Here is a 57,671-nt window from a genome sequence, read left to right as displayed (position 1 = left end):
GACGAAATGGAATTTTAAGGTCTAAATCACTAAGAACTGAATTCAGAAGGGGATGATCTACAAAGTTGAATTGGTAATTGGTCAGAAACCCCTCATCATTCATGTTCCCTTTGCCCCATACAGAAAAGGCTCGGGTATTTCCTTTCCTAAGGAAAATACTGCATTCATAGAGCGTCAACCCTATTTTTTGTAATTCTTCAAATATGATCTTTATGATGTTTTGCAATTCATCGCTTTTTCTCAAGCCCATAGCATGTGCTCGAACTTTTTCCAATGAGGCTTCAATCTGAGCTTCTCTTGCTTGAGCTTCTGCTTTTTGAATGTCTCGGAATCGCTGATAAGCAAGGGAAAAAACCTGATGAAATCGCTTGAAAATAGTTAGGCTTTGTTCATCCAGTGATTTGTAAAGCGTCAATCCCAAACCTCCTTCACCTATAGAAAGAAAGCAGTATCCTAACTTATCCACCTCTTCCAAGAGTGGATCTTCTAGGTGATTCTCCTGTTTACGATGCTTAATAAAATCATGAAGTTCTTTTCCAGTCAATTCGCCCAGGAAATGGCTATTCTTAGACTCAAGCATTTGAGTGACCAATTGCTGCTCCACGGGATTTTTGGAGTACTCGGTTCGCTCTACGATTTCTTGATCGTACCTTGGAAAATATTGATAGCACAGGTAAATCTCTTCCTGAGATTCAATAATAGCAGTTTGTACATTCCGGATTTGATCCAATCCTATGACGCTTAGTTGCTGGGCAATTACGCGGCAAACATGTAGCATATCATTAGGAGCAGTCATTCCCATGGCTGCTGTTCTCACTTTTTCCAAGGATGTCTCAATCTCCAATGCCCTGTTTTTCACAAGAAGTTCGGAAGTTCGCTGATCGACAGCATCCTGAAGGCGCTTGTTTTCTGCTTTCAGAGCATCCGAGGCAAATGCTTCACCTTCGCTGGTCTTCATGTCTGGAAAAGAACCGTGCTGGTGCAAAGCGATCCACCCAGTAGCTGTTTTTGCCAAAAGTGAGGACATTCGAAATGGGCCATAATAAGTCCATTCTCCTTCAATTTTAACATAGAGATCTGTGAATTCATTGACCATAATGTAGTCACCATAGGGGAGTGCCTCGATCTCCCGATTCCGAACCTCCGCCTGACCGACCATCTGATCATGGATCGAGTAACTGTAATCTAAAATCTCCTGTTTGGTATGCCAGATCTCTTCTTTGGTCCCACCAATATTATAGTAATCCTCGGCGATAAAAGTGGACCAAACATCAAAGTCACCCTTCATGTAAGTAGTCCAATAGGTGTCGAGCCAGTTGGCTAACTCAGCTTTAAGCGCTTCGGTTATTTTCATACTAATTGTTCTTTGATCGGTAAAAAAATGATCATCTCGGTGCCTTCACCCTCAACACTTTTAACCCGTAAGTCGCCACCATGAGCCTTGATGATATCGTAACTCATAGACAAACCAAGTCCAGTTCCACTACCAGTAGGTTTGGTTGTAAAGAATGGCTGGAAGATTTTGTCCTTGATAGCTTTAGGAATTCCTTCTCCATTATCTTCCACAGAGATTTCCACTCCACTAGAAATCCCAGCCAAGTCAACTAATCTAGACCGTACAATTACTTTTGGTTGATAATCTCCCAGATCATCGCCCTTGCTTTTTAGGTCCTTGGACCTACTATCTACCGCATAGAAGGCGTTATTTATCAGGTTCAGAATTACTCTTCCGATATCCTGACTTACCACATCCACTTTAGGTAGGCTTGGGGCTAATTCCGTTGAGAAGTCAGCATTAAAATTTTTGTCTTTTGCCCTTAATCCGTGGTAGCTTAGGCGCAAAAACTCATCTGCAAGTGCATTGAGATTGGTAGGCTGCACATCTCGCACGTTGGTTCTGCTGTGCTCCAACATTCCCTTCACTATGGAGTCAGCTCGCTTCCCATGGTGGTTGATTTTACCCAGGTTTTCCTTCAGGTCGTTTGAAATCTCAATTGCGACCTCAGTGTTTCCCTGTGCTAATTCCTCTTGCATCTCATCGATCAATTCGACACTGACTTCGGAGAAGTTATTGACAAAATTGAGTGGATTCTGAATTTCATGGGCGATTCCTGCGGTAAGCTCACCGAGTGAAGCCATCTTTTCTGATTGGATCAGTTGCGATTGGGTAGCTTTCAACTTGGTGTATGCTTTCTCTATTTCTTTGGATTGGGCCACTTCCCGCTCTAGACTTTGCGCTCTTTCCTTCACTCTAATTCTTCTTTTCAACTCAGAGTAGGCTACGAAAATTACTAGCCCAAGTCCCACTAGGTAAAGCGTATATGCCCACCAGGTTTTCCACCAAGGAGGCAGAATAGTGACTAGAAGTGAGGTGCCCTCTTCGTTCCAAACTCCATAGGCATTTGAAGCAATCACTTTGAAGGTGTAGGTACCAGGTTCGAGATTGGTATAAGAAGCAAAGTTTCTGTTGTCATAAACCCAATCTTCATCCAGTCCTTCCATCATGTGAGCATACTGATTTTTGGAAGGATTTGCATAGTGCAGAGCTGCGAATTCAAAGCTCAAATCATTCTGATCGTACCTGAGTGTGATGGCTTTGGTGGAAAGTAAATCTTCGTCCAGCGGAGAGTCCGTAGTCATATCGTAGATTGACCGGTTGGAAATCGAAAGATTTGAGATGATCACAGATGGCGGGACTTTATTTGAGGCGATGGTAGAAAATGTAGTCAGGCCATGATCTCCTCCAAAATAAAAATCACCATTCGGGGTTTTTTCAGCAGCTAGCGATATGAATACATCTCCTCCGATTCCATCGTCTTCATTGTAATTGATAAAGGTTACTTTATTCAGTGATTCATTCCGGATCATTTGGATCAATCCATTACGTGATGAAAGCCACATTTCCCCATTTTCTCCAGGAAGAATAGTCTCTAAAAAGTTAGTCGGCAATCCATCTTCTTCGGTGTATCTAGAGATTTGTCCAGTGTTAGGGTCCAGGACATTGATGCCACCATATGTTGCCATCCAGATTAGTCCATTTTCATCTTCAAACACGTCATTCACTTGTATGCTGCTCAAGGTGGCAGGGTCAAGAGGATCACTAGTGTAGTATTTAACCGAATTTGTTTCAGGATCTATTTGCGTCAGTCCGGCATTCAGGCTCGCTATCCAAATATATTTCTTACCTATTTCAATGTCAGAAATATTTGGATCCTGAATTATTATTTCAGCATTTTGTTCATTGATATTCACCACTTTAGCTTGGCTTTCCGCTTGGTTTTCCTGTTTGAAAATAGCAATTCCATAGAGCGGAAGGAACTCGGGTTCAGGAGCATTCCAACTGTTGTAATGGTGGCTATCATCGGAAGAATATCGCAAAGAATACGTACCCGGGGAAAGTTCAAGTTGGGTAATTATCATTCGGTTTTTAGGTGCACCTCCAGCAAAATAGCTGTCTCCAAATGATTCCATTCCCGCAATAGTCTCGCCGGAGGGGTTTCTCAGCCATCCAAAATCTGCCATGCTCGCTAGATCTCCTTCACCTACCGTGGCTAAAAAATAGGTGGCTTTTTCTGTGATTTCGAATTCTTTGGTGAGCTCTTTATTTTCTGTAACATTATCGATGATGGCTATTGCTTCCTCCTTTTCAAGCCAACCTTTCACCTTAGTAATAATCTCCTCAGAATAGCTTTTGGCATATTGGCTTACCACCTCCTTATATGTTTCTGTTTTCGGGTCAAAAACCTCTAAACCCCCGTTGGTACCGATCCATAATTTACCAGTTCTGTCTTCTCGGATGACTCTGACTTGATTATTGATAAGGCTGTTTTTATCCTCTGGATCATTTTTATAGCGCTTGATTTCATTGTAATCTTTATCCATTTTAATCAAGCCATCACCCCAAGTTCCCACCCAAATCGTACCATCATTTTGCTCGTAGATGGATCGCGCAGACCCTCCGAACATATCTCTTTCTGAAGAAAAATTTACTTTTGTAATTGATTTATCAGAACTGTCAAAAACATTAATGCCATGGCCACGTGTCCCGATGAATACTTTTCCAGGGTTGATGGTGGAAGCATACAGTCCATAAATGCCCCCTGGACTTATTGAATTAGGATCTTCCGGTTGGTTGCTGTAATACTTGAAAGGTTTGTTAATAGGATCGTATTTGAAAAGTCCATTACTCAGAGAGCCAAACCAGATGATCCCACTGGAATCAATCAGCATGTGGGTAAAGCGATGAGTCCATCCCCCGGAATTGATTTTTCTATTGCCAGGAATAAGAACCTCCTGAAAAGAATCTGTATTCCCTTCAAACTTCAATACCCCTCTGAAATTATTTAAAACCCAAATATTACCATCCCGATCTTCTTTGATAGAATTCAGCGAGCTGTATATATCTTCGAGTGAATAGTCGTACTCAGCGAGCATTCTTAGCTCTTTGGTCTTTAGGTTATATTTATGAACCTCCAGTCTGCTGGTGATCCAGAGAATCCCGTCTTTATCAAAATAAAGTCCTGAAATACCATTTATAGTAGAATTAAAATCAACAAATTGGTCAAATTCTATAGGTTTAAACCCAGCTCCTCCTTTAGGAAAATGCAGTAAACCATAGCTTGAGGAACCAGCCCAGATCCCACCGTCTTTATCTTCAATTATGGGAAAAGAGATTCCAGATCGCTCTCCTTTTTTCCCATCCAAATGCTCATAAGGTGCTAAGACCCAAGTTTCACTCTCTGGCACAAAAAGAACAATTTCTTTAGCCGCGGTGGTTGCCCATATTCGGCCCTGGGAATCCGCTAGGATGTTGAAAGTTCTTCCGGACCCAAGTGCTAAATCAAATATTCCCTCAAAATCATAATTATAAAAGGTGTTGGTTGATCGGTCATACTTTGTGACGCCCTTATCGCTTGCGATCCATAAATCATGGTTTTGATCTTCCTCGATATCAAATGTCACATTGTTTTGAAGGGTGTTAGGGTTTCCGATGGTGTTACGAAACGTCTTCCAAGAGTAGCCATCGTAGCGCTGCACCCCATTTCCAGTGGCTAACCAAATTAACCCATAGCTGTCCTGCATCACATCCATGACCTGTGGTGACGCGAGACCATTTGAGATTGAGATGGTTTCCAGCTGGATTTCTTGGGCTTGTAAGTCAAAAGCCACTAGAACAAAAATGGAAAGTGTAAAAATTATACTCCTGCTTACGATTGATCTTTTTATTGAATACTTCATCTAATTAAAAATTTATAGGAGGGAAGACGACTTTATTTAATATTTAGGTACTCTCAAGTTGGGTGTTGAATGGAAATGAAAAACTGCTTGTGAAGTCTTAGATTGAAAGGCGAAGATTGAATCTCAACAGAAAAATAATGGGATGATGAATCTGCTAAAACTTGCATATCTACTAAAAATATTACAATTCGAGTTTATCACTTAATTATTTGAAAATAAGTGATTACGAAGAGAAATCAATCGAATTCGTTATAAAAAATTGGATTTTTTCAATCTTATCCCCATAAAAATGATGTTTATAACTAGCTGCACTGTGAGAGAAAATTAGATGCTATTTTTTATCCAAGGTTAATCAGGATTGGAGTTTAACTCATCCTTTACTTGCTGGATTAGAGATTGGATCTTGTCTCTTAATGGAAAATAATAGTTTTGGTTTAGATTTTCTGAGGCTGTTAAAAAAAGGAAAAGCTGACTTTCAAATTCTTGATTTTCCAGAAATTTGAAGTCATTATCAGGGAATCTACTGGGTGGCACTTTGATTAAACCTTCCTCTATCAAATCTAAATGCCTTCTGAAATTTCCATTTTTTAGAAAGAATTCGTGCGCTAAATCTCTTCTTTTCACAACATATTCTTCCTGATTTTTCACCAAATCTAAATCTGCTTTCCATGCCGAAATGGCTTTGCGAAGCGCTAGGTCAGAAAATATGGTGAGTCTTCCAGTGTTGATGATTTCTTCAATAGTTCCCTGGTTAGGGAAAAATCGCGGTTCACTTTTAAACACGCCCACCATCAGTTCCGAGAGATCTTTCTCACCAATTCCATCTGGTAGAGATGGACCTGTTAATTCGCCTAATTTCAGGCCTCTAGCGATATTGGAATCATTTAATGTAATAGCCTGATCGAGAATTTCCAGATTCGACTCAAACTCCTGTAAAAGCGCCTTCAATAAGACCTGTTCGGTATTCTGGTTTTTACGATTCTCATTCCAATTATTTACCTGAAGAGCAATCAGAATTCCTATCACAACTAAGATAATTTCTCCTAAAGCATAAATTAGGTAGCGAGTGACTTGATTTTGCTGAAGCAGTTTTTGGCGGATTTTACGGAATAATGAGATCATTTTGAAATAGGGAAAAATTCATAGGTTTTCAAAGTCATATCTATCACCAATCGGTATTCCCCGGCTACACTTTGTATATCTTGTCCGAACCATTCCAAATTACCTTTTGGAAAAGAGCTTCCTCCCCAATTAACTATCCAACTTTCATTTTCCCTGATTTTCAGCGGTCCGCCTTTTAAGGTTACAACTCCTTCCCAGATGGATTTATCTCTATCAACAAGTTTCAAAGGTGTATCATTGGACCAATCGCCAAAGCTGGTTCCTTCACCAATGATTCCAATGTTTTCATATAAAAGCCGGATGTCAGGATAGCTTTCTTTTATTTGTTTCATTCCGTTTTTTCCCAAGTCTAAAAGTTGGGACATTTCAGTTTTTTGGAATTCTTTTGCTTGAGCTATTTGTACAAGGGCAGTCCGCATTTCTTGAGTAGAAACTAAGTCTTTGGCTTTCAGGAACTCTTCCGGTTGAAAATTTCCTGTTAGATTGAATAGACCCATAAAAAGAGAATAACCAAAACTGGGCGATATAGAAGCAAAACCTTCTTTAGTCAAAATTGCGGAGATAGGTTTTTCGCTTTTTCGGAATACTAAGTCAGATCGACCTAAATAATTTGTTAATTTTCTAGCTAACAAGTTTTCATTATTGTCCTCTGGATTAACTATTAATCGTTGAAAATGGAAACCTATCGAGGAATGAAAATCTTTTGGGTCTGTCTCCAAATAGAAAAGAGTCCCTAATACTTCTTCCATCGAAATCGAATCAGGATTATTGAAAAGAATGGCGGCAAGGTCCTGTTGTTGAGTCAGGTTTTGAATGACATAATCAAGTTCTTGTGATTCCAATTCCAAGCCATTGTAAATCTGTTCTATTGTTGCTAAAAAATTGGAGTTTCTTTTTCTTTCCTCGTTCCAATTATTGACTTGCAGGGCTATTAAAATCCCAATAACCACTAAAAAGATTTCCCCCACGGCATAGACTAAATACCGAGTGACTCGATTTTCGGTGAGGAGTTTTTGACGGATTTTTCGGAACAAAGAGATCATTTCAAAAAATTGAAATTTGCTATAATCTTGAATAATCATGTTTGGTATTGTCAAAATACTGGAATGAACTTAGATAAAGTATATCTCCCTCAGATTTTTTATATTTCTTTTATTTCAAGCATCACTCCTTGATAGTTAGTATTGAGTTGAAGTTGAATATTATACCAAAGGCATTGAGATTTCTTTTAGATGAATTAGATTGAGTTCTTTCCCCTAAATCTAGAAGCTATGTCAAAATTCTTTCTTTCGCTTTTCCTCCTAATTATCTGCAACTTTTCCTTCGCTCAAACAGCTCGAGGCTATTTTATGCATCCAGATCTTAAAGGCGATCAACTCGTATTCGTCGCTGAAGGTGATATCTGGAGAGTGCCTGTAGCAGGAGGAGATGCCGTCCGATTGACCTCACATCAAGGAGATGAGTCTGACCCTAAGATTTCCCCAGATGGGAAATGGGTGGCTTATGCTGCCAGTTATGAAGGACCAACTGAAGTCTATGTCATGCCGATTGGCGGTGGACTCCCTAAGCGATTGACTTATGAACCATCTTCTTCAGTTCCTACGGCTTGGAAATCTGCGACTGAAATTGCTTACGTCACCAATCAATATTCAACCTTACCAAAACTCAACACGGTAACGGTCGATGTTTCCAACGGTGCAAAGCAACTTCTCCCGCTGGAAATGGCAGCAGAAGGAAGCTTTTCCGCGGATGGCTCGACTTACTTTTTTGTACGACCGACATTCCACAATAACGTCACAAAGCGGTACGAAGGGGGCACTGCCCGACAGCTTTGGAAGTACACTGAAGGAGCTGCCGAAGCAGTAAAATTGACCAAAGATTACAATGGCGAGGATCATCATCCATTGCCGCATCAAGGAAAAGTATATTTTCTCTCCTCCCGAGATGGAATAGTGAATGTGTGGAGCATGGATGAGAACGGGGGTTCACTTACCCAACTCACCAAAGAACCTACCTTCGATGTACGGGAGTTTTCGATTTCTGGGAATCAATTAGTTTATCGAGTTGGAGCAGATTTGAAATTGATGGATTTGAGTGCAGGAACAGCAAAAACCCTAGCCATTCAGCTTATCTCAGATTTCGATCAGCTTCGTGAAAAATGGGTAGATAATCCCATGTCCTATCTCAGTAACATGGCTGTGTCCAATGATGGCGAACGAGTAGTAATGACGACTCGTGGACGGGTATTCTCTATTCCTGTGAAAGATGGCAGAACTGTTCGACTCAGTCGAAAAGAAGGGGTGCGCTACCGGGATGCTATTTTCTCCCCTGACGGAAAATCGATTTTAAGCTTTTCAGACGAAACTTCAGAATTTGAAATTCACGAATACAATAGCATGGGAATGGATCAGGGAAAGCAAGTTTCCAAGAATGGAACTACCCTGAAATTTGATATGCTTCCTTCGCCAGACGGATCAATGATTGCCTTCCGGGATCTGAATAATACGATCTGGATAATGGATAGAGCCACTGGAGCTCAAACAAAAGTGACAGATTCGGATGAAGATATTACTTCGAGTATGTCTTGGTCTCCTGATGGCAAATGGCTCGCTTATGCTCAGGCAGCAAGCAATACTTTTTCCCAAATCCATGCATTCAATATAGATAGCAAGAAGCGAATCGCTATGACCTCTGACCGGGCAAATAGCCTTAGCCCACAGTGGAGCACAGATGGCAATTGGTTATATTTTCTCTCAGATCGTAATTTCCAATCTGCAATAGGAAGCCCATGGGGAACGCGTCAGCCGGAACCATTCTGGGAAAAGCAGATGAAAATCTATCAAATCGGTTTAAAGGATGGTCTTGTTTCACCATTCTTTTTCAACAATGAATTGCAAAAAGAGGCAGAAAAAGCAGCCGAAAAGGTGACCGTAACTATCGAAGAAAATGGAATTCAAACCAGGCTTCGTGAAGTGCCAGTTCCTGCAGGGAATTATACCAATCTAATTGTGACTGACAAAGCACTATATTTCCATGAAATAGGCCCTGGAATGGGAGTGTTTTATGGTGGAGGCGGAGGTAGTAATGAGAAAGCACCATTGATGATGGTACCAATTTCCAATAAGCCAGAGCCAAAAACCTTTATCGATAATGTCAGAAACTATACGGTTTCTCTCAATAGGAAATACATTCTAGTTCAGAATGGAAGCATGTTTTCGGTTGTTGAGGTGAGTACTTCTCCAGTTTCTGACCTATCCAAAACCAAAGTGGATATCAGCGGAGTAAAATATTCGATTGATCCAAAAGAAGATTGGAAGCAAATTTTTACCGATGCATGGAGAATGGAACGGGACTATTTTTATGATGCAGGCATGCATGGTGTCGATTGGGATGCGATGCATGAGAAATACCTGCCTTTGGTAGATCGGGTTACCACTCGTGCCGAGCTTTCTGATGTGATCGGGGAAATGGTGGGCGAACTTTCTGTACTTCACACATCTGTAAGAGGTGGAGATCTTCGAGATGGGGAGGACAATATCGGTTTTGGGATGCTTGGTGCAAAACTTAGTCGAAACGATAAGTTGAAGGGGTATTCTATTGATCATATCTATTTGTCAGACCCTGATTATCCTGATGAGATGTCGCCACTTTCTCATCCTGATCTGATGATAGCTGAAGGAGACATCATCACAACTATTGATGGAGTAGGAGTGATGGAAGTGCCAGATATCTATTATTTATTAAGGGACAAGGCTGGCAAGCAGGTTCGTGTTTCCTTGATTTCTGCAGATGGCAAAGCCAAACCGGATCAGATCCTGAAGCCTATGTCTTCACAGGCAGAATCTAATCTTCGATACAACGAATGGGAATATACCAGAAGATTAGAGACAGAGGCCAAGTCGGATGGAGCATTGGGCTATGTGCACCTTCGTGCCATGACGTCTGGAGATATTGGGCAGTGGTACAGGGATTTTTACCCTCAGTTCAAAAAAGATGGCTTGGTCATCGATATGCGTCACAATCGTGGAGGTAACATTGATTCCTTTATTTTGGAGAAATTGATGCGGGAGGTTTTCTTCTACTGGAAAAGCAGAAATGGAGAGCCCTATTGGAATATGCCTTATGCTTTCCGTGGTCATTTAGTCTTGTTGGTGGATGAGTTTACTGCTTCAGATGGTGAAGCTTTTGCAGAAGGCTTCCGAAGACTGGGTATGGGTAAAGCGATAGGGGCTAGGACTTGGGGAGGAGAAGTTTGGCTTTCCGGCTCAAATACTTTGACTGATAATGGAATTGCACGAGCTCCTATGAATGGGGTTTATGGCGAAGAGGGCGAATGGCTTATCGAAGGAGTAGGCTTTATCCCGGATATTGAAGTGATCAATTTACCTAAAGAGACTTTCGAAGGAAAAGATGCTCAATTGGAAGCTGCAATCGAGCACCTGAAGGCTTTGATCAAGGCTGATCCAAGACCTGTACCACAGGCTCCTGCTTATCCTGACAAGAGTTTTAAAAATGGAAATAATTTATAGCGTGTGGGAAAGACCCTCAAATTAAATGAGTTTTTATATCAGAGAAGTGCAATCTATTTGATTGCCTTCTTTGCGTTTGCTCTATTAGCTTTTTGGAGTAGCTACTTTTCTGTTTTGGGTAGGGAAATGTCCTTTTACATGCATTTCCATGGGATATTCATGACCTTATGGGTATTGCTTTTGATTGTGCAGGCCTTATTGATTAGGATAAAAAAGTATGTAATCCACAGGTTACTAGGGAAGGTTTCATATGTGACTTTCCCGATACTGATTTTGTCCACATTCCTTTTAATCCACGCTACAATCAGAAAAAGTGATGTAGTTGATCTGGGCACCTACTTTTCTACTGCGCTGATGATCAATGGTACTATCGTTTTGGTAATCATTTATAGTTTGGGGATTATCTACAGAAAGGATAGGTTGACGCATGCCAGGTATATGGTCTGTACTATTTTTCCTTTGTTCACTCCGATTACCGACCGGATAATATACAAGTACATTCCAAGCCTTATCGAGTATGCTCCTACCATGGAAGGAATGCCCGTTGTTCCTTTTTATGGCTATGCTATGGCAGATGTGCTAGTGATAGCACTGGCGATTTGGGACTGGAGAGTCCACAAGAGAAAGGGTGTTTTCCTGATCGTCTTAGTACTCTTGCTTTGTTACCATATTTCCTTGTTCACCTTCTATAAATTGGAGTTTTGGAAAGCGTTCTCTGCCTGGTTTTATGGACTTAGCCTAACCTGAAATGTAAATGCCCTTTTATGCCAGTAAAAGGATAAAAACAACAGTATAAGTAGTTATCGCTATTCAGGGAGATACAAAGCTTCATCGGTCGTCGATCTGCCAGCTTTTTAGCTACACGCAATCTTACTCACACGATTCTGATGTCTGCCACCTTCGAAGTCGGTAGTCAAGAATATCTCAGCAAGCTTTTCCGCCAATTCATAGGATATAAATCGAGCCGGAAGAGCCAATACATTTGCATTGTTATGCTGTCTGGACAAAGCAGCCAAATCCTCGTTCCAGCAAAGTGCTGCTCGGATTCCTTGATGTTTATTGGCTGTGATTGCTACACCATTTCCAGATCCACAGATCACAATGCCTAGCTCATATTCACCGGCTTCGATAGCTGAGCTCAAGGGATGTACATAATCTGGATAATCCACAGATGCATCGGTGAAGGGACCAAAATCCTTCACCTCATATCCTAGTGCTTCGAGTTTCGCGACCATTTTGGCTTTGTACTCTACTCCTGCGTGATCTCCTCCTATTGCTATTTTCTTTGCCATAACTCGTAAATTTAAAAAGGCTTCGACTCCGCTCAGCCTGACACAATAGTCATCCTGAGCGAAGGCGAAGGATATCTTGATTCTTGGTTCTTATCTCTTGATTCTAAAATCTTGCTACTTGATACTTACTACTATTGTCTAACCTTAAAGTGCATCGTCAATATCTTCCTTCGCTTTTTTTGCAGCTCTTTTTCTTTCCAGTCTTTTCGCAATCTGAATCCCAGCTTCATAAAGCACCAGAATCGGCATCGCAATCAGAATCTGGCTAATCACATCTGGAGGTGTGATGATAGCTGACAATACTAAGATCACCACGATCGCATGTCTTCTGTATGCTTTTAGCATTCCAGAAGTCACCAAACCTGACATCGCCAAGAAATAGACCACCACTGGGAGTTGGAACATAATCGCCGAAGCCAGAACCAACATCGTCAAGGTAGAGATATAGGAAGTGATATCAAATTCATTCAGAATCGATGGATCCAACTGGTAGTTGGAAAGGAAATTGATCGAAAGCGGAGAAAGGATAAAGTATCCGAACCCAGCTCCCATGAAGAATAGTAAACTCACAAAGAAGACTGCTCCTCTTGCGGCGTTCTTCTCCTGATCGTACAATCCCGGACTGATAAATCTCCAAACCTCCCAGAAAACAAATGGAAATGAAGCGATGAATCCCACCACAAAACTTGACGTCATGTGCATGGTAAACTGACCTGTCATCTGCCTACTTTGGATCGTAAATGGAAGTTCGTCTATACAGAGCGCAGGCAATCCTACGTAATCACTGAGTTCACATAGCCATCTGTAAGTGACAAAGTCAACTTTGGAGGGGCCTAGGATTACTACTCCGAAAACGAAGCTTTTGGCCAAAAAGGCCGCAACAGATAAAATTAGGATAGCAGCTACTGATCGAAGCAAATGCCAACGCAAAGCTTCTAAATGGTCCAAAAAGGACATTCCTCCTTCTTCTTCCTCTTCTTGATATTGATCTAACGCCACGGGTGGTCTATAATTCTAGTATAATGGAAACTGATTCATCCAAGCATTTACCTCGCTACGGATGTTTGCCAATTCGGCTTCATTCTCATGATTTACCAAAGCTCTGTCGATCAGGTTCACAATTTTCACCATATCGTCCTCTTTCAAGCCTCTGGTGGTGATCGCTGCCGTTCCTATTCTCATTCCTGAGGTAACAAACGGAGATTTGGTATCAAATGGAACCATGTTTTTATTGATGGTGATATCCACTTTGCCAAGCGTCTGCTCGGCGATTTTGCCAGTAAGGTCTTTATTTCTAAGGTCGATAAGCATCATGTGATTGTCTGTTCCGCCAGAGATAATTTGATATCCAAGACTTACGAACTGATCAGCCATTACGGATGCGTTCTTTTTCACCTGAAGTACATAATGCATGTATTCGTCGGAAAGGCATTCTTCGAAAGCAATTGCTTTTGCTGCGATGATATGCTCCAACGGTCCACCTTGAGTTCCTGGGAACACGCCCATATCCAGCAAAGAAGACATCTTTTTGATTTCTCCTTTTGGAGTAGTCAATCCCCAAGGATTGTCAAAATCCTCACGCATCATAATCATTCCACCTCTTGGACCTCTCAGAGTCTTATGAGTAGTGGTAGTCACGATATGACAATGATCCAACGGATCATTCAAAAGTCCTTTTGCAATCAATCCAGATGGATGGGAGATATCTGCCAAAAGAATAGCGCCAACTTCGTCAGCCGTTTCTCTCAATCGAGCATAATCCCAATCTCTAGAATAAGCTGAAGCACCACAAATAATCACTTTTGGAGAAACTTCCAATGCTTTCTCATGAAGCTTGTCGTAGTCTATTCTTCCAGTTGCTTCCTCCACTCCGTAGAAGTGTGGATCATATAATTTCCCTGAAAAGTTAACTGGAGAACCATGAGTCAGGTGACCGCCGTGCGATAGGTCAAAGCCTAAAATCGGATCACCAGCTTTCAAACATGCCAATAAAACAGCAGCATTAGCCTGAGCACCTGAGTGAGGCTGAACATTGACCCAAGTGGCTCCGAAAAGCTCCTTTGCACGGTCTATAGCCAATTGCTCGATTTTATCCACAACTTCGCAACCGCCATAGTAGCGCTTGCCCGGAAGACCTTCAGCGTATTTGTTTGTCAGCACACTTCCCGCAGCTTCCATCACTTGTTTGCTGGTGAAGTTTTCGGAAGCAATCAGTTCGATGCCTCTCTTTTGTCTGTCTTCTTCTTCGTTGATTAGGTCGAAAACAAGCGAATCTCTTTTCATAATCAGGGGTTTGAAAGCAAATTTTAATGGAAAGGTAGCCAGATGGCCTACCTGCAAATGTGCCCAAAAATAGTCCGAAAGTCCCGATTATCCAATCCAAAAATGGTATTGGGATTTCCAATTCTAAGGAATTGTTATTTTTGGCGGATGATTGATTTCAAATTCCAGCCTGAAAGCTACTTTACTGAAGAAACTACTTCTGTTTTGTTGGTTAAATTGAACTACCCTGAGAGCCAATGGGGAGAGCAAATTAGCATTTATGCACATTTTCTGGAGCTAAAGATCCAGTTTGAGGCGGTTGATTTCTATGGAAATGACTACATGCTATATCCATCATCTAGTTTTGAGCCTTTGTCTATGGAAGACATGGTCTATCTAGTCGAAGGAATGCAGGTGAATACGGATCAGATGGAAGGAAATATGGAATTGATCTTAGACGGAATTCCTGAAGTCGAAAGTGAATTCTACCCTGAGTTGAGTAGATATTTTGAGGAAAAGAGGAAAAATTATGGATTGGATTAAAAATCCAACAAGGCTTGCTTTTGCTCTGAAACTTGATGTGTGCGAAACCAATATTCGTAGGTTTCGAAATCGAGGCAGTCACTAAATTCACTTCCTTGAAACATGATTTTCTTCAAGCAGCTAACTGGGAGCCATGTTTTCAGCTTCAATGATTGCTCCTTTGAGAGCTGTGAAAGCTGAATCCATTTTCCTCCATTGATAAAAATGGGTATAAGTTTAGTCATAGATTCTGGGTTATTTAGACCAAAAGTATACTGATAATGAGCGAAGTACAATTTTGCCAGATTAATTTTATGTTAACAAAAAATACCCGCTACCCAAAATTAGCATGACAGGAGCCATCATTGCATTTTTATGTCTTCTGCTGGGGCTTTTTCTTCAGAAACAACCAAATCTTCCGCAAGAAAAAATCACGAAATGGGTCAATGCCTATCTTCTCAATATTGTTCTCCCTGCTCTTGCATTGTTATATATTCCTCAAATAAACCCCGGCTGGGATTTACTTATTCCCGTCTCCTCGGCATGGTTTACCTTCTTACTTTCTTGGCTGATTTTTGGAATGTTGGGCAAAGTCTTAAAATGGGATAATCAATTAACAGGTTGTCTGGTGATAGTAGCTGGTCTGGCAAATACTTCATTCTTGGGTTTTCCCGTCATTGAAGGGCTTTATGGCAAAGAAGGCTTACCAATAGCACTACTAATTGACCAAGGCGGATCCTTTCTTTTAGTTTCTTCTCTATCGATTTTGGTCGGCTCGATCTATTCCCACAAAGAAGGTAATCTGAGCGAAATCCCGCTGAAAATCATAAAATTCCCGCCATTCGGTTTTCTTCTGCTCACTATAGCGATGAGCATACTAGGCTGGAAGACTCCGGAGTTTCTTATTCCCATCGTTTCGCTCATAGGCAAAACAATGGCTCCAGTGGCGATTTTCGCAATCGGCCTCAAGTTCTCTTTGGATTTTGACTCCCTGAGTTCCAAATATTATTGGTACGGAATGGGCTACAGGCTTTTGCTGGCTCCTTTGATCGTTTGGCTTATTTACCAAAATATTCTCCCTGAAAACAGCCTTGAACTGAAAGTCACAGTTCTGGAAAGTGGTATGGCTCCAATGATTACAGGCTCTATTGTCGCCATCCAATACGATCTCAAACCAAAATTAGCCACACTTTTAGCAGGATTGGGAATACCAATCTCGCTGGTGACACTTATGGTTTGGTATTATTTCCTTAGCTGACTAGGCCCAAGCAGTTTTCAAGTTGGCTAAAATCTCCTCGTGGATTTTTTCATTCGTAGACAAAATCTCTCTGCCGAATACAAAATCTCTTCCTCCGGAGAAGTCAGTCACTTTTCCTCCCGCCTCTTCCACGATCAAAGTTCCCGCAGCTACATCATAGGAATTCAGGTTATACTCAAAAAACCCTTCGACGCGACCAGCAGCGACATAACAAAGATCTACCGCTGCACTACCAAATCTACGGGCACCATGGGAAGATTTCATGATTGATTTCAAAGCGGCTAGGTATTTATCAATCAAATCGAAATTATTGTATGGGAATCCCGTCGCTATCAGCGATTCAGAAAGCGTTTTTGCGACACTTACTCTGATCCGGGTATCGTTACAGAATGCTCCTCCACCCTTCATAGCATAGAAGCACTCGTGGAGATTCACTTCATAGACTACTCCTAAAATCACCTCGTCACGCTCCATCAAAGCAATACTTACAGAATAAATCGGTACGCCGTGAATAAAATTAGTGGTGCCGTCCAGCGGATCTATCACCCAGTTGAACTCTTCCGCCAGTGTAGTATTAGTACCCTCTTCGGTAATAAAACCGGCCTCAGGAAAGATTTGAGAAAGCTTATTCACAATGATCTTTTCTGCTTCCTTGTCCACATAGGAAACAAGGTCATTGACGCCTTTGTGCTCTACTCGTTCTGGGTTGAAGTGACGCCTTTCCCTGCGGATAAAAGCGCCGGCTTCTTTGGCTATTTCCTGAGTTTTCTCAAGAAGTAGCGTAAGTTTTTCTGTTGAGATCATAAAAGTTGATTTTCTAAATCAGGATTTGGGATTCTTACCTGCCACGGTAAGGACGATTTCGCCTTTTAGGGTGTTTGTTTCGTAATATTCAATTAACTCGGCTAAGGTGCCTCTCACGTTCTCCTCGTGGAGCTTAGTAAGTTCGCGGGATACGCAGGCTTGCCTTTCTGCTCCAAAAGCTTCAGCTAGCTGCCCCAGCGTTTTAAGGAGTCGATGTGGTGATTCATAAAAAATGATGGTTCTCACTTCTTCGATCAATCCATCAATTCTGGTCTTTCTACCTTTTTTGTGAGGCAAAAACCCTTCGAATACAAAACGGTCATTTGGCAAGCCACTATTGACCAAAGCAGGTACAAATGCTGTAGCTCCAGGAAGGCACTGCACATCCAAACCAGCGGCAAGAACTTCTCTGACTAAGAGAAATCCAGGATCCGAAATAGCAGGCGTACCAGCATCGCTGATTAAAGCGAATACTTCACCTCTATTCATCCGCTCGACTAGCTTCTCGACGGTCTTATGTTCGTTGAAAATATGGTAGCTCTGCAGCGGTCTGGAAATTTCTAGATGTTTCAGCAATTGGCCACTCGTGCGTGTATCCTCTGCTAGAATCACATCAGCCGTTTTCAGTACTTCAATTGCCCTGAGCGTGATATCTTTCAGGTTACCAATTGGGGTAGGTACCAAAAATAGGTTTGGGGAAGTTTCACTCATTAATTGATCTCATCAATGGCTTTCGCTAATTCACGATCTTTTTTTGTCACGGTATTTCCTGAGTCGTGTGTAGTCAGCTCGATTTCTACTGTATTGTAAACATTACTCCAGTTTGGATGATGCTGCATGCCCTCGGCCAGAAATGCCACTCGGGTCATGAAGCCAAAAGCCTCTTGAAAATCCTTGAACTTGAATGTTTTTTTAAGTTTGTTATCTTCTTCTTTCCACATAAATCATTGAGTTTAAAGTGATATTAATCCTTCTATTTCGGCTGCTTCCTCGTAGATCTTTATTATCTGATCGGGGTCTTTCATCATTGCCTGAATAGTGGCGCTCACGTACTTACCTCCAGAACTTTCCTTAGTTGTCACTTCATGTTTTGGAAATAAGGCTACTACCTCGTTTTCTTTTCCATTAGGAACTATAAATTTAAACATATAAAGCTGTGGGAATTCACCACTGGCTACTAATTTTTCCTTAAAGTTTTCTTTATCGAATTCCTTTTTGTCCATAGATAGGGAGCGATTGTCAAATTACGTTTCGAATATAAACAAAGAACCCATGCTGTGGGGCATGGGTTCCGATTCTAGTTTCTTTCTTTATTAAAAGAATTTATATCTATAGTCCTTGACGCCTGCCAAATCTTGCAGAGCCATCATTACAGAGTATGTCGTACGCTGGGAGGCATTCTGTGTCAATTGACCCTGGTACGCAGAATAGTCGCCTATCTCAGCCGCTGGAGTCAATGCATTCAGTTTACCTACGATCACGCCCACATCCTCACGAATTGGCTGGGTCATTTGACCTTGCTCAATTCCGAAGATTGCACCGATCGCACGTGGAGCAAAACCTACTCCTGGAATCACATTGGCGCTTAGTTTCAAATCAGGGATCTCGTTTAGAGAAGCAGCCTCAGGGAATACAGCTTTCATATCTTCCAAAGAGGTTTTACCAGCAAGCTTTTCTTTGATTACTTCAGCTTTTTTCTCATTTCTAACCTGAGCTTCTACTTGTTCTTTCACATCTGCTAGCTCCAAGTCGCCTTCGTCTCTCTTACTTACTAGAGTAGCAACGATGTAAGAATTGTCAAGCTCAAATACGTCAGAAACCTCACCTGTAGAAGTCCCATCAGCAAATGCCCAACGAATTACTTCTCTAGCGTTTTGAAGGTTGTTAATATTTCTAGCACTAGCGTCTACATTATTTGCCTGTAGAATTCTGTAATTATCAGTAGTAGCATTTTCAGTAAACTCATTTCTGTTTCCAGCATTCGCTGCGAAGGAATCTGCATTTCTGAAAGCTTCGTTTCTAGTGGCATCACTAGCTACCAATTCCAATTCTACAGTGGCTACTTTGGTATAAGTAGTTTTAGGCATTTCAGTCACCTTGATGATGTGGTAGCCATATTCTGTCTCTACCAGATTATCTAAGATACCTGGAGCTTTAGCAGCATATGCAGCGTCAGCGAATTCTGTAACGAAATCAGCTTTTGCAAACCAGCCTAAATCTCCACCTGTCTGAGCAGTACCGTCTTGTCCGTATTGTCTAGCAGCTACTTCGAAGTTGCCGTCAGCTTTCACCTGTGCAAGAACTGTTTCAGCTTGCGCCTCTACAGCTGCTTTTCCAGCATCATCCATTCCTTCTGTACTGAATAGAATATGAGAAGCTCTCAATCTTGGAGTTCCTTCGTACTGATCAGAGATCTTATAAGAAACATAAGTTGAGTTAGCAGTGATAAATGGGCCATAAGTCTCACCTGCTTGAATATCAGTAACGTTATTCGTCAAATTGATTGGAAGCTCGTCACCTGGTCTTACTGTCAAAAATGGCACTTGACCCTCAGAGTTTCTCAATGCAAAAAGCGAATCGTTCTCAGTAGTTTTCAACTCTTCAGTCAATTCTTGAATCTGAGAAATAACTTCTGCTGAATCTGCTCCACTTGGCTGAATGCTAAACGTTACGTACTCAAGGCTAGCAGAATTACCAGATTTGAATTTACTTTTGTTCTTAGTCAAATAGGCTTGCATTTCACTTTCAGAAACTGTCACATCTGCATCAGGTACAGCATAGAAAGGAACGAAAAGAATAGAAGCATCTGCGATGGTGTTCGCTGCTTTGTATTCTATTTTTGCTTCAGCTTGAGTCGCAAACTCAGAAGTAGCGAGCATGTTGTCATATTTGATTCTTAATCTTGAGTCAGCAAAAAGCTGCTCTTGTTGATTCCAATATGCCTGCTGCGCTGGATCTGCAGTTTCCAAAGATTGTAGGAAAGCTACCAACTGACTTTTGTCAAACTGACCTGTCTGTGGATTTACCAATTGCTGACGCAATTCCGGAACGATGTTTTTGCCCTGAACCATGTCAACTAATTCAGCATCAGAAATAGTCAAGCCTAATTTCTCATATTCTTCTTTGAACACGCGCTCCACAATCATTGACTGCCAAGCTTGCTCTCTGATAGAATACAATTCTACTTCGGAAGGAACTCTTCCAGTACGCTGCTGATTGGCAATTTTGAATTCTTCCACGCGGGCGATATACTCTTCGTAAGTGATATCTTCACCAGCAATCTCACCCACTATGTTCTGACTTGAGCCTAGAAGGGAGGAATTTGGGCTTAATAAATCTCCTCCTAGGAGGAATAAAATCAATCCGCCGGCAATTACGCCGATCATCAGACCAGTCCGTTGTCTAATTTGTTTAATTAACGCCATTATTATTACTACGCTTTTTTAGAGAGTCGCAAAATAAGAGCATTACTAACGAAATTCAAAATATATTCTGAATCAAACGCTTAACTAGAAAATTCCAGAGCTATTTATTTTCAAGCGAACTGTCTCTATTCTATGCTCTTGCTTGGTCACCACAGTGAAATTATACGCCTCAAAAGTAACTGATTCCCCCTTCTTTGGAAGGTTCTCAGTAAGTGAAAGAATCAGGCCAGATAGGGTCTCAAAGTCTCCTATGGGCAATTCCCATCCATATTTATCATTGAGGTAGTCAATTTCATGACGCGCGCTGAGCAAATATTCCTGGTCTGAAATTTTCTGCTCGATCAAATCATCTGAGTCATACTCATCCTCGATTTCCCCAAAAATCTCCTCAATAATATCTTCCATAGAAACTATTCCAGAGGTGCCTCCAAACTCATCAACTACCAAAGCCAGGCTTTTTCGCTCCTGAATAAATTGAATGAGCAACTCATTAGCCAAGGCAGATTCCGGAGCAATAATAATCGGGGTCAGGATTTCTTCGATGGTTTTTGGCTTTTTGAAAAGCTCTAATTGGTGGCAATAGCCAATCACATCATCGATAGATTCCCGATAGACAATGACCTTTGAGTGTCCACTTTCTTCAAATACCTGCTTCAATTCTTCGATAGCATCTTCCACCTCCACAGATACAATGTCGGTACGGGGCACCATGCATTCGCGAACACGAACGGTTTTAAATTCCACTGCATTATCAAAAATCTTCGTATCGATGTCCACATGACCTTCTTCCTTCCCTTTATGGATATGATTCTGAACGAAGCTATTCAGATCTGTAACCGTAAAAACAGGCTTATCCTCACTGTATTCCAACCGGAGAATTTTGGTTATAAAAAACCTGGAAAGGCCTACCACAGCCCAAACAACCGGATAGAACAAAATATAAATAACCCAAAATGGGAGAGAAAAGAAATTCAACATGCTGTTTGGGTTCAGCATGAAAAGACTTTTCGGCAAAAACTCAGCAGTTATCAGGACAACTATGGTGGAGATCACTGTCTGTAGCATAAGTACAATGGCATCGTTAGCGTAGCCATCTAACAAATTTTTCAGCGGATCTTCCATCAAGTAAGCCATGAAAATACCATAGAGCACCAACATGATGGTGTTGCCCATCAGGGTAGTTCCGATGAACTGCCCAGGGCGCTGTACAAATACACTCAAGATCTTTCCTGTGAGGTCGCCTTGCTTATTTTGAAGTTCTATCTGAAGCTTATTCGCTGAGATAAATGCGATTTCCATTCCCGAAAAAAAGGCAGACATCGCAAGGGTGATAATCACATAAATCAAATAATAACTTATTTCCATTCTTAACGCTTTTTGCGGGGTTTGGTCTTTTTCTTAGGTGTAGGAGGCTCTTCGGGTTTTTGCATTTTACGGTACTGAAACCAAAATAGTAAGGCTACCGCAAACATAAAAATTGCATACGATGCACCTACTCCTTGGGTAATAGTCTGGTGGATGCCAACAATCATCAGTGCCAGTGAAAGCGATAATATTAATGCGTCAAGTAATTTCATTCTGAATAGTAAATAGAAAAGGAAGCAGAGCGTTCTATTTCGTTAATAAGAAGAATTGTTTCCATTAGATTCATCTAAATCCCGTCTTCAGATAGAGGGATCTGGCTATCCCGGGGATTTTTTAAAGAATAATTTGTAAAAGTTTCATCGGCTTCCAATGCAGATCCAAAGAAAAATGTATTTCCCTCCTGTACTCTTACAAACTTCTCAGTATATATTTTTTTCTTATTTGGCTCCCAAAAAAGCTCTTCTGACTGTAGCTTTTGGTCTTTAATCTTGTTGTGAACTTGTACATCTCCCTCTCCTTTGAAGATATTTTCCTGCTTAAATAAATATCCTCGATCAGCCGTCAGCGTGGTACTCAATTGACCATCCTTTTCAAAAATCTGAATCTCTATTCCCTCAGGAAACTCCATATTTCCATTGGCGAATTCCAATTGCTTGGGTGCTTTGATTTCTGAACGGACTATGGCAGAATCACTCTGAATCAGGTGAAAATTAGTACTCATGTTTGTGGGACCTTCATACTCCTCTAGCAGAGATGCATCTATATCCTCCCTGCAGGAGCTCGTTATACTGAGTACACAAATAAGTGAGAAGAAAATTAGTCTGGTTTTCACGGCTCAAAGATACTTGAAAATTGCTTTAGTCTAGAAATGAAAAAAGGCAGCCCGAAGACTGCCTTTTCATATTAAATAAGATATTAATCTCTTGTAGCTAAGGTGACAGTCTCACCAATCCAACATCCTGTGTTGATGGTTTGACCAGCCTGCATACCTTCTGTAAACAACTCTTCTTTAGAAGGGAATCTAGATCTGGCATTAGCCATTCCAGAAGAATCACCTGCTCTTTGGTAAGCATTATAAGCTGCGATATAGATTGAATAATCTTTCACACGGCTATTTCCTGCTTTACAATCATTGAAGGAGTTCATGTACATTCCTGCAATCATGGAGTAGATATCTGAAGTTCTAGATGAATCTAGATTAGCAGCTTCTCTTGCTGCAGTTCTTGCAGCAGACTTTTTGCCTTGCTTCAGGTATATTTTTGCCAATTCAAATTGTGCCTCTGCTTTTTGAGTATCATTCTCAGCAAGAGTTAGTGCTTGACTCCACATTTCCTCTGCTTTTGCAGCATTATCTTCCTGCATATACCTCATCGCAATTACTTGGGATGTAGAGAATGAAGGCTCTTTCGCATGCTTGATTTCAAGTGCTTGTAAGAAAGCATTTGTATTGTAACATTTATATTGCACCGAATAATTAAAGATCTGATTTGCAAGAGTTTCGTTTGTAGGATCAGCTTTCAATTTTGGACCTAAAGTATTTTCAATGAAATCACAATCAATAAGTTCCATTGCCGCCAAAATTTGCTCAGTACTTCCTCTTAAGCTAGCTACCTCTGTTCCTTCTGCTTCTGCTTTATCAAATTCAGATTGTATGAAGTTATATATTTCTAAAACCTCTTCAGGAGTGTATGCACTGTGGTAAGCATAATTTCTATATACAGTATTAAAATAATAAGCATACAGTCCTGTAGTTCCTAAACTTCCATTGACTTCTATTGCTCTTTCAAAATCCGCAATTACGCTAGGAATTTTGTCTTTATCATCCTTGTAATATTGATAAGCGTAATACGCTTTGTTTTCAATCCACTTGGATTCATCATTATAAATTTCTCCTCTTTTAGTATACAATGCCATTACAGAATCTTGATAAACTCTCTTTTGAGCTTCGTCAGTGGTAATCTTTGAAGCTTCATCATATATTTTAGTACCATTTTGGTAAATAGAAGGATTCAGGTCAGGCACATTGACAAGCAGCCAATGCAGCGGATGCGTAGCTTCTATGTACTGATCAGAATTCATATAATCAGTATAGGCTGCATTTAATTCTCTTGCTTTAGCTTCTTGTGCAGGATCAGATGGAAAATTCCATCCTTCTTGAGCTTGGACCATTCCGGCCAGAAGCAGGGCAGTAAGCCCTAGGATTGTAGATTTAATTTTCATTTTCATAATGGTTTAATTCGGCACAATTTAATCTTCATGTCTAAATCCAGGGTTTGGGATTTAACCATTTTGATTGAATGGTTTGGTTAATTATTAGTCAAATACTCGTTTGAAGAACCAACTATTATCATTCAATGATAAACCTAAGGTTACGTTCACATAGTTCTCTCTGATCAGGCCATTATCAGTGGTTCCCCGCTGACCTACCTTCACTGCGAAATTCAATAATGAAAGTTGATTCACAGGAAGTGAAGCTCCAAAGTTAATGCCAAGGTCATTAATATTTGTCTCGTTCAAATAATATGGAGTCTGTTGGTATTCCAATCCTACTCTATAAGTTCCCCTCTTCAATGGACTATCTACACTAAGATAATCCGGTGAAAACTGGAATCCCAAGCCTACCTTAATTGCTTCCTGTAATCTTAGAGGATCGTCGAGCAAAGATCTAAACTTTTTAAAGTCCTGATATTGGCCTTCCAATCCGATTACAAATTTGTTGTTTTTCTCGTAAGAAACCCCGAATCCGTAGCGATTGGGGATATAAATGCTACCTGGCTCGTCGTTGGCAATCAAGTCTCCATCCGAATCCGGATCGCTAGCTTGGCCAAATGCTGCGAGCTTGGCAAAAGCTTTTCCATTAACATCTCCTAAATGCTGATAAATGGCACCCAAGTGTAACTTGCTCTTTGTGTTCAACGGAATGAAGTAATATGCACCCGCTTTGATACCCACATCACTAACTGTTAATCTTTCATAATATTCTGTGACATTCCCGACTGGAGCTCCTTCATCACTAAAAAGTGCCAACTGATCCGTGCGAATAGTTGACCCAAAAAGATATGATCCTTGTAGCCCTAGACTCAAATTCTTCGCAACTATCATCCCCAAACTTAAATAAGCTTCGGAAATACCACCATCACCTTCTATATCATTGAATGCCCTTACCTCTGCATTCTCCACGGTACTTTGTATTCTCAATCTATAGTTCACACTGGTGATTTGATTCAAACCAAAGCCTACTGTAAACTTATTTACTTTAACTGGAAGTGAAATTGCAATATATGACAATCCACCGCCATCTACATCGGAAGTTTCCGTACCGTTATTGGCAGCGATTTTTTTGTAATTCAGTGCCGCCTCAAAATTAAAAATTGTGTTTTTGGTAGAAAGGGCCGGATTAACTGTGTTCGGATTCCATGGAGTACCGTAACTTATGCCAAGTCCCCCCATTCCTTGATTACTGGTAAGGCCCGAATAATTAAATTCGCCGATACCTAAGGCACTATAAGTAGATGCGCTGGTCTGTGCCTGCGTTTCCGTAAATAAGAAAAGGGTGCATAGTACACCCAGCAATTGCAATTTGATTTTACTCAACATTGTGGTTTAGAATAGAATTCAATCCGTATAGGACCAAATTTGGGACTACAAATATGAGGTCTTTTGCCAATGAATCAAAAGATTGGGCGTCTCCACCGCTAACAAAGACCTCAATTTCTGGAAATTTTTTAGTGTATGCTTCTATTTGCCCTCGTATTTCGCATTCAACTCCGTACCAAATACCGATTTGCATACAGGTGATGGTATTGTTGCCGATTAATTCAGCAGGCTTATTTTTCAGATCAACCAAGGGCAATCTCGCTGTTTGATCTTTCATGGCTTTGGCACGCATCCCGAGACCAGGACTAATGGCTCCTCCCAAATACGAGTTTCTTTCATCGATAAGATCAAAAGTAATACAAGTTCCCATGTCTATCGCGAGAACAGGTCCCTTACCCCGCATCGCCCAAGCTCCTATTGCTCCAGCTATTCGGTCTAGGCCTAAAGTTGCCGGAGTTCCGTATGCATTAGTAATGGGCAATTTAGTGTCAGAACTTAGGTAGGCAAATTGAAAGGGGATTAATTCCTGCAATTCGTCTTGACTCCACTTTACAGAACTGATTAAACACTGATCAAAAGAAACTGATTTCCAATGCGTTAATGCATTATCTAGCGTGTCAAAGACATCTTCCTCGATCAACTTTTCCCCTTCAAAGCGAGCTGATTTGATTCTAGTATTACCAATATCTATAATGAGATTAGTCATGCAGGTTAATTAATAGTCCGCAAAATAGCCATTCAAAAAAAGTAGTGCCTTTTCTACATGTTAAATTATCTTTGAGCTAGTTGGCACTTAACAAACTTTAACCCATGAGTCCTACCCAATACACCATGATCGGATTGATGTCTGGTACTTCCGGAGATGGATTAGACATAGCTTATTGCAGCTACGAACTTCAAGATCAGTGGTCTTATGAGATTTTAGATGCAGTAACTGCTCCTTTTCCAGAAGAATTAGGGTCAAAACTTATGAATTGCCACAAGCTCTCCGCTTTGGAGTTGGCAATTCTTGATGTGGATTTTGGAAAGTGGATGGGAAAAAAAGTAAGGCAATATTGTAGCGAAAAGCAAATCAAACCTATGGCTGTTTGCTCTCACGGACATACCGTATTCCACCAGCCAGCTCGGCAGTTGAGCCTTCAGATCGGAAATGGCTGGGCCCTTCATCAAGCTTCAGGCGAGAAAGTAATAAATGATTTCCGGATGCATGACGTACAGCTTGGCGGGCAAGGAGCGCCCTTGGTTCCCATCGGAGACCGTTTGCTTTTCTCCGCAATTGATTTTTGTATCAACCTGGGAGGCATAGCAAATATTAGCATGGATTCCTCAGGAAAGCGGATCGCTTTTGATATCTGTCCGTTTAATCTGTTGCTGAATTCCGAGGCAAAAAAATTAGGTGCTGAGTATGATAAAGGCGGTGCGTGGGCAAAGGAGGGTAGGTTACATACACCCCTATATGAGGCTTTAAATGCACTTTTTTATTATTCCAAATCAGGGGTAAAGTCTTTGGGTAGAGAGGATCTGGAAAATGATTTCATCCCACTTATAAATTCTAGCGGCCTTTCAGAAAAAGAGATTCTCAGAACTCTTGTGGAGCATTTTGCTTTTCAAATCGCCAACGTTATCAAGCATCATCAAAGCAATGATCAGCCTTCTGTTCTGATTACAGGAGGAGGTGCATACAATTCATTTTTTATAGAATGTCTGGCCAAACAGCTTGATAATAAATGGGTTCATACCTTTGCTGCGCAGGAACTTATAGAATTTAAGGAAGCATTGATTTTTGGATTTCTTGGAGTGCTGCGTCTTCGCAATGAAAATAACTGCTTGGCTTCTGTCACAGGAGCAAGAATTGACTCATGTGGAGGAGTAATTTATGGTTAACCGCCCGTCAGACTTCATGTGCCAACACTGGTTTATTTTTCTATTTTTGCCCTATTATAAACCCAAATTACATGCAGGAATTACTTAAAAAATTTGAAAACAAGCAGCCAGAAATCACTTTTGAATGGAGCGACAGCGAATCAGAAGCAGAAGGTTGGGTGGTGATAAATTCTCTTCGGGGCGGAGCTGCCGGCGGTGGTACTCGAATGAGAAAAGGGCTAGATAAGCGCGAAGTAGAATCCCTTGCCAAAACTATGGAGGTGAAATTTACTGTCTCTGGTCCCGCTATCGGTGGTGCAAAATCAGGAATCAATTTCGATCCAAATGATCCCCGCAAAGATGAAGTTCTCCGGCGCTGGTACAAAGCTGTCATCCCTTTGTTAAAAAGTTATTACGGTACAGGTGGCGATCTGAATGTAGACGAAATCCATGAGGTAATTCCAATCACGGAATCCTATGGATTATGGCACCCACAGGAAGGTGTAGTAAACGGTCACTATCATGCTACAGAACCTGAGAAAATCAGAAAAATCGGCCAATTGAGACAGGGGGTTTCCAAAGTTCTCGAAGATCCTGATTTTACTCCCAATGGACCAAAGAAATATACCGTAGCAGATATGATTACGGGTTTTGGCGTGGCCGAAGCTGTACGACACTATTACACCATTTGGGGAGGAAGTATTAAAGGAAAGAGAGCGGTCATCCAAGGATGGGGAAATGTGGGAGCAGCTGCTGCCTGCTTCTTAGCTGTGGAAGGCGTGAAAATAGTAGGAATTATAGATCGAGACGGAGGCGTTATCAACGAAAACGGATACTCACTAGATGAGGTGCGCGAGCTCTTCCTTAATAGAAAGGGGAATAAACTTGTAGCAGAAAATCAACTGACGTTTGAAGAGATCAATGAAAAAATTTGGGATCTGGAAAGTGAAATTTTCATTCCGGCAGCATCCTCCAGACTGATCACCCAAGACCAAGCAGAGCGAATGGTCAATGCAGGTTTGGAAGTTATTTCCTGTGGAGCCAATGTGCCCTTTGCTGACCCAGAGATTTTCTTCGGTCCTATTGGTGTGTGGACTGATCAGCGTGTTTCTGTCATTCCAGATTTCATAGCAAATTGTGGGATGGCTCGTGTGTTTGCATACTTGATGACTGATAATGCAGAAGTCACCGATAAGGCTATATTTACAGATGTCAGCAAGACCATAGAAAAGGCGCTTTTGAAGGTAAATTCGAAAAATCCTGAAAAAGTTAAACTAGCGGAAAGCTCCTTTAGCATAGCTTTAGCACAACTCGTGTAAAATCATGCTTTCTCTTTGCCCTGATGGAGTTAATTTTTGATTAATTCCGTCAGGATGGAATGTTTTGATTGTGCTGTATCAGCCAAAATCTGTAGTTTAGCAGAAGCCACAGCAGTACAACAACAATTAATTAATTGCTTAAATTAACCGAAAAGAACCCCCAGTATACCCTGTTAGCCTAATGAAGAATTTTATCTTTAGTTTCTCCATACTTTTCGGTTTATTAATTTTTGGTGGGATAGGCACGCAATATTCCTATGCTCAAAGCGCTGATAATGAGGAAGTATTCTTAGCTCAAGTTGATCATGTAGATGCTGATCAAGTCGGAACACATGAAGATTTGGTGGAAGAAGCAGTGGAGGAGGCACATCATACAGCACCTATTTGGCTTGTCATTCCTTTTGTAGCTCTACTACTCATGATTGCCACAGGACCGTTGTTCTATGAGCATTTTTGGCACCACAATTATCCTAAAATTGCTATCGGATTCGCGTTGTTAGTCGTTTTCTACTATTTATTTATCCTAGGAAATGTCCATGCTCCCGTCCATGCGCTGGCCGAATATATTCAGTTTATAGCGCTGCTGGCATCTTTATATATCGCTTCGGGAGGCATATTGATAGAGATAGATAAGAAAGCTACGCCATTTGCAAACGTAACCTTGCTAGTCATTGGTGCGCTGATTTCTAATCTGATCGGAACTACCGGAGCTTCTATGCTTTTGATCAGACCATTCATCAGACTGAACAAAGGTAATATCCAGGCATATCACATCATATTCTTCATCTTTATGGTGAGTAATGTAGGTGGTTCACTCACTCCAATCGGCGATCCACCGCTATTTTTGGGTTTCCTGAAAGGCATACCATTCTTCTGGACACTAGAACATAACTGGCCTGCATGGATATTTACTTTAGTGATGTTGGCTGTGGTGTTTTATTTTATTGATAAAAAAATTGGAAGAGCCAACGATGATAATGAACTGGAAGAAACTGTTTATACCAACAAATTTTCTTTAGTAGGAATTAAGAATTTTGGATGGTTATTTATTATCATTTGTTCAGTATTCCTTGATCCAAATGTAATAGAAGGCGTTCCGGCTATCGTCTATGACGGGCAGAAATTCTCTTATATCAGAGAAATTATCATGCTTACAGTAGCCTTCCTTTCCTATCGGTTTGCTGACCAGCGAGCTATTAAAGGCAATGAATTCAACTTTGAGCCTATTCGGGAAGTAGCTTTTATATTTATAGGAATCTTCGGCACTATGATGCCTGCATTGGAACTTGTAGGTGCTTTTGCCAAATCTCCTGATGGCGCTGCTATGATTACCCATAATACGCTGTATTGGGGAACTGGAATTTTATCAGGATTTCTAGACAATGCACCAACCTACTTGAACTTCTTAGCCGCTGCTATGGCTTCCAAAGGCGCATCTATCAATAATATTGAAGAGGTTAGGCAATTTGCGGCTGACGGATACCATGATTCAGCATTTGAGTTAATGGCGATTGCAATTGCATCAGTATTCTTTGGAGCAATGACGTATATTGGTAATGGGCCAAATTTCATGGTGAAGTCTATCGCTGAGCAAAATGGCATCAAAATGCCTTCCTTCTTCGGTTACATTATCCGGTTCTCATTGCCTATCTTACTGCCACTTCTTTTCTTGGTATGGCTGGTATTTTTCGCTTTCGTATAAATTACACTTCACTAAACCGGAAACAGGATTCTAAATGGTCATTGAAAAGACCTGTTGCCTGCATGTGTGCATAGACCGTGGTGCTTCCTAGAAATTTGAAACCTCTTTTCTTTAGGTCTTTGGCTAGCAAATCGGATTCCTTGGTAGTGGCTTGAGCTTCACTCATAGAGGATAGACGATTTTGAATCGGCTTTCCTCCAACAAATCCCCAGATGTAATTAGAAAAAGAACCAAACTCTTTCTGGACTTCCATGAAGCGTTTTGCATTGTTTATTGCCGCCCGGATTTTTAACACATTTCTAATAATACTGGGGTCTTGCAGCAATTCCTGCACATAACTTTCTGGAAACTCTGCTACAACTTCGTAATCAAAGTCTGCAAAAGCTTTACGATAACCTTCCCTTTTTTTCAAAATCGTAGCCCAACTCAATCCTGCCTGAGCAGATTCTAAAATCAAAAACTCAAAATGCACCCGATCATCCCAAACCGGAACTCCCCACTCTGTGTCATGATAGGCTATATATTCTTCAAAACCCAGACACCAGGGACAGCGGGTTTTTTGATCAGAAACTTGAAAAGTATTTTTCATATGTGATAATTTAGGAGAATAAAACTAAACAAGAATTGGGATTAGGAACTAGAGTGCCTTACTTTTTGACTTCAATTGACAGAATAAAATGATTGCCACCTCCACTCTAGAAATCAGTGCCAAAGCCTACCGACAAAATATTAGATACATACGCTCCGAAATCGGCCCGAAGCCTACCATTTCTGCAGTAGTCAAAGGAAATGCTTATGGCCATGGAATCGCCCAAATGGTCGAAATAATTGAGAAAGCCGGGATACGCCATTTCTGCACCTTCAGTTCGGACGAAGCGTGGGAAGTTTTAGAGCATTCTAAAAGAGGATCCGAAATCATGATCTTGGGTATGCTGCACCTTGAAGAGATCCCAGAACTGATCAGAAAAGGAATCAGCTTTTATGTTTTTGATTTCGAAAGACTACAACGAGCAATCGATGTATCTAAAGAAATTGGCATTCACGCTAAAGTCCATATTGAAATCGAAACGGGCTTTCACCGAACTGGTTTTGATTGGAACCAACGCGAAAAGCTTGCAGAAATACTCCTTGAGAACCAGGATCAAATTACCATTGAGGGACTTTGCACCCACTACGCCGGAGCAGAATCCGTGAGCAACTTTGTGCGAGTGAAAAATCAAATTGCTCGATATCATGAGTTTAAAGACTTTTTCAATTCTAAAAGAATAGCGTTCAAAATCTATCATACAGCATGTTCTGCAGCGACACTTATTTTCCCAGAAACAATCATGGATATGGTAAGAATAGGTATAGCGGGCTATGGCTTTTGGCCCACAAAAGAAACGTTTTTTGCGAAGCTAAATTCCCTTCCGAAAGGAAATAAAAATCCTTTACGCCGGCTCATCACTTGGAAAAGCACCATCATGAGTTTGAAAGCAGTCAAAACCGGGGAATTTGTAGGCTATGGCAATAGCTACATGGCGCTAGAGAATATTCGTTTGGCCATCGTACCTGTGGGGTATGGACACGGCTATAGTCGAATGCTGAGTAATCAGGGGATGGTTCTGATCAGCGGGCAACATTGTCAAGTGGTGGGTACTGTCACCATGAATGCGATTGCTGTAAATGTGAGCAAAATCAAAGACCTCAAAATAGGGGATGAGGTGATATTGATTGGAAAGCAAGGCGGTAAAGAAATTACTGTGGCGTCTTTTTCTGAATCAACTCAGCAAGTCAACTACGAGATGCTCACCAGATTGCCGAAAGATATTCCAAGGATAATTATCCCTTAATAAAAAATTACGGTCTTGTTATTGATAGGCATCACCTTTCGATCTAGATGGTATTTGATGGCTTTTGAAAGAGTCACTTTTTCCACGTCCTGACCGATTTGCACCAATTCAGCGACAGTATTATGGTGTCTCACCCGGGCTACTTCCTGCTCGATGATCGGCCCGGCGTCTAGCTCCTCTGTGACATAATGTGCCGTGGCTCCGATGATTTTCACCCCACGCTCATAGGCAGCGTGGTATGGCTTTGCTCCTACGAATGCAGGCAAAAAAGAGTGGTGAATATTGATGATCCGATTTGGGAAATGCTGAATAAACTCCGCAGACAAGATCTGCATGTATCTCCCCAGCACCACGAAGTCAATTTGGTTTGACTTCATCAATTCTAATTGATTGGCTTCGGCGGCAGCTTTGGTCTCAGACGTAATGGGAATGTGGTGAAACGGAATTCCGAATGCCTCTACGACTTGCTTTAAATTAGGATGATTAGATACAACCAAAGGAATATCTACCTCGAGCTGCCCAGCATAGTGCCTCCCCAAAATATCAAATAGACAATGCGAAAGCTTGCTGACGAAAATCGCCATTCTTGGCTTAGGAAAGTTGAAATGAAGTTTGAAATCCATATTAAACTGCTCCGCAACTTCAGACTTGAAACGCTGAGAAATCTCCTCTTTACCTAAAGAAAACGTATCCAATTCCCAGGCAGCTCGCATAAAAAACATCCCCATTTCCTCATCCACATGCTGATCCACTTCTAGGATATTTCCTTCATAAGAATAAAGAAAACGGGAAACCTCTGCTACTATTCCCTTTTGGTCGGGACACTGGATTATTAGGATGGCTTTTTTCATAACTATTTCTTACGAATTCCAGATCTCCCAGGCAGCCTCTGCCTGAAGAATTAACATTTCATGTCCGTTCTTGGCTTTTCCTCCTTTATCCAAACAAGCTTGCATCAACGCTGTCACTGGTGGATTATACACTAAATCATACACAAAATGATACGATGTCAACTGCTCTAAAGGTATAGCTGGAATCCCATCAATTTTTGGAAAGGTACCAAGAGGCGTGGTATTTACTATCAAATGATGCGTTTTCATGATCTCTGGGTCTGAATCTAAATCCTCGTAGGTAATCTGACCTTCATCTTCTGTGCGGGAAACATTCAAAAAGTCAATCTCCAGATCATTCAATGCTTGCTTAACTGCCTTAGAAGCCCCGCCAGTTCCCAAAATCAATGCCTTTGGTTTTACTGACCCCAACCAAGGAGAAAGGGAGTTTTTGAATCCTATGTAATCTGTATTATAACCTGTGCGGATTCCGTCTTTGATATGAATGCAGTTGACCGCTCCGATTTCTTCACAGGCTTCCTCCAAATCATCGACCCAAGCAATCACATCTTCCTTGTGCGGAATCGTGACATTAATACCTTCGATCTCCGGATCATCATTCAGGATTTCATCTAGCTCAAAAGCGTTGGGAATATCGTACAATTCGTATTCGCAATCTTCAATTCCTTCCTTTTCAAATTTCTCAGTGAAATATTTCTTCGAAAAAGAATGTGTCAATGGATGCCCTATCAAACCGAATTTCCTCATGATTTCTTTAAATATGCTGCAAGGCGATCAATTCCATAAACTAAAATGATCCCAAATAGAAAGGCAGTTAGCGCCAAGACTAATTTTGGCTCAAAACCAGTTTGTTCTAAATACTCACCTGGAAATATATTTTTAGTCAAAAAAGGTTTTTCTTCTCCACTGGAAGAAGTACGGTAGGCCGTGACGATTTTCCATGGCCAAAGTTTATTGATCGAACCCAGCATAAAGCCGGAAAGCAATGCGATCGTAATAGAATAAAAATATTTCAGAAACCAAGAAATCACTCTGCTAAATGATAATAGTCCTACTATACAGCCAAGCGCAAAAACGCCAAGTGTAGCAAAATTACGCTCTGATACCGCATTAAGAATAGGCTCGTATTTCCCAAGAATCAACAAAAGAAAACTTCCACTAATACCAGGCAGAATCATGGCACAAATCGCAATCGCACCGGCTACAAAAGTAAACCAAAGTGCATCTGGGCTACTTGTAGGTGGCAAATCCGTGATGAAATAGGCTGAAACCGTCCCGATGATTAATGCGATGATTACTCCTATGGTCCACTTTTTAATATCCTGTAAAATCAGAAATGCACTCACTAAAATCAACCCGCAGAAAAACGACCAGAGCGGAATGGGATGCTCAGCCATCAAATAGGTGATTAGCTTAGAAAGTGAGAAAATACTCGTCATGATCCCAAGCAGTAGACTTAGTAAAAAAGCACCGTTTACCGCTTGAAAAAATTTATTGAACTCAAACTTGAGCAACAACTTCAGACTATCGCCATTGAAAGAATTTATACTATTGAGTAGCTCTTCGTAAATTCCGGTGATCAGGGCGATAGAACCACCAGATACGCCGGGCACTATGTCTGCTGCCCCCATTCCCATTCCCTTCAGGTAGGTGAGTAGGTATTTTCTGATTGAATCCATGGTCAAAAATAAAGGCTGATCGGAAAATTCCAATCAGCCTGTAATGAGTTGAGTTGTATTACAATTTGATTTCTCCCAAAAAGTGATCGAAGGTATCACCTCTTAAGCCGAGCCTAATAGTTTCCAAAGGAATAACTTCGGATGGACTAATATTACCTAAGTTCACATTAGCACCGATCAGTTTGATAAACCAAACCTGCTGAGATTTTATTGGAGCTTCCCAGATGATTCTTTCCTCAGGAATTTGGGTTAGAATTTCTTCCACAAGACCCTGTCTTACTTCACCAGAATCCCTGAACAGACCTACATTTCCACCTTCTCTAGCCTCTCCGATTACTTTCCAAGCACCTGCATCCAACTCTGTCTGCATCTGCTCAATCCACTTGTATGGAGGGATAATCTTCGCTGCATCCTTAGATCCCACTTCTGAAAGTACGGTTACTTGTTTGGCTAGCGTAGTGATGTACTCACACTTCTTGTCATGATTTAGAGAAATAGAACCATCCGACACCTCAGCGAAAGAAAGATCATATTTATCCAATACTTTTCTATAATCGTCGAATTGACCTCTTACGATAAAAGCTTCGAAAAGTGTACCTCCCAAGTAAACTGGAATTCCAGCTTCTTTATAAATGGCAAGTTTTTCGTTGAGGTTTTTAGTGACATATGACGTAGCCCAGCCAAGTTTTACTATATCTACAAAATCAGAACAGCTTTCTACAAAATCTTCTGTGGCACGTAGGCTTAAGCCTTTGTCCATGGCCATGGTAAATCCTTTGGTTCGTGGCTTTTCAGTCCGAACGGGGATATTATTCAGCTCATAATTCATTAGCGAGGTTTTAATGTTAAGACTCGAGGTTTTCCTCTCGATATTGGGCAATAATCTTGTATAAGGCCTTCTGCTGTTTAAGCTCTGGCATCAGATCATACATGATCATATGCTTTTCGAAGTCCAAAGTTAACCCATTTTCCAAAAATGAAAACGCCTCTTTGTAATTGCCCATTTTGATTAGGTATACAACTAAGCGATAATATAGCTCAGCCTCCTCAGGCATTTCCTCTATTCCTTCTTTTGTCACATCAATAGCTTCTTCAAAGCGGTTCTGCTCAAAGTATATAAGTGCCAGATTCACATAGGTTTCCAGAATGCCTGGTTCCAAATTGATCGCTTCTTCATAAGCTTCGGCACTGGCTTGCATATTTCCCAAGTTAAATTCAGCATCTCCAAGTCCAACCCAATAATTTGAATTTTCTTTTGTGAGATTTAAAGCTTTTTTGAAATAATGTATGGCTTCAAAGAATTTTTCCTTCTTAAGCATACACATTCCGAGTCCAAACCAAGCGTCATCATATTCCTCATCAAACTTGGCCGACTTCTTAAAATATTTAAAAGCCTCATCGATTTTGTCAAGCTTCTCATAAGCGGCTCCCATGTAGCAGCAATTTTCAGCATTTGCACCTTCACAATTGATCGTGTTCTGGTAAGCTTCCAAGGCAAGCTCATACTGCTGCGTATTCATCAGCGCATTTCCAAGATTGAAATAAGCGGAAGCAAAGGAATCGTCAATTATTATGGCATAATCGTATGCTTTGATCGCCTCCTCAAACCTGCCCAATCTGTTATAGACTACTCCTAAATTATACCAAGCACCAGCGCTATAGGGGTCCTGATCGATGAACTCTTGATAAAACTCCAGGATTTCATCAAAAGAGCCTTCTTCTTCAGTGATCATCGCCAACTGAAACAAGGCGTCTTCGTGATTGATACGGTTTTTTACAGCCTCTTTGAAATAAAAGCTCGCCTTTTCATTATTATTTTGGACGCGATAAAGGTTTCCCAATGAATAAAATACCTCTGCTTTGTCTTCTGCCAATGGCAAGTAATTCTCCAACAGTTCTATGCCTTCTTTCGGAGTTCCGCTAAGTATATATGCGTTTGCCAATGCAAGGATGATCTCTTCATTGTTCGGAGAAATGTTATTGATGTTCTCCAGAATCTCTTGTCCCTCTTCCAATTCATCATTGAAAATCAAACACTGAGCTTTCAAGAGCTTAATTTCCACAGAGAATGGGAATCTTTCCAAGGAAAATTCGGCTGCGCGCAAAGCTTTTAGGAATTTCTGTTGATCAAAGTAAAATCGGATGATATCCTCCAATTCTTCCTCTTCAAAATAAAGGTCCAGATTGGATTGTAGGGAATTTTCAAATCGCTCTACCAGCTTCTTGTCATTTTCCCAATCGTGATCGTGATCTCCGGTCATTAGGATGCGTTATGGTTTATTTAAGTTACCAATAAATTTGGTCTCTCAAAATCTCGATTTGTTAAATTTCATTTTAGTTCTGAACAGAAATAGTACCAACTCTGCTTCAGGCTTTGCGTACCAACGATCAGGATTAAAAATAAGTTTACTTTGACCACTCAAAGGTGTCCTCTAGGCTATGATAGGGCGTCCCTATAACCTTGTTCACTTTGCTATTGTCGAAAAAAACTTTTTGCTGTGAAATCATTGCTGTCTTCTTGTTCAGAGGGCTTTTGCTCAAACCCAGCTTTCTAAAAATCGTGTTAAAAAACACAGCTACTTTTAACATCGTTGGGCTTACTGCTGTACTAGGTGCTTTTTTGCCAAAAGCCAAGGCCATTTTTTCGAAGAATTCTTTATATGAAATGCTTTCTTTGTTTAGAATAAATCGCTCTCCCCAAACTTCTTTGTCTACCAATGCTCTCACTTGATGGGCAGCGTCTCGCACATCGATGTAATTCAAATCTCCTTTAGGATAATAAGAGTTTTCATCAATCACATAATGGTAGATATCTGTGGAGGATCTATCATCGCTGATTTTTCCGAGTAGTATTGAAGGATTTACAACTATCAGATCAATCCCTTCCTGCTCTCCTCGCCAAGCTTCTAATTCTGCCAAATATTTAGAGACACCATAATCTGTGTTGAGGGGAGTCTCCACCCACTTAAAATTCTCATCAAGTTGCATCAATTCAGGACTTCTGCCTATAGCAGCGACAGAACTGACATGTACCAGTTTTTTCACTCCTGTATTCAGCATGGCATTGACTACATTGGTGGTGCCAGACATATTAATTCGATAAAGGCTATCTTTTTCGCCTGCGTCGAAAGAAACTTTTCCAGCAGCGTGAATAACCAAGTCAATCCCTGCCATTGCTTCTTCGAGAGATTCAATGTCAGAAAGCTTTCCTTCATGCCAAGTAATGGGAAACAGTACACCATCAAGAAGCCTGGTAGAAGAGCTTGCTCTACGAAAACCGTGTATTTCTCCCAGCGTTGCAAATTCCTTTGCCAAATAGCTGCCAAACAACCCTGTAATACCTGTGATGAGAATTTTCATTGACTTTTATGCAAATCAAAGAGAGGAATTGAGCAAGTCTAATTGCTTTAATTTTTGATACAATTTTGACTTTGGAAGGGTCTCCATCATATCCAAATAGCGCTGATTGTGACAGTCAGTCCCAAGAAACTTAACCAGTCCAGTCTCAACCAGCATTTCACCAAAATCCTTTACCGGCTTGGAATAAAACCCAGTCAGAGACAATATGTTTACTTGAAAAAGGATTTGTCTATCGGTAAGATCTTGTAGCAGTCCTTTATCTGCAATCAGGTATTGATATCGCTCAGGATGGGCTAGAATAGGTTTATAACCTGCCATTTCGAGTTGAAAAATAATTTCCAGTAGCATTTGAGGCCTATTTATAAAGCCTGTTTCTACCAAAATATAGTTATTTCCAAATGTCAGAACGTCCTCACCATTTTTGATTTTCTCCAAGAAAATCTCATCCATGTAATATTCAGCTGCAGCTTCTATTTCGATAGAAATCCCCTCTTTATTAACTGCTTTACGCAAATCCTCCAGTCCCATAGTGATGATCTCCGGGGTATTGCGATAATACTCGGACATAATGTGTGGAGTAGTGATGATTTTGCGCAATCCATAATCTGCAAGTCGCTTTATCAAATGCAGAGATTCCTCCATAGTTTTAGATCCGTCGTCGATTCCTGGTATCAAATGTGAGTGCATATCCACCTGTAACCAACTAAGGTCAAGGTCTTCAATCACCTCCGGCTTTCTTTTAAATAGATCTAAAAACCCCATTACAGTCCTCCTTCACTAATTTTAAATTCTTCTAACGTTGGCCAAACAGCATCTTTATCCGAAGTGATTGGGACGTTCACTTGCCAGTCAATAGCTAAAGCAGGGTCATTCCAGAGAATTCCTCCCTCGCTTGCTTTATGATAATAATTAGAGCATTTGTAGGCGAATATCGCATCTTCCAAAACTGAAAATCCATGCGCAAAACCTGCCGGAACATACATGAGGTTATTCCTTCCTGCATCAAGAATAGCTGAGTATTTCTCACCAAATGTTGATGAGTCTCTTCTCAAATCTACGATCACGTCTAGGACCTTTCCCTGGATTACTCGTACTAATTTTGCTTGAGCAAATTCCCCTTTCTGGAAATGCAACCCACGGACTGTTCCTTTTTGGGAAAAGCTCTGATTATCTTGCACCCATTCATGATTTACCCCTTCGGATTGTAGCCAATCTGCTCGATAAGATTCAAAGAAATAGCCTCTTTGATCTTCAAAAACTCTAGGAAATATCTCTAACACACCTGCTACAGGTGCTTTTTTTATTTGGGCCATTGGGCAACTGTTGATACTGGCATTCAATGGTAAAATAACCAAGAGACAAAACACTATCCTAATCAATTCTAAGGAAATATGTGGAACTTTGTTGTATCCGATGCTACAAATCGAAAAAAACAGCTCCTCAACTGGTCGTTTTTATGATAATTAGGAAACTAAATTCAAGTTTTCCGCATTGTTTTGACATAGAATTCAAAATATGAGTAAACACTCCCGCAAAATCCAAAAACTTTACGAAACAGCTCCGAAGGAGGAAACTGCCATTTTAGTAAGTGTCGTTAGGCAATATCAAACAGAGCAACAAACTGAGGAATACTTAGATGAATTGGCGTTTTTAACAGAAACACTAGGCGCAAAGACTGTTTATCGCTTCACCCAGAAAATGGAAAAGCCAGATATCAAAACCTTTGTAGGCACTGGTAAACTTGAGGAAATCGCAGCATATATCAAGCATTTTGAGGTGGATATGGTCATCTTCGATGATGACCTTTCACCCTCTCAAATGAGAAACCTTGAGAATGAATTGAAGGTGACGATCTATGATAGGTCGTTACTAATCCTGGATATTTTCTTGAAGCGAGCGCAAACTGCCCAAGCAAAAACACAAGTTGAACTGGCTCGTTTCCAATATTTATTGCCACGATTGACGAACATGTGGACTCACCTGGAGCGTCAAAGAGGTGGTACGACCACGCGTGGTGGTGCCGGTGAAAAGGAAATAGAAACGGATAAACGAGATATCCGAGGACGAATCACCCTCTTGAAAGAAAAGCTGCGCGAAATAGAAAAACAAGGTGAAACCCAACGCAAAGGACGAAAAGGGATCGTGCGGGTGGCTGTTGTTGGCTATACTAACGTAGGAAAGAGTACCCTGATGAACCTGATCACCAAGACGAACATTTTAGCAGAAAATAAACTGTTCGCTACAGTAGATTCTACGGTGCGAAAAGTGGTTTTGGAAAATGTCCCTTTCCTGCTTTCTGATACCGTTGGATTCATCAGAAAGCTACCTACACACTTGATCGCAGCTTTCAAATCTACGCTGGATGAAATTCGCGAAGCAGATCTACTCGTACATGTAGTAGATATTTCTCATCCTCATTTTGAGGATCATATCGCTGTAGTGACGCAGACACTCAATGAGATCAAAGCTGGGGACAAGCCTACTTTACTTGTTTTCAATAAGATTGACTTGGTAGAAACAATGCCGAGCGAGGAAGATAGCATGAAAATGACAGAGCTTGAACTCGAAGAAGCTAACTTTCTTGATTTTGATGCGCTTGCAGAAGCGTACCAGAAGAAAACCGGTATTCCACCAGTATTTATGGCTGCAGTAAGTGGCCAAAATGTGGAGGCTTTCCGTCAGGCTTTGATAACAGAGGTAAAAAAACAGCACCGAAAAATCTATCCTCATTACTTAGAGGATCAAACTTTTTCGCTGGAAGAATAGAAAATTTCAATTGGGTATTAATTTATTGATACCCAATTTTCTTTATATGTATATCCGCTATGTTACCAGTAAATAGATAAAAGCGACTTAATAGCTGGTATACTCTAGCTTTGAGGCCACTTCGGTCTTCGGTCATCCCCGCCTACAGTTCGGGCAGGGGACTTCCAGTCATCCAATCAAAGAATCTAAGGCGACTGGCATCATTGCGGATAATCATATTTCTTTAATTGATCCTTTTTCTTTTTTATTATTTTTTTATCTATCCTCGCTAATATTTTTAAACTTATTCCTTAGCTAATCATTCCTGTATGAATTCTGAGTATTCTCAATACGACGTTTTTTTTGAAATAACGCCCGACCTAGTGTGTATTGCAGGGTTTGATGGATATTTCAAAAAAGTAAATCCGGCAGTTATAGAAGTCTTAGGTTATAGTTATGAAGAATTATATGCAAAACCGGTAAATCACTTCGTGTTCGAGGAGGATAAAGAAAAGACAGCGATGGTGAGAAAGTCACTGCTCAATTCAGAACCCTTAGTTGATTTTGAAAACAGATATGTAACAAAATCAGGAGAGATTGTATGGCTTTCCTGGACCTCCCAACCAGTAGAGCATGCTAAATTAGTTTTTGCAATAGCGAAGAATATCACACAAAAAAAAGAGCTTGAAGCTGAAAGAAACACGCTCTTGACCAATTTAACAGAGATCAATAAAGACCTTCGACATATTGGTCACATGACTTCACATGATCTCAGGTCACCCGTGAATAACCTACTTTCTATATATGAGTTATTAGATTATTCAAAAATCACAGACAAGGATACATTGGAGCTCATGGAGGTGTTTAAATTATGCTGTGAGGACTTAAGAGAGAAACTTAATTTTTATTCTCAAGAGCTTAAAGACAAGCAATCTCTTTACATTCCATTTGAAGAGATTGACCTTAAGAAAATTGTGAAAAAAGTCTCTAAATCAATCAGTTCACTCATAAAAAATTCTGGGGCTACTATTTCGAATGACTTTACTGAAGTGAAGAAGATCCAATCAAACCCTAATTATTTAGAAAGCATTCTTCTGAATCTGATTACCAATTCAATCAAATATAGGAAGCCTGGAATTCCTCCGGTTATTAGCATTTCTAGCAAACTGGTAGAAGATAAAATTCAGCTTGATTTTGCTGACAATGGACTCGGGTTTGATATGGAAAAAGTAGGGAATAAACTATTCGGATTTCAGCAAACATTTACTAATCAAGAAGATAGCCATGGAATAGGTCTCTATTTGGTTTACAATCATGTGAAGTCTCTTGGGGGCACTATAGAAGTGGAAAGCGCACTCGACGTGGGGACTACGTTTCGGATTATGCTAAATGCCTAGGCAAATTTTTTGTCGAAAAAATCGATAATATCCCAAGGACAAAGCAGGATAGATAGACCTATAATAGTACTATGTTTGGCGTAATTAGCGAAAACCTACATCTTAGTACTAATGAAAAAATCGATATTCCTACTTCTTCTTGTCAGTCTGGCATTTTTCTCTTGCTCTCAGAATAGCGAGTTAGGTAGCTCCATCAGCACAGATTCCGAACAGATAATGGCTGGAAAGTCACTCTTTGAAGCTAATTGTAGTACCTGCCATAGTTTTGACCAGCACGGCATAGGACCTAATCTAAGCGGATTAACACATACTGTAGAAACTGAATGGGTCAGAAATTTCATCAAAAATCCTTCAGAAGTGATCAGTTCCGGCGATCCGCGTGCGGTGACCCTGCTGGAGCGATACAAGGCGATTATGCCTGCTTTTGAAAGTTTCACCGAGGAGGAGCTAGACGCAGTCTTGAGCTATCTCCACACATTTGAAACACTTCCAGATACTATTCAGATGGTGGGGCTGGAAAATCCCATCCCTGATAGCATCCCTGATTCAGGTATTCGACTTGAGCTAGAATATTTTGCGCAGCTTCCTGCCTCAGATTCAAAAGCTCCTTTGGCTAAAATGACTAAAATGGAAGCTGAGCCTAACTCTGGACGTTTATTTATCAACGATCAGCGAGTAGGTTTGTACGAATTAATAGAAGGAAAACCAAATCTCTACCTTCCTGCTACTGAATTGTTACCTGACCTAGTGAGTAATCCTGGATGGGCTACTGGCATGGCTAGTTTTACTTTCCATCCAGATTTCGCAACAAATGGACTTTTCTATACGGCGCATACCGATGCCGGAAATTCCAAACCTGCCGATTACAGCTACCCAGATAGTATTAGACATTTTATGCAGTGGGTATTGACAGAATGGAAAGCAGTGGACCCTAGTGCAACTCTCTTTGCGGGAAGCAGTAGAGAAATGCTTAGAATAGACATTCCTTCTCAAGCGCACGGAATGCAAGAAATCACCTTTAATCCTCATGCCAAAAAAGGAGATGAAGATTATGGATTGCTTTACATTGGCTTTGGGGATGGAGGGCTCACAGAACAGCGGGCTGCCAATTTCTCGGATAGCAGGGGTGCTCTAGTTTATAGTAGTATTCTGAGAATTGACCCTATGGGAACGGACAGTCCAAATGGCAAGTATGGAATTCCATCAAGCAACCCATTTGCGGATGTAGATGGAAAAGCAGGAGAGGTGTATGCTTATGGATTTAGAAATCCCAACCGTGTATTCTGGGACCCAAGAGGAAATATGTTTGCTACTGATATAGGACAACACTCTGTAGAAGAACTAAATAAGATAGAACCTGGTCAATTTTACGGATGGCCTATTCGGGAAGGAAGGTTTATCATCAATCCTTATGGCAACTTCAGAGATGTATTCGATTTGCAACCAAATGATGAGAACCTAGGAATCACCTATCCCGAAATTCAAATTGACCACGATGAGATTGCAGCAATTTTCGCAGGATATGAAATGCCTTATGGAAAACTTAAAGGCAAGTTTATCTTCGGAGATATCCTCTCTGGCAGGCTACTTTATTCGGATCTCAAGGATTTGGGTAACATGAAAGTCCAAAGCTGGAAAGTGATTTTCGAGGGAAAAGAAATGACCCTCCTAGAATTAGTCCAAAATGATAGAGTTGACCTAAAGTTCGGGAAAGATGCGGCAAACAATATTTATATCATGAGCAAGACAAATGGGAAGATTTATAAAATAATAAACTAGAAAATATCGTGTGCAAAAAAGCGCATCTTGAGATAGTGTGATTTCTGAAACGAATTAGTAAATTGAATAGCTATGTTCGACTTTATCAATCTATTATCTGTTGACATTATATTTTTTGGGAAGCCTATCACTCGTGAGCTTCTCATCGCTAATCCTTGGCATTGTCTTACCGAAACCCGTAAGATTGACTGCTTTTATACTTTTTATGAAAATGGTACGTCAACCAAAACTGAAAATGGGGAGGAACATGAGCTAGATTGGAAGTTAAGCCCAGAGGGAGTTTTGGAATTTATAGACGACATCGATCCTCCACTTCGGTTTGAAGTAAAGTGCCTCGGAGATCAAATGATCGTTTTCAAGTATCCAGAAGGGAATATGACTGGATTAGTACTATTTACCGAAGAAAAGGCCAAGGAAGTTCTGATCCCATTTTTGAATTAATCTCCCGAAATATTAAGCGTACCCACATAGTAATTTTCATCTACGCTGATTTTAGCATCCTCTTGCGGAATAGCTATTTGCTGCCAGCGTTGCGTTGGTTTTAAATCCAATTCTTTTCCATCCACGTAGATTTTCACCGGCATCTCAAAGCCAACTACCACATTTTCCCAGCGGTAAAAGAGTTCTCCGTCTTTTAGATTATAGCTGAAAATAGGAATTCGTATATCTCTCAGGTATTGATTGAATATAGGGGATAGATTGATCCCTGCTTTTTGTGAAATGTAACTTTCAACTTGGCGGGTTGCTACCGTTTTATGATAAAACTCTTCATTCAGTCCGCGCAAGATACTTCGCCATTTTTCATCATCATTGACGATCTGACGAATGGTATGCAACATATTGGCACCCTTGTAATACATGTCGCTAGAGCCTTCTGAGTTTACATTGTAAGTACCAATAATCGGACTGTCATTGCTGATCGCCATTCTGGTTCCTAGGACATATTCTTTGCTAGCTTCTTTCCCATAGAAATAATCCAAGAAGAGATTCTCTGAATAGGCTGTGAAACTCTCATGAATCCACATATCCGCCACATCTCTGTAGGTGATATTATTGGCAAACCACTCGTGACCGGACTCGTGGATGATAATAAAGTCGAACTTCATTCCCCAGCCTGTTCCGCTCAGATCACGACCTAGGTAGCCATTTGCATAAGCATTGCCATAAGTAACCGAGCTTTGGTGCTCCATGCCCAAGTAAGGTGCTTCTACTAGTTTGTAACTGTCCTCGTAAAATGGATACGGCCCAAACCAATGCTCAAAAGCCTTCATCATCTTTGGTGCATCCTCAAACTGCTTTTTGGCTTTCTTCAGATTCTCACGAAGCACATAGTAATCCATGTCCAACTCGCCTTTTTCACCTTTATATTTTTCTCCGAAATACACATAATCACCCACGTTGATATTGATACCATAATTGTTGATTGGGTTTTTCACTTCCCAGTGGTACGTTTTTGTCTTCGCAGCCTTGTCATGATCCGTTCCGATCAATCGACCATTGGATACATCCATTAGATTTTCGGGCACAGTTACACTCATCAACACTCCCTGATCCGGTTCATCGTAGCCATGGTCTTTATTTGGCCACCAGATACTCGCTCCTATTCCTTGGTTGGAGTTTGCGATAAACGGTAATCCATTGCTGTCCTTTTGCCAAGTCAAGCCACCATCCCATGGCGGTCGAATCGCCTCCACAGGAGTGCCTGAAAAAGTCAAAACTAATTCCTTTTCTTCCCCAACTGGCTGATCTGACAGTAACGTGATAAAATGGGCGTCTCCGTCATGCTCTATTTCTAATTCGGTTCCGTCCTGTTCGGCTTTTGTAAGTTGCATAGGTGCTTGCAAGTCGATTTGCATTCGATTTGCATCTTCTAAGACTTTGTATTTGACTGTGTTTTTCCCAGAAAGTGACTTGGTATCAGGGTCCACTTTTACTTCCAAATGATAGTGCTGTAAATCCCACCAAGCTCGCTCTGGAGTAATTGTACCCCGCAGCGTATCCTGACGAGTAAATTCCTCTCCATGAGGAAACATTTGTGCACGGGCACTTAGGCAAAAGAGTAGGGAAAAGCTTAGTAGTATAAATCTCATGGCAAAATCGAAATTTGGGATTTGAATTCACAAGATACTTGGAAGGATTTATTGAAAAGCTATACATTTCCACGAAAGGACTTAATTTTAGTGAAGAGCCTGCCCCAAACCCTGCTCAATCCAAACCAGTCACTGTACGATTTCGATGAACTACAACAACAAAACCTTTCGCCCAATAAGCAATTCTGAAAATGGAGAGACCTCAGCAGAAACACTTTTCCACTACAAACAGGATGAAAATGTGCTCACCTGTATTTATTCTGGGGGGAAAATAATAAAAGGTCACCTGATCGCTTTGGTAGACGAAGCTGGGAATATAAACATGCGCTATCAACAGCTAAATACGGCAGGTGAACTGATGACTGGAATCTGTCAATCGAAGCCTGAAGTCTTAGAAAATGGCAAAATTCGCCTCCACGAAACTTGGCAATGGACTTCAGGAGACTGCTCAGCAGGAGAGTCCGTTCTTGAGGAGGTTTAAAACCTTAATCCTTTAGACTTTAGACCGTTCACTTCAAACTTTACATCCTTATCCTCCACTCCTTCGGATAATAGTTATTCACACGGTTTCCGAGATTTTTGATCCAACCTAGCGGAAGGTTTTTGAAAGTTATCAACACCCAGCCAACTGGTAAATCAGGCATTTCAAACTCATTTTTACGCAAAAATTCAATGGCTTCAGTTTCCGAAAGCTCATGAGAAGGGAAGTCCTTTTTAGGTAGTGTGGATAAAGCCCATTCGTGCGTAGGAATCCAGTCACTTTTCTGTTTTTTACCAATCTCTACACCGAAATACTTCAAACTCAAATGCTGTGAAATCTTCTGAAAGTGTAAATTCCAATCCTTCGAAATTCTAAAAAAGGAATCATTCAGTGTGTAATATTTCCCATTACCATCAAACCCCAACTCTTCATCCAACTCACTTGATTCCCGATTAAAAACCTCCTTCAAATACGGATGCTTAAAGTCTTTAACACGTTTTGGCTCCTGAATGTAAGCCTCACTTGAGCGCTTCAAAATGGTAATAAAAAAACCTTCTCCTTCCACTAAGTGTGGAAAAAAACGGTAACCGTAATAGGTTTTACCATCAACTTCTACCTGAGTTTCTTTTATTTTCCAAGCGGCATCCAACGGAATTCGAACGGGTTCATAGGAAAACTCCTCAGTCAAAAACTGAATCATATCCTCGTTTTCCTGCTCATTAAAAGTGCAAGTGCTGTAGATCAAATACCCATCAGCCTTCACCAACGCTCCTGCCTGATCCATAATCCGCTTCTGACGTGCCGAACAAAGCTGAACGTTATCCACAGACCATTCTTCGCGCGCCTGCGGATCTTTGCGAAACATCCCCTCGCCAGAGCAGGGAGCGTCCACTACCACTAGATCAAAAAACCCTTCCAAGGGTGCAAAGTGATCAGGGTCATTATTGGTTACCAAAGCATTTCCAAGTCCCCATTTGATGATATTTTCCTTCAGAATTTGCGCTCTTGGCTGAATTACTTCATTGGCAACCAGCATTCCCTCATCACCCAAATAGCCGGAGAGCAGCGTGGATTTTCCTCCAGGTGCTGCGGCCAGATCAAGGTAGATTCCTTTGGGAATTTCCAAGGAATTTAGAATGTGTTCGATGAACATCGAAGATGCTTCCTGCACATAATAGGCCCCAGCGTGAATCGCCGGATCTAAGGTAAAAGATGGCCTCTCTTCGAGAAAAAAACCAGTTTCAGACCAAGGGATGGAGGAGTTTGCCCAGTTAAGAGAAAAAGTCTTGGCAGAATTTAATCTGACAGAGGTGCGGGAAGGTTTGTTAATTGCTTGTTTAAATTGCTCAAATTCGGCTTGACCGAGTAGCTTGAGCATTTGAGTCTCAAAGTCGGTGGGGAGGTTGGATTCTGGCATGGGGCAAAGATAGGAGATCAGTTTACAGTCTCAGTGATCAGTTTTCAGAATCATAATGTTTTAAGCGATTTTATAAATGAGTAGATTGGCTAAAATCTAAAGAGTTATGGAAATCCTCACTAAGATCCTCATTGGCGGCATTGCCGCTCTTCATCTCTACTTTTTATACTTCGAAATGTTTGCTTGGGAAACTATAGGACGAAAAACGTTCAAGTCCATGCCTGCAGAACTATTTCCTAAAACCAAGGGTCTTGCAGCCAATCAGGGGTTGTATAACGGTTTTCTAGTGGCAGGATTGGTCTGGTCCCTGCTGATTGAGGATCCAAACTGGTCGTTTTATATTGCTGTATTTTTTCTAAGCTGTGTATTGGTAGCTGGAATTTTTGGTGCACTGACCGCCAGCAAAAAAATCTTTTGGGTGCAGGGATTACCGGCACTGATCGCACTCATTTTACTCCACTTGAAGTAAAATTTTCCCGCAGATTTACGCTAATCATTTCGCAGATAATCGCTGATTAGAAAAATATAGGGGGTATCCCCGGAAAAATTCATATCACATTTAGATTCCCCTGATCAAATCCTCTTCTTTTTTGGATCCATCCGTGTATCAAATACTCTTGAGATCAAAATGACTTTTTCATCAACGATACGATAAATGATTTTATAATTCCCTTCTATCAAAGATCGATACTCAAAAGGAACTTCAAAACCCCAGTCCTCCACTACCCCCATTTCAGGATAAGATGTCAAAATCTTTACTTTCTCAACCAACTTACCTGTTATCTTTTGTGCTACACTTATTGAAGCGGAGAATGCATAAAATTCAAAAATTATTTCAAGGTCTTTTAATGCTCTCTTAGACCAGACAATTTTCATAAAATTTTCCCTTTTTTGATCCTTTCTTCCAACTCCTCTTGGGAAACAATTCGGCCGTTTGCATAATCAACTTCAGCTTCAGCTAAACTGTCCCGCAACTCATCCATGCTCATCGGCTTTAGTGATTTATGGTACTGATCTTCTATGAATTGCTTCTTTATTTGAGCTATATCATCTATTGCCTTGGTGTCTTCCAATTTGGAAAGCCAGGTGATCAAATCAAGTTTAATTTCTGCAACACTCATATAAGTATATTTTTTATTCCACCTAATTTACGAAAAAGCACACTACTGGAATTCAGTCTTGCTCATAAATATAAGTTGCCATAGCTCTGTAAAATTGAATTAGCCTGAAAACATAAAAGGCGCAAAGTTCAAAAACAAAACTTTGCGCCCTCTGAGGCTTGCGGTTCTAAATCCTACAAATCATCTTCCTCGAAATCATCCTCATCCCCTGGCCCCATATCGAACATGGAGCTGAACAAGTCTTTAAATTGTAATCCAGTATCCAACACTTTTTTGCTCAGCTGAGAGAATTCCGCCAATCCATGAAGTGCAAATTCCATAAAGAATTCCTTCTCCTTTTCTGGTACTTCTTTCACTAACTGAGTGACCACTTCCTCCAAACCAGGGACAGATTGCAAGGAAGTCTTGTAATCTTTATCTGCCTGTGATGCTAAAATATCCAGTTCATTCCCCTCTCCAAACCAAGCCAAAGGGATCACATATGGATTGCCATTTTTTTCCTTTTTCTTCTGCTCTGGAGATGGAAAATAATTCACAAACTGCGAGCGAATAGCTTTACCTATCAAATTGTAAGCTACCAAACCTGCACCTTCTTGCTCACCTTCATAGACCAATTCTACCTTCCCGGTAATCGCAGGGATGACTCCGATCAGATCAGCTATCCGAACTATGGTATTGCTTTCTCCATTCATATACATTCTTCGCTCAGCAGCAGAGATCAAATTCTCATAGGCCGAGATCGTTAATCGAGCTGAAACACCACTTTTCTCATCCACATATTCCGAGCCTCTAGCCTCTATGGCAATTTGCTCGATTAAATCCTTCATCAACTCAGGCACGTGGATGTTATCGACAGGCTTGCCTTTCAGGTTCGCTTCCTGCGCAGTAATTCTTCGTCCTATCTCGATGGATTTCGGATAATGCGTAATAATCTGACTTTCAATTCTATCCTTCAGTGGGGTTACTATACTTCCTCTATTGGTATAATCCTCGGGATTGGCAGTGAACACAAACTGAATATCCAATGGCAATCTCAGTTTGAACCCACGAATCTGAATATCGCCTTCCTGCAAAATATTGAACAAGGCAACCTGAATTCTGGCTTGCAAATCGGGTAGCTCATTGATCACGAATATGGAGCGATGGGACCTTGGTACCAAACCATAGTGGATCACACGTTCATCGTTATAACTTAGCTTCATCGTGGCAGCCTTGATAGGATCCACATCCCCGATCAAATCAGCAACCGATACATCCGGAGTCGCTAATTTCTCGGTGTAGCGATCATCTCTATGCCACCACCCGATTGGCGTGTTATCACCTTTTTCCTCGATCAGATCCTTGGCATAAGAAGTCAAAGGCTGTAATGGATCATCATTCAACTCAGCTCCAAAAACCACTGGAACGTACTCATCCAAAAGATGTGTCATCATTCTGGCAATTCTCGTTTTCGCCTGCCCTCTCAGACCAAGTAAATTGATATTATGTCTAGAGAGAATCGCCCGCTCAATGTCGGGAATTACCGTATCCTCATATCCCCAGATTCCTTCAAATACGTTTTCCTTTCGCTTGATTTTCAGGATCAAGTTGTCGCGAAGTTCTTCTTTGATGGATTTTGATTCGTAGCCAGCAGCTTTGAGTTGGCCGAGGGTTTTTATCTGGGTGAGTTCTTTTGGTGTCAGTTTTTGGTAGTCCATATTGCTTAAAAGCGTTTCGTTCTATTTCGTCTATAATCTTCAAAAATCAGGTCGCCGAGCCCTTTCAAGCTACTGTAGTAGGCATTCCCGTTATTTACTTTGGTAAATTCCTTTACAAATTCCTTCAGGTAAGGATCAGAAGCAATCATAAAAGTAGTCACCGGTATTTTCAATTTTCGGCATTGAGCAGCAAGCTTCAGTGTCTCAGAAAGAATTTTGCTATCAATGCCAAAAGCATTTTTGTAATATTTAATTCCCACTTTCAAACAAGTCGGTTTTCCATCGGTAATCATGAAAATCTGCTTATTTGGGTTCTTTCTTCTTCGCAATAAATCCATTGCCAACTCTAATCCAGCAACAGTATTCGTATGATAAGGACCAACTTGCAGATAAGGCAAGTCTTTGATTTCTATCTGCCAAGCGTCATTTCCGAAGACGATAATGTCAAGCGTATCTTTTGGATATCGGGTTTTGATCAGTTCTGCCAAAGCCATGGCTACTTTCTTCGCGGGAGTGATTCTATCTTCCCCATACAAAATCATAGAGTGAGAAATATCTATCATCAGCACCGTAGATGTCTGTGATCGAAATTCATTTTCCACCACTTCCAAGTCATCTTCTGTAAGCAAATAATCTCCACCAAAACCATGATTTGCCTGGGCATTTCTCAAAGAATCCGTCAAAGCAATCTGATCCAGATTATCTCCAAATTCATAAGCTCGGCGATCTGTGCCACGCTCTTCTCCTTGTCCTGAATGTGTGGTTTTGTGCTGACCGGATTTTCCGCGCTTGAGTTTGCCGAAAATCTCTTCCAAAGCTGACTTTCGAATCGTTTGCTCCGCTTTTCCAGTGACCTTGAATTCACCTTTTCGGTTTTCCTCGGTCAGGTAACCCTTACTTTTTAAATCCTCAATGAAGTCGCCGATACCATAATTGGGATTGGTCATCTGATAGCGATTGTCCAAGTTGGTCAGCCAACTTAGTGCTTCGGCTACATCCCCACCGGTCATGGTGACGAGTTGCAAAAATATATTCAGCAGATTTTCAAACGTATTTTTCTCAGGATCCTGAGTGGGTACGAACTGAGTAAATCGAAATCCTTTCATTGTTAGATATTAGATGCTAGAATCAAGACACAAGACTTTGGTTTTATGGTAACCAAGGCAACTCTTGTCAAACTTCACTTAGCCGGAAAGCCTTGTAATTCAATTTAGTGGAATATTATTGACTCCGACAGGTTAAGTAACAAACAGAAGGGTGTGGTAGTTTAGTAAATGGAATAAAAACTCAAAAATTATGAAAAACTACTTTGGAGCCGTGGGTATAGTCACTGGTGCGTTAATCATATTCGTCACCGCTATACAATTCAATTTAAGTATGTTTCTGATTTGGCTGCTTTTCTTGGCAGGCCCAGCTTTGGTCTTGTGGATGGTGTGGTCAGTGCTGATTGCAGATGTGATCGTAAAAGAAACTTTTGAAGAACAATGGTATCAGGATGAGCCTGAAATGCGGAGAAGAGATTTAGCTTGAGAAAAATTGTTTGGGTGTGAGAACAGGAATTTGGTTCGCTGTTTTGAAGTCCTTAAGGTCACGAGTAATTAGGAAATCCATTTTATTTTCGATGGCAGTAAAGTACTGAAGCGCATCTTCTTTGTCCTGGAAATCTGAATTCAGAGATTTATATATAACCTCTTTACCTCCAGATACTATTTCACCAAGAGTTATAAAATCATGCATAGAAAATTCTATTTGCGGGATTTTATAAACTTCAAAAACTAGATAGTATATATTTCCAAGACTGCTTTCTGCAATAAACAAGCGAGCTAATCCATTTTTAGCCAAGCTTAAAAACAATTTGGCATCATCATAGAATGGTTGCCTTTTGGCGATAAGATCAATAACCACATTGGTATCCAAAAAAATCTTAACCATATTTTTGTTTCAAAAACTGCGTGAGTAAAACTTTGTCAGACTCCTTTTGCTCCTTCATTGGCTCCATGGATTCTAACCTTTTCAAAAGTCTCTCAGCAGCTAATTGAGATTCAGTTTTTTCCAAATCTGGAGTTTCTTTTTCAAAAATCTCTTCAAACATCTTCGAGAGCGAAATTCCCCTACTTGCAGCTTGTTGCTTCGCTTTTTCTACAATTTCCTTTTTTACTGTGAGTGTGAGTTTGGTTTTCATGATTGACACGTGTTTAATTTAAATATACGTGTAATCTTTCAATTGTTTCGAAAATATTGGTTTTATAGACATACAACTACTCAATCTTATCTATCCATTCCACAGTATAAATCTTAACCAATTTGTCGTCTATTCCTTCAGCAATGAAAACTGAATCAATCTCATTTCGCATCATAATATAAACGGTACTGTCATTAATTTTTCCGTATTTTTTGCTTTTAGATTCAAAGACATATAAATCCGAAAGCGTAGAAATTTTTAAGTCTGACCGCATCTTTACTTCAGAGTAACTACCCTTTTGGTAAATGAATTCTTCAGAACAAATCCTAAAAAATTGATTTCCAGATTCAATTCTCTTTGAAAATTTGGGATACGATTCTTTCTCATTTGTGGTGGTAGAGGTAAAGCATTTCTCCTCTGAGTCTAGGTCGAAATCTAAGTATATAGATTGCGAGAAAGCCGACAAATGGACAAACAGTAGGAAAAATAGAAGGAGATTCCAGATCATATCTTTAAAACAAGATTTTATCCATAAGATATAGTTTTAAGGGATCTTGGACTGCAATCATTCTGTTAATTCTCCCTAATTGTGATTCAGGGATTGTATTCTTTCTACTTCACACTTTTTACTTATTACCTCACACCACTTACAAAATTTACCCTGATACCAATCTAACAACCCTCAGAAAACCAAACTCCCCAATCTTTACCCCATGACTCCCGCCGAAACAAACGCCTCCATTATCAAATCCACCGCGAAAGCGCTGGGATTTGACTTTTGTGGGATAGCGAACACGGGTTTTCTAAAGGAGGCACCTAAGAAATCAATAAAGGAAATGATAAAATCAATTCCCATTTTTGACCTGTTTTCTCATAGACAAGTAAGCTTGAAGAACTTTCTGAAGAGTGATTAGAATAATATATGAAGGCAAATTCACCCTTTTGCAAAAATATAGGCTTTGATAAACGGATATATGCATTTGAGTTCAAATTCTCAAATTGTTGAGAAGCAACAGTTTGATTCTTTAAAGACAGAGTGTAAGCAGCAAAGAGCGAATCTAAATAGTTCTGTTCTACAAGTTTAACCGATTGAGGAACCATTTTTTTAGAAAAGATAAAATCCTCTTCCGACTCTACACATATCTTTTTTAAATCTTCTTCACTAAGAATACTCTCTAAAGATTTTGCCTCTATTTTAATTATACTCCTTAGCCTTGAAAATGACTCAAGATTACACGGTTTTAAGAGGGGATTTTGAACCCACTCCGCATCCGCTTTCATAGATACTTTCACAGTATCGCTTATGGAAATTTTTCTCGCAAGTACTGTAGTGATTAACTCCTTAATTTCTAGATCTTCAATTTTTACAGAAGAGCATCCATATAAAACAAAAATAACGGCTACTATAAAGACACTAATTAAATAACTAGATTTGAAATCACTCATTTTATTGTATTTTATCTTACCATTCCGAGTGAGACGGAGGATATAATTTAAATAATGTTGGCAACCAAATAGTGTAGCTACCATCTTCAGAGCCTGTATTTGAGGGATGGATTTTTTCTAATTCTACTTCAAGATTATCATCAAGTTCTCGCCCTTTCCGTGAAATAAACTCTGATAAAACAGGAAAAATATGAATGCCATTTTCAAATGATTTAACTCCTTTTTCTGCACACAATTCCATAAGTTTCTCAGGAGTTAGCTCTTCATTTTTTTGAATGACTATTTCGAAAGTATTTTCTGAAAAATCAATTGACTTGATTTGATTTTCCTTTACCTCTATAGAAACATACCATCCAGAATATTTATTCTCTGGTATCCCGATTGAACGACCAGGATGTGCGCTTAATTCTCTTTGAAGTACATTTCTCAAGTTTACCTCGGAAATACTTTGTGCTATAAGAGGTAAGGAAAGCAATAGGCTCAGAAATGAAACTAGGAATACTGATCTTAACGTAAGTCCTCTATTTATTAATTTTAATTCAACTCTGGCCATTTTCATTTCATTGATAATAATTATTTAGTTTAATGATTTCATATTTGTCATCAAAGTTTGTCAGAGCTTTTTCAGATTATCTTAAGAAACATTAGGCTCTTATCTTTACCCCATGACTCCCGCTGAAAAAAACGCCCACCTCATCAAATCCGCCGCCAAGCGACTGGGCTTTGATTTCTGTGGAATTGCAAAAGCGGGATTTCTGGAGGAGGAAGCGCCGAGATTGGAAGAGTGGTTGAACAGGAATTATCAAGGTGAAATGGGCTATTTGGCGAATCACTTTGACAAGAGACTAGATCCAACCAAACTTGTAGAAGGCGCCAAAACAGTGGTTTCTTTAATCTACAATTACTATCCAGAACAAAAACTTCCCGAGTCTTCAGAATCCATCAAGCTCGCGAAGTATGCATACGGAGAGGATTACCATTTTGTGATTCGGGACAAACTCAATGAATTTCTGGAAATTCTACGTGATGAAATCGGGGAAATCGATGGTCGCGGCTTTGTGGATTCCGCTCCAGTAATGGAGCGTCAATGGGCGCAAAAAGCAGGGCTTGGTTGGCTAGGAAAAAACAGTTTGCTGCTAAATCGGGAGATGGGAAGTTTCTTCTTCCTTGCCGAGCTCATCATCGATCTGGAAGTCACTCCAGATACGCCATTAGCAAAGGATTACTGCGGTACATGCACAGCTTGCATCGATGCTTGCCCGACAGATGCGATTAATGGAGATGGAGTGATCGACGGTTCACGGTGTATTTCTTACCTGACGATTGAGCTGAAGGATTCCATTCCATCTGAATTCAAAAACAAAATGGAAAACTGGGCTTTTGGCTGTGATATCTGTCAGGACGTATGTCCCTGGAATCGTTTTTCCAAGCCTCATCAGGAGCCAAAATTCCAACCTCATCCAGAGCTAGCAGAATTTACCAATCGGGATTGGCAAGAGATCACCGAGGAAACTTTTAGGAAGGTTTTTAAAAAATCAGCAGTAAAGCGCACTAAACTTGCTGGACTGAAAAGAAATGTCGAATTTCTTAAATCGAAATAACCAGATCAAGTATCTATATGAGTCCCATCGCTCCCAACCTCAAATCTGTACAAAAGCTTTTTAAACCTAAAAAAAGAAAAAAAAAGAACTTTAAGCTTGGCCTGCCTCCCGGTTCTCTTGTTTATACCGGAGAAAAGAAGCTGGACAATGTTTTAATTAATTTAATCAGCTACGATGAGGTTGATTTATATGAAGAAACAATCGGATTAGATCAACTCGAAGAGCATCTAAAACTGAAAAAAAAGGTTCTTTGGGTTGATATCATCGGCTTGCATGATGTGGAATTACTGGAGAGAATCGGTTTGCTTTTTGGAATTCACAAGCTGACGATGGAGGACATCGTGAATACAGATCAGCGCCCCAAAATGGAAGCTTTTGAGGACTATCTTTTTGCAGCGATGAAGATGATCCAATGCCCTACACCCGAATCTCCTATTGATGATGAGCAAATCAGTTTTGTCTTAAAAGATGGGATTTTGCTGACTTTCCAAGAAAAGAAAGGTGACGTTTTCCAGTTTGTCAGAAACCGCCTTGCAGATCAAAAACGTGCCATTCGCCAGCGAAAAGCTGATTATTTACTTTATGCTCTCCTGGATGCAGTGATAGATAATTACTTTATCGTGATGGAAAATATCGGGGAGCGAATTGAGAATTTAGAATCCCAAGCGATGTTGTCACCCGGTAATGAAACGCTGAATGCACTCTATGTTCAAAGAAAGGAAATGATGGATCTTCGTAGAACTGTCTATCCTTTGCGTGAAGTAATTGGCTCTTTTGACAAATATGCAGATGATAAAATCAGTGCTGAGACAAGGCCTTTTATCCGGGATTTGTATGAAAACACGATACAGGTCATAGAGACAATGGAAGTATTCCGAGATATGTCATCAGGTGTGCTGGACCTGTATATGAATAGCCTTTCCAACCGCATGAATAACATCATGAAGGTGCTTACGATCATCTCCACGATCTTTATTCCGCTGAGCTTTGTAGCCGGAGTTTATGGGATGAACTTCGATAATATGCCAGAACTGCACTGGAAATATGGCTATTTCGTAGTGATGGGAGGGATGACGCTAGCTGTAATTGGGATGCTGCTTTTCTTCCGCAAGAAAAACTGGTTGTAATTTTACTGCAGCTTGAGAATGACATCTTTTTTCCCATTTTTAAGCAAAAGTTCTCCAGCGCTCACTTGATAATATCTCACTGATTTGAGCACTTCCAAAAATTTGTTTTCGAAAGGGGAATCTTGACAAGCCATTCTGGTTGAACCTATTTCATCAAATTCTAACACGTTTTTCTTCCCTATTTCGTAAGAACCAAAAATACGATTGCAACCCCCCGTTCCAGAAATCATACTTTGTCGGGAATCAAAAATCAAATGAGCATCTTGCTCAGAACCTGAAGTTTGAACTGGTACTTGCATGATCTCCACCAAAGTCCATTGTTTGCCAACCCAATTTTTATCAGGATAAGATTTGGAACTACATGAAGCTAAAATAAGAAGGGTGAACGCAAAGAATATTTTTTTCATAATTGGGTGATTTACTTCTTATAAGGCCTAAATCATGCCAATTGTTCCACATTCTTAGTTTAAAAAGCTTTTAGACTGATATCCAAACTTTTCACCGAATGTGTCAATGCACCCATGGAAATATAATCTACTCCGCACTCAGCCACGTCTACAAGTGTATC

Annotated in this window: 58 protein-coding genes (2 of these 58 cut by a window edge); 17 read left to right on the top strand and 41 right to left on the bottom strand. The window is 40.5% G+C overall.

The genetic code is table 11. From position 1 onward, the window contains the following. The 4 genes from LV83_RS00495 to LV83_RS00480 all read right to left on the bottom strand — a co-directional run. On the bottom strand, positions 1-1,354 hold the start of the coding sequence (locus tag LV83_RS00495) for an ATP-binding protein (RefSeq protein WP_111609565.1). The gene continues 6,233 nt to the left of window position 1, outside the view; 1,354 of the gene's 7,587 nt are visible here — the first part of the coding sequence; the start codon lies at positions 1,352-1,354; its stop codon lies off the left edge, out of view. Further along, positions 1,351-5,238, bottom strand: coding sequence for a sensor histidine kinase (locus LV83_RS00490; RefSeq protein WP_111609564.1), 3,888 nt, complete (start codon positions 5,236-5,238; stop codon positions 1,351-1,353). Before LV83_RS00490 ends, LV83_RS00495 begins: the two co-directional genes overlap by 4 nt. Before the next feature lie 348 nt (positions 5,239-5,586). Next, entirely contained in the window at positions 5,587-6,360 is a 774-nt protein-coding gene (locus LV83_RS00485; RefSeq protein WP_111609563.1) for a DUF6090 family protein, read from the bottom strand. Next, a complete protein-coding gene (locus LV83_RS00480) occupies positions 6,357-7,403 on the bottom strand; it encodes a DUF6090 family protein (protein ID WP_146613668.1) in 1,047 nt (348 codons plus the stop codon). Before LV83_RS00480 ends, LV83_RS00485 begins: the two co-directional genes overlap by 4 nt. Positions 7,404-7,631: 228 nt before the next feature. Between LV83_RS00480 and LV83_RS00475 the strand changes: the two genes are divergently transcribed. Both LV83_RS00475 and LV83_RS00470 read left to right on the top strand, forming a co-directional pair. After that, positions 7,632-10,889 (top strand): S41 family peptidase, encoded by a 3,258-nt coding sequence (locus LV83_RS00475; protein WP_111609561.1) that lies wholly within the window; start codon positions 7,632-7,634, stop codon positions 10,887-10,889. Positions 10,890-10,892: 3 nt separating this feature from the next. Beyond that, positions 10,893-11,636 carry a hypothetical protein gene (locus tag LV83_RS00470; RefSeq protein WP_111609560.1) on the top strand — a complete coding sequence of 248 codons (744 nt, stop codon included), beginning with the start codon at positions 10,893-10,895 and terminating at the stop codon, positions 11,634-11,636. Between the two features lie 107 nt (positions 11,637-11,743). On the opposite strand, the gene rpiB is transcribed toward LV83_RS00470, so the two are convergent. From rpiB to LV83_RS00455, 3 genes are all read right to left on the bottom strand, one after another. Beyond that, positions 11,744-12,181, bottom strand: coding sequence for a ribose 5-phosphate isomerase B (gene rpiB / locus LV83_RS00465; RefSeq protein WP_111609559.1), 438 nt, complete (start codon positions 12,179-12,181; stop codon positions 11,744-11,746). Between the two features lie 144 nt (positions 12,182-12,325). Next, positions 12,326-13,180 (bottom strand): twin-arginine translocase subunit TatC, encoded by an 855-nt coding sequence (tatC, locus tag LV83_RS00460; protein ID WP_111609558.1) that lies wholly within the window; start codon positions 13,178-13,180, stop codon positions 12,326-12,328. 15 nt (positions 13,181-13,195) lie between these two features. Beyond that, on the bottom strand, positions 13,196-14,464 hold the full coding sequence (locus LV83_RS00455) for a serine hydroxymethyltransferase (RefSeq protein ID WP_111610082.1): 1,269 nt from the start codon (positions 14,462-14,464) through the stop codon (positions 13,196-13,198). Between the two features lie 147 nt (positions 14,465-14,611). Between LV83_RS00455 and LV83_RS00450 the strand changes: the two genes are divergently transcribed. Beyond that, on the top strand, positions 14,612-14,986 hold the full coding sequence (locus tag LV83_RS00450) for a UDP-glucuronosyltransferase (RefSeq protein WP_111609557.1): 375 nt from the start codon (positions 14,612-14,614) through the stop codon (positions 14,984-14,986). On the opposite strand, the gene LV83_RS00445 is transcribed toward LV83_RS00450, so the two are convergent. Beyond that, entirely contained in the window at positions 14,983-15,210 is a 228-nt protein-coding gene (locus LV83_RS00445; protein ID WP_111609556.1) for a hypothetical protein, read from the bottom strand. The two genes, LV83_RS00450 and LV83_RS00445, sit on opposite strands and share 4 nt — an antisense overlap. A 104-nt stretch (positions 15,211-15,314) precedes the next feature. On the opposite strand from LV83_RS00445, the gene LV83_RS00440 reads away from it, so the two are divergent. Continuing rightward, positions 15,315-16,223, top strand: coding sequence for an AEC family transporter (locus LV83_RS00440; protein ID WP_111609555.1), 909 nt, complete (start codon positions 15,315-15,317; stop codon positions 16,221-16,223). Here the strand turns inward: LV83_RS00440 and LV83_RS00435 are convergent, their stop codons facing one another. From LV83_RS00435 to LV83_RS00385, 11 genes are all read right to left on the bottom strand, one after another. Beyond that, positions 16,224-17,027 (bottom strand): inositol monophosphatase family protein, encoded by an 804-nt coding sequence (locus tag LV83_RS00435; protein ID WP_111609554.1) that lies wholly within the window; start codon positions 17,025-17,027, stop codon positions 16,224-16,226. A gap of 18 nt (positions 17,028-17,045) precedes the next feature. Beyond that, positions 17,046-17,738, bottom strand: coding sequence for a 16S rRNA (cytidine(1402)-2'-O)-methyltransferase (gene rsmI, locus LV83_RS00430; protein WP_111609553.1), 693 nt, complete (start codon positions 17,736-17,738; stop codon positions 17,046-17,048). Beyond that, positions 17,738-17,968, bottom strand: a complete 231-nt coding sequence (locus LV83_RS00425; RefSeq protein ID WP_111609552.1) for a 4a-hydroxytetrahydrobiopterin dehydratase — start codon at positions 17,966-17,968, stop codon at positions 17,738-17,740. Before LV83_RS00425 ends, rsmI begins: the two co-directional genes overlap by 1 nt. A 12-nt stretch (positions 17,969-17,980) precedes the next feature. Continuing rightward, a complete protein-coding gene (locus tag LV83_RS00420) occupies positions 17,981-18,250 on the bottom strand; it encodes a DUF493 family protein (RefSeq protein WP_111609551.1) in 270 nt (89 codons plus the stop codon). A 90-nt stretch (positions 18,251-18,340) separates the two neighbouring features. Further along, the gene (locus LV83_RS00415; protein WP_111609550.1) at positions 18,341-20,452 is read right to left on the bottom strand and encodes a peptidylprolyl isomerase; all 2,112 of its coding nucleotides are present in this window, start codon (positions 20,450-20,452) and stop codon (positions 18,341-18,343) included. Positions 20,453-20,536: 84 nt separating this feature from the next. Next, positions 20,537-21,817, bottom strand: coding sequence for a hemolysin family protein (locus tag LV83_RS00410; protein WP_111609549.1), 1,281 nt, complete (start codon positions 21,815-21,817; stop codon positions 20,537-20,539). Between the two features lie 2 nt (positions 21,818-21,819). Continuing rightward, entirely contained in the window at positions 21,820-22,029 is a 210-nt protein-coding gene (locus tag LV83_RS00405; RefSeq protein WP_111609548.1) for a hypothetical protein, read from the bottom strand. 74 nt (positions 22,030-22,103) lie between these two features. Then, positions 22,104-22,649: an LPS export ABC transporter periplasmic protein LptC gene (gene lptC / locus LV83_RS00400; protein ID WP_111609547.1), complete on the bottom strand. Its 546-nt coding sequence runs from the start codon at positions 22,647-22,649 to the stop codon at positions 22,104-22,106. Between the two features lie 83 nt (positions 22,650-22,732). Beyond that, the gene (locus LV83_RS00395; protein WP_111610081.1) at positions 22,733-24,037 is read right to left on the bottom strand and encodes a hypothetical protein; all 1,305 of its coding nucleotides are present in this window, start codon (positions 24,035-24,037) and stop codon (positions 22,733-22,735) included. Positions 24,038-24,130: 93 nt separating this feature from the next. Then, entirely contained in the window at positions 24,131-25,414 is a 1,284-nt protein-coding gene (locus LV83_RS00390; protein WP_111609546.1) for a hypothetical protein, read from the bottom strand. Further along, positions 25,404-26,120, bottom strand: coding sequence for a type III pantothenate kinase (locus LV83_RS00385; RefSeq protein ID WP_111609545.1), 717 nt, complete (start codon positions 26,118-26,120; stop codon positions 25,404-25,406). The genes LV83_RS00390 and LV83_RS00385 overlap by 11 nt, the downstream gene beginning before the upstream one ends. 104 nt (positions 26,121-26,224) lie before the next feature. On the opposite strand from LV83_RS00385, the gene LV83_RS00380 reads away from it, so the two are divergent. The 3 genes from LV83_RS00380 (at position 26,225) to LV83_RS00370 (ending at position 30,298) form a co-directional block, all read left to right on the top strand. After that, positions 26,225-27,298 (top strand): anhydro-N-acetylmuramic acid kinase, encoded by a 1,074-nt coding sequence (locus tag LV83_RS00380; RefSeq protein ID WP_111609544.1) that lies wholly within the window; start codon positions 26,225-26,227, stop codon positions 27,296-27,298. A 71-nt stretch (positions 27,299-27,369) separates the two neighbouring features. Continuing rightward, positions 27,370-28,596: a Glu/Leu/Phe/Val dehydrogenase dimerization domain-containing protein gene (locus tag LV83_RS00375; RefSeq protein WP_111609543.1), complete on the top strand. Its 1,227-nt coding sequence runs from the start codon at positions 27,370-27,372 to the stop codon at positions 28,594-28,596. Positions 28,597-28,777: 181 nt separating this feature from the next. Beyond that, positions 28,778-30,298, top strand: a complete 1,521-nt coding sequence (locus tag LV83_RS00370; RefSeq protein ID WP_111609542.1) for a sodium:proton antiporter — start codon at positions 28,778-28,780, stop codon at positions 30,296-30,298. 1 nt (position 30,299) lies between these two features. On the opposite strand, the gene LV83_RS00365 is transcribed toward LV83_RS00370, so the two are convergent. Continuing rightward, complete coding sequence (locus tag LV83_RS00365) at positions 30,300-30,887, bottom strand: DNA-3-methyladenine glycosylase I (protein ID WP_111609541.1); 588 nt, start codon at positions 30,885-30,887, stop codon at positions 30,300-30,302. Between the two features lie 88 nt (positions 30,888-30,975). On the opposite strand from LV83_RS00365, the gene alr reads away from it, so the two are divergent. Next, the gene (alr, locus tag LV83_RS00360) at positions 30,976-32,130 is read left to right on the top strand and encodes an alanine racemase (RefSeq protein WP_111609540.1); all 1,155 of its coding nucleotides are present in this window, start codon (positions 30,976-30,978) and stop codon (positions 32,128-32,130) included. Here alr and purU read toward each other — a convergent pair. From purU to rfbC, 8 genes are all read right to left on the bottom strand, one after another. Beyond that, the gene (gene purU / locus LV83_RS00355) at positions 32,127-32,981 is read right to left on the bottom strand and encodes a formyltetrahydrofolate deformylase (RefSeq protein ID WP_111609539.1); all 855 of its coding nucleotides are present in this window, start codon (positions 32,979-32,981) and stop codon (positions 32,127-32,129) included. The two genes, alr and purU, sit on opposite strands and share 4 nt — an antisense overlap. 9 nt (positions 32,982-32,990) lie before the next feature. After that, the gene (locus tag LV83_RS00350; RefSeq protein WP_111609538.1) at positions 32,991-33,728 is read right to left on the bottom strand and encodes a shikimate dehydrogenase family protein; all 738 of its coding nucleotides are present in this window, start codon (positions 33,726-33,728) and stop codon (positions 32,991-32,993) included. Next, the gene (locus tag LV83_RS00345; RefSeq protein WP_111609537.1) at positions 33,725-34,660 is read right to left on the bottom strand and encodes a DUF368 domain-containing protein; all 936 of its coding nucleotides are present in this window, start codon (positions 34,658-34,660) and stop codon (positions 33,725-33,727) included. The genes LV83_RS00350 and LV83_RS00345 overlap by 4 nt, the downstream gene beginning before the upstream one ends. 58 nt (positions 34,661-34,718) lie before the next feature. Beyond that, positions 34,719-35,489, bottom strand: a complete 771-nt coding sequence (locus LV83_RS00340; protein WP_091696563.1) for a phosphosulfolactate synthase — start codon at positions 35,487-35,489, stop codon at positions 34,719-34,721. Between the two features lie 16 nt (positions 35,490-35,505). Beyond that, a complete protein-coding gene (locus LV83_RS00335; RefSeq protein WP_111609536.1) occupies positions 35,506-36,921 on the bottom strand; it encodes a tetratricopeptide repeat protein in 1,416 nt (471 codons plus the stop codon). 145 nt (positions 36,922-37,066) lie between these two features. Continuing rightward, positions 37,067-38,020 (bottom strand): NAD-dependent epimerase/dehydratase family protein, encoded by a 954-nt coding sequence (locus LV83_RS00330; RefSeq protein ID WP_111609535.1) that lies wholly within the window; start codon positions 38,018-38,020, stop codon positions 37,067-37,069. Between the two features lie 15 nt (positions 38,021-38,035). Next, positions 38,036-38,782, bottom strand: a complete 747-nt coding sequence (locus LV83_RS00325) for a tyrosine-protein phosphatase (protein ID WP_111609534.1) — start codon at positions 38,780-38,782, stop codon at positions 38,036-38,038. Beyond that, on the bottom strand, positions 38,782-39,333 hold the full coding sequence (gene rfbC, locus LV83_RS00320) for a dTDP-4-dehydrorhamnose 3,5-epimerase (protein ID WP_111609533.1): 552 nt from the start codon (positions 39,331-39,333) through the stop codon (positions 38,782-38,784). Before rfbC ends, LV83_RS00325 begins: the two co-directional genes overlap by 1 nt. Positions 39,334-39,535: 202 nt before the next feature. Between rfbC and hflX the strand changes: the two genes are divergently transcribed. From hflX to LV83_RS00300, 4 genes are all read left to right on the top strand, one after another. After that, positions 39,536-40,786, top strand: coding sequence for a GTPase HflX (gene hflX, locus LV83_RS00315; protein WP_111609532.1), 1,251 nt, complete (start codon positions 39,536-39,538; stop codon positions 40,784-40,786). A gap of 308 nt (positions 40,787-41,094) precedes the next feature. Beyond that, on the top strand, positions 41,095-42,162 hold the full coding sequence (locus LV83_RS00310; RefSeq protein ID WP_111609531.1) for a PAS domain-containing sensor histidine kinase: 1,068 nt from the start codon (positions 41,095-41,097) through the stop codon (positions 42,160-42,162). Between the two features lie 111 nt (positions 42,163-42,273). Beyond that, entirely contained in the window at positions 42,274-43,941 is a 1,668-nt protein-coding gene (locus tag LV83_RS00305) for a PQQ-dependent sugar dehydrogenase (protein WP_111609530.1), read from the top strand. A 72-nt stretch (positions 43,942-44,013) separates the two neighbouring features. Beyond that, a complete protein-coding gene (locus LV83_RS00300; protein WP_111609529.1) occupies positions 44,014-44,382 on the top strand; it encodes a hypothetical protein in 369 nt (122 codons plus the stop codon). On the opposite strand, the gene LV83_RS00295 is transcribed toward LV83_RS00300, so the two are convergent. After that, positions 44,379-46,031 (bottom strand): M1 family metallopeptidase, encoded by a 1,653-nt coding sequence (locus tag LV83_RS00295; RefSeq protein WP_111609528.1) that lies wholly within the window; start codon positions 46,029-46,031, stop codon positions 44,379-44,381. The genes LV83_RS00300 and LV83_RS00295 overlap by 4 nt on opposite strands. A 145-nt stretch (positions 46,032-46,176) precedes the next feature. Between LV83_RS00295 and LV83_RS00290 the strand changes: the two genes are divergently transcribed. Then, positions 46,177-46,512, top strand: coding sequence for a n-acetylglutamate synthase (locus LV83_RS00290; RefSeq protein WP_111609527.1), 336 nt, complete (start codon positions 46,177-46,179; stop codon positions 46,510-46,512). A gap of 40 nt (positions 46,513-46,552) precedes the next feature. Here the strand turns inward: LV83_RS00290 and LV83_RS00285 are convergent, their stop codons facing one another. Continuing rightward, complete coding sequence (locus LV83_RS00285; RefSeq protein WP_111609526.1) at positions 46,553-47,929, bottom strand: methyltransferase RsmF C-terminal domain-like protein; 1,377 nt, start codon at positions 47,927-47,929, stop codon at positions 46,553-46,555. Positions 47,930-48,035: 106 nt separating this feature from the next. Here LV83_RS00285 and LV83_RS00280 point away from each other — a divergent pair, with 106 nt between their 5' ends. Further along, positions 48,036-48,398 (top strand): DUF1304 domain-containing protein, encoded by a 363-nt coding sequence (locus LV83_RS00280; RefSeq protein WP_111609525.1) that lies wholly within the window; start codon positions 48,036-48,038, stop codon positions 48,396-48,398. 104 nt (positions 48,399-48,502) lie between these two features. Here the strand turns inward: LV83_RS00280 and LV83_RS00275 are convergent, their stop codons facing one another. The 4 genes from LV83_RS00275 to LV83_RS00260 form a co-directional block, all read right to left on the bottom strand. Continuing rightward, positions 48,503-48,805 (bottom strand): type II toxin-antitoxin system RelE/ParE family toxin, encoded by a 303-nt coding sequence (locus LV83_RS00275; protein ID WP_111609524.1) that lies wholly within the window; start codon positions 48,803-48,805, stop codon positions 48,503-48,505. Beyond that, positions 48,802-49,050, bottom strand: coding sequence for a hypothetical protein (locus LV83_RS00270; protein ID WP_111609523.1), 249 nt, complete (start codon positions 49,048-49,050; stop codon positions 48,802-48,804). The genes LV83_RS00275 and LV83_RS00270 overlap by 4 nt, the downstream gene beginning before the upstream one ends. A 173-nt stretch (positions 49,051-49,223) precedes the next feature. After that, positions 49,224-50,747 carry a P-loop NTPase family protein gene (locus LV83_RS00265; RefSeq protein ID WP_111609522.1) on the bottom strand — a complete coding sequence of 508 codons (1,524 nt, stop codon included), beginning with the start codon at positions 50,745-50,747 and terminating at the stop codon, positions 49,224-49,226. Positions 50,748-50,752: 5 nt separating this feature from the next. Continuing rightward, entirely contained in the window at positions 50,753-51,853 is a 1,101-nt protein-coding gene (locus tag LV83_RS00260) for a vWA domain-containing protein (RefSeq protein ID WP_111609521.1), read from the bottom strand. 190 nt (positions 51,854-52,043) lie between these two features. Between LV83_RS00260 and LV83_RS00255 the strand changes: the two genes are divergently transcribed. Next, positions 52,044-52,277, top strand: coding sequence for a hypothetical protein (locus tag LV83_RS00255; protein WP_111609520.1), 234 nt, complete (start codon positions 52,044-52,046; stop codon positions 52,275-52,277). On the opposite strand, the gene LV83_RS00250 is transcribed toward LV83_RS00255, so the two are convergent. The 5 genes from LV83_RS00250 to LV83_RS00230 all read right to left on the bottom strand — a co-directional run bounded on the left by LV83_RS00250 (position 52,269) and on the right by LV83_RS00230 (position 54,934). Further along, positions 52,269-52,679, bottom strand: coding sequence for a type II toxin-antitoxin system VapC family toxin (locus tag LV83_RS00250; RefSeq protein WP_111609519.1), 411 nt, complete (start codon positions 52,677-52,679; stop codon positions 52,269-52,271). The two genes, LV83_RS00255 and LV83_RS00250, sit on opposite strands and share 9 nt — an antisense overlap. After that, complete coding sequence (locus tag LV83_RS00245) at positions 52,672-52,929, bottom strand: DUF6364 family protein (RefSeq protein ID WP_111609518.1); 258 nt, start codon at positions 52,927-52,929, stop codon at positions 52,672-52,674. The genes LV83_RS00250 and LV83_RS00245 overlap by 8 nt, the downstream gene beginning before the upstream one ends. A 76-nt stretch (positions 52,930-53,005) precedes the next feature. After that, positions 53,006-53,437, bottom strand: coding sequence for a hypothetical protein (locus LV83_RS00240; protein WP_111609517.1), 432 nt, complete (start codon positions 53,435-53,437; stop codon positions 53,006-53,008). A 308-nt stretch (positions 53,438-53,745) separates the two neighbouring features. Further along, positions 53,746-54,375 (bottom strand): hypothetical protein, encoded by a 630-nt coding sequence (locus tag LV83_RS21335; protein WP_158530473.1) that lies wholly within the window; start codon positions 54,373-54,375, stop codon positions 53,746-53,748. A 16-nt stretch (positions 54,376-54,391) separates the two neighbouring features. Next, positions 54,392-54,934, bottom strand: coding sequence for a hypothetical protein (locus LV83_RS00230; RefSeq protein ID WP_111609516.1), 543 nt, complete (start codon positions 54,932-54,934; stop codon positions 54,392-54,394). Positions 54,935-55,040: 106 nt separating this feature from the next. Between LV83_RS00230 and queG the strand changes: the two genes are divergently transcribed. Both queG and corA read left to right on the top strand, forming a co-directional pair. Next, positions 55,041-55,976, top strand: coding sequence for a tRNA epoxyqueuosine(34) reductase QueG (queG, locus tag LV83_RS00225; RefSeq protein WP_111609515.1), 936 nt, complete (start codon positions 55,041-55,043; stop codon positions 55,974-55,976). Positions 55,977-55,993: 17 nt separating this feature from the next. After that, the gene (gene corA, locus LV83_RS00220; protein ID WP_111609514.1) at positions 55,994-57,103 is read left to right on the top strand and encodes a magnesium/cobalt transporter CorA; all 1,110 of its coding nucleotides are present in this window, start codon (positions 55,994-55,996) and stop codon (positions 57,101-57,103) included. 2 nt (positions 57,104-57,105) lie between these two features. Here the strand turns inward: corA and LV83_RS00215 are convergent, their stop codons facing one another. Next, the gene (locus LV83_RS00215; RefSeq protein WP_111609513.1) at positions 57,106-57,510 is read right to left on the bottom strand and encodes an META domain-containing protein; all 405 of its coding nucleotides are present in this window, start codon (positions 57,508-57,510) and stop codon (positions 57,106-57,108) included. A gap of 59 nt (positions 57,511-57,569) precedes the next feature. Then, positions 57,570-57,671: the final stretch of a carboxylating nicotinate-nucleotide diphosphorylase gene (gene nadC / locus LV83_RS00210; RefSeq protein ID WP_111609512.1), read on the bottom strand. The gene runs 756 nt beyond the window's last position; 102 of the gene's 858 nt are visible here — the last part of the coding sequence; its start codon lies beyond the right edge, outside the window — the gene reads right to left on this strand; the stop codon is at positions 57,570-57,572.

It is taken from the genome of Algoriphagus yeomjeoni (genome assembly GCF_003259505.1).
Taxonomy (GTDB): Bacteria; Bacteroidota; Bacteroidia; order Cytophagales; family Cyclobacteriaceae; genus Algoriphagus; species Algoriphagus yeomjeoni.
The sequence above is the reverse complement of the archived record's forward strand: the minus strand, read 5'-3'. Positions and strand labels throughout refer to the sequence as shown.

What these genes read in the sequence shown, in the direction of transcription:
- LV83_RS00490 (WP_111609564.1), bottom strand. Translation starts at nt 5,238, where the DNA reads ATGAAGTATTCAATAAAAAGATCAATCGTAAGCAGGAGTATAATTTTT.
- LV83_RS00485 (WP_111609563.1), bottom strand. Translation starts at nt 6,360, where the DNA reads ATGATCTCATTATTCCGTAAAATCCGCCAAAAACTGCTTCAGCAAAAT.
- LV83_RS00480 (WP_146613668.1), bottom strand. Translation starts at nt 7,403, where the DNA reads ATGATCTCTTTGTTCCGAAAAATCCGTCAAAAACTCCTCACCGAAAAT.
- LV83_RS00475 (WP_111609561.1), top strand. Translation starts at nt 7,632, where the DNA reads ATGTCAAAATTCTTTCTTTCGCTTTTCCTCCTAATTATCTGCAACTTT.
- rpiB (WP_111609559.1), bottom strand. Translation starts at nt 12,181, where the DNA reads ATGGCAAAGAAAATAGCAATAGGAGGAGATCACGCAGGAGTAGAGTAC.
- LV83_RS00455 (WP_111610082.1), bottom strand. Translation starts at nt 14,464, where the DNA reads ATGAAAAGAGATTCGCTTGTTTTCGACCTAATCAACGAAGAAGAAGAC.
- LV83_RS00450 (WP_111609557.1), top strand. Translation starts at nt 14,612, where the DNA reads ATGATTGATTTCAAATTCCAGCCTGAAAGCTACTTTACTGAAGAAACT.
- LV83_RS00445 (WP_111609556.1), bottom strand. Translation starts at nt 15,210, where the DNA reads ATGACTAAACTTATACCCATTTTTATCAATGGAGGAAAATGGATTCAG.
- LV83_RS00440 (WP_111609555.1), top strand. Translation starts at nt 15,315, where the DNA reads ATGACAGGAGCCATCATTGCATTTTTATGTCTTCTGCTGGGGCTTTTT.
- LV83_RS00435 (WP_111609554.1), bottom strand. Translation starts at nt 17,027, where the DNA reads ATGATCTCAACAGAAAAACTTACGCTACTTCTTGAGAAAACTCAGGAA.
- rsmI (WP_111609553.1), bottom strand. Translation starts at nt 17,738, where the DNA reads ATGAGTGAAACTTCCCCAAACCTATTTTTGGTACCTACCCCAATTGGT.
- LV83_RS00425 (WP_111609552.1), bottom strand. Translation starts at nt 17,968, where the DNA reads ATGTGGAAAGAAGAAGATAACAAACTTAAAAAAACATTCAAGTTCAAG.
- LV83_RS00420 (WP_111609551.1), bottom strand. Translation starts at nt 18,250, where the DNA reads ATGGACAAAAAGGAATTCGATAAAGAAAACTTTAAGGAAAAATTAGTA.
- LV83_RS00415 (WP_111609550.1), bottom strand. Translation starts at nt 20,452, where the DNA reads ATGGCGTTAATTAAACAAATTAGACAACGGACTGGTCTGATGATCGGC.
- LV83_RS00410 (WP_111609549.1), bottom strand. Translation starts at nt 21,817, where the DNA reads ATGGAAATAAGTTATTATTTGATTTATGTGATTATCACCCTTGCGATG.
- LV83_RS00405 (WP_111609548.1), bottom strand. Translation starts at nt 22,029, where the DNA reads ATGAAATTACTTGACGCATTAATATTATCGCTTTCACTGGCACTGATG.
- LV83_RS00395 (WP_111610081.1), bottom strand. Translation starts at nt 24,037, where the DNA reads ATGAAAATTAAATCTACAATCCTAGGGCTTACTGCCCTGCTTCTGGCC.
- LV83_RS00390 (WP_111609546.1), bottom strand. Translation starts at nt 25,414, where the DNA reads ATGTTGAGTAAAATCAAATTGCAATTGCTGGGTGTACTATGCACCCTT.
- LV83_RS00385 (WP_111609545.1), bottom strand. Translation starts at nt 26,120, where the DNA reads ATGACTAATCTCATTATAGATATTGGTAATACTAGAATCAAATCAGCT.
- LV83_RS00380 (WP_111609544.1), top strand. Translation starts at nt 26,225, where the DNA reads ATGAGTCCTACCCAATACACCATGATCGGATTGATGTCTGGTACTTCC.
- LV83_RS00375 (WP_111609543.1), top strand. Translation starts at nt 27,370, where the DNA reads ATGCAGGAATTACTTAAAAAATTTGAAAACAAGCAGCCAGAAATCACT.
- LV83_RS00370 (WP_111609542.1), top strand. Translation starts at nt 28,778, where the DNA reads ATGAAGAATTTTATCTTTAGTTTCTCCATACTTTTCGGTTTATTAATT.
- LV83_RS00365 (WP_111609541.1), bottom strand. Translation starts at nt 30,887, where the DNA reads ATGAAAAATACTTTTCAAGTTTCTGATCAAAAAACCCGCTGTCCCTGG.
- alr (WP_111609540.1), top strand. Translation starts at nt 30,976, where the DNA reads ATGATTGCCACCTCCACTCTAGAAATCAGTGCCAAAGCCTACCGACAA.
- purU (WP_111609539.1), bottom strand. Translation starts at nt 32,981, where the DNA reads ATGAAAAAAGCCATCCTAATAATCCAGTGTCCCGACCAAAAGGGAATA.
- LV83_RS00350 (WP_111609538.1), bottom strand. Translation starts at nt 33,728, where the DNA reads ATGAGGAAATTCGGTTTGATAGGGCATCCATTGACACATTCTTTTTCG.
- LV83_RS00345 (WP_111609537.1), bottom strand. Translation starts at nt 34,660, where the DNA reads ATGGATTCAATCAGAAAATACCTACTCACCTACCTGAAGGGAATGGGA.
- LV83_RS00340 (WP_091696563.1), bottom strand. Translation starts at nt 35,489, where the DNA reads ATGAATTATGAGCTGAATAATATCCCCGTTCGGACTGAAAAGCCACGA.
- LV83_RS00335 (WP_111609536.1), bottom strand. Translation starts at nt 36,921, where the DNA reads ATGACCGGAGATCACGATCACGATTGGGAAAATGACAAGAAGCTGGTA.
- LV83_RS00330 (WP_111609535.1), bottom strand. Translation starts at nt 38,020, where the DNA reads ATGAAAATTCTCATCACAGGTATTACAGGGTTGTTTGGCAGCTATTTG.
- LV83_RS00325 (WP_111609534.1), bottom strand. Translation starts at nt 38,782, where the DNA reads ATGGGGTTTTTAGATCTATTTAAAAGAAAGCCGGAGGTGATTGAAGAC.
- rfbC (WP_111609533.1), bottom strand. Translation starts at nt 39,333, where the DNA reads ATGGCCCAAATAAAAAAAGCACCTGTAGCAGGTGTGTTAGAGATATTT.
- hflX (WP_111609532.1), top strand. Translation starts at nt 39,536, where the DNA reads ATGAGTAAACACTCCCGCAAAATCCAAAAACTTTACGAAACAGCTCCG.
- LV83_RS00310 (WP_111609531.1), top strand. Translation starts at nt 41,095, where the DNA reads ATGAATTCTGAGTATTCTCAATACGACGTTTTTTTTGAAATAACGCCC.
- LV83_RS00305 (WP_111609530.1), top strand. Translation starts at nt 42,274, where the DNA reads ATGAAAAAATCGATATTCCTACTTCTTCTTGTCAGTCTGGCATTTTTC.
- LV83_RS00300 (WP_111609529.1), top strand. Translation starts at nt 44,014, where the DNA reads ATGTTCGACTTTATCAATCTATTATCTGTTGACATTATATTTTTTGGG.
- LV83_RS00295 (WP_111609528.1), bottom strand. Translation starts at nt 46,031, where the DNA reads ATGAGATTTATACTACTAAGCTTTTCCCTACTCTTTTGCCTAAGTGCC.
- LV83_RS00290 (WP_111609527.1), top strand. Translation starts at nt 46,177, where the DNA reads ATGAACTACAACAACAAAACCTTTCGCCCAATAAGCAATTCTGAAAAT.
- LV83_RS00285 (WP_111609526.1), bottom strand. Translation starts at nt 47,929, where the DNA reads ATGCCAGAATCCAACCTCCCCACCGACTTTGAGACTCAAATGCTCAAG.
- LV83_RS00280 (WP_111609525.1), top strand. Translation starts at nt 48,036, where the DNA reads ATGGAAATCCTCACTAAGATCCTCATTGGCGGCATTGCCGCTCTTCAT.
- LV83_RS00275 (WP_111609524.1), bottom strand. Translation starts at nt 48,805, where the DNA reads ATGAAAATTGTCTGGTCTAAGAGAGCATTAAAAGACCTTGAAATAATT.
- LV83_RS00270 (WP_111609523.1), bottom strand. Translation starts at nt 49,050, where the DNA reads ATGAGTGTTGCAGAAATTAAACTTGATTTGATCACCTGGCTTTCCAAA.
- LV83_RS00265 (WP_111609522.1), bottom strand. Translation starts at nt 50,747, where the DNA reads ATGGACTACCAAAAACTGACACCAAAAGAACTCACCCAGATAAAAACC.
- LV83_RS00260 (WP_111609521.1), bottom strand. Translation starts at nt 51,853, where the DNA reads ATGAAAGGATTTCGATTTACTCAGTTCGTACCCACTCAGGATCCTGAG.
- LV83_RS00255 (WP_111609520.1), top strand. Translation starts at nt 52,044, where the DNA reads ATGAAAAACTACTTTGGAGCCGTGGGTATAGTCACTGGTGCGTTAATC.
- LV83_RS00250 (WP_111609519.1), bottom strand. Translation starts at nt 52,679, where the DNA reads ATGGTTAAGATTTTTTTGGATACCAATGTGGTTATTGATCTTATCGCC.
- LV83_RS00245 (WP_111609518.1), bottom strand. Translation starts at nt 52,929, where the DNA reads ATGAAAACCAAACTCACACTCACAGTAAAAAAGGAAATTGTAGAAAAA.
- LV83_RS00240 (WP_111609517.1), bottom strand. Translation starts at nt 53,437, where the DNA reads ATGATCTGGAATCTCCTTCTATTTTTCCTACTGTTTGTCCATTTGTCG.
- LV83_RS21335 (WP_158530473.1), bottom strand. Translation starts at nt 54,375, where the DNA reads ATGAGTGATTTCAAATCTAGTTATTTAATTAGTGTCTTTATAGTAGCC.
- LV83_RS00230 (WP_111609516.1), bottom strand. Translation starts at nt 54,934, where the DNA reads ATGAAAATGGCCAGAGTTGAATTAAAATTAATAAATAGAGGACTTACG.
- queG (WP_111609515.1), top strand. Translation starts at nt 55,041, where the DNA reads ATGACTCCCGCTGAAAAAAACGCCCACCTCATCAAATCCGCCGCCAAG.
- corA (WP_111609514.1), top strand. Translation starts at nt 55,994, where the DNA reads ATGAGTCCCATCGCTCCCAACCTCAAATCTGTACAAAAGCTTTTTAAA.
- LV83_RS00215 (WP_111609513.1), bottom strand. Translation starts at nt 57,510, where the DNA reads ATGAAAAAAATATTCTTTGCGTTCACCCTTCTTATTTTAGCTTCATGT.